We start from the raw sequence: 57,671 nt of genomic DNA, 5'->3' as shown, positions 1-57,671 counted from the left end.
ACTCTGCTGATTAATACTCGTTCTGATACTTCTCAAGGAACTGGTGAGTCACTCAATCTAAGAGCTTTAAAGAAATTTGCTCAAAGTCAACCAACCCAATTCCGCAAGCTGTGGCTTAAAACAGTAACAGACTCAGCCAAAAGAATCACTGAGATAGAACGAACAGAGAATGAAATTAAATACAAACATCCAAAAAACGAAGATCCACTCGACATTATTACGGATGCAGTACGAGTTGCTCAACAAATACCTGAAGGTAAATCGCTGCTGAGTGAAAGAGAATCAAAAGCAAAAGGTGTGCAGCGATTAATTGCGCTGGTCAATGTTCTAATTGCAGCTCGAAAGCAATTGCAAACTTACCTTGAAAAAAGTTCAGAGAAAACTGATGCAGAGATTCTACAAACCTTATCTGTATTTGTTGAGAAAGAGTTTCCTCGATTAGAAGGAATAATAGCGGTAATTGCAGAGAAGAAAGATGCACAAAAGTTGTTTTATGAATTAGAAAAAGATTTAATTGAGAATATTCGCTGGATTAACTATATCCAAGAAAAAGTCAAAGAAATTGATGTGAATATTGGGTTATATCGATTGCTTTATGCAGACGTTGCAGACAAATTGGATGAAGTTGAAATTCTTAGCCAAGCTCGGAGATTATATTTACAGCAGAGTGCTGAAAACTTTTTGCCAACTGTAAAGCTAATTGCTAGTTTGCAACAGAAAGCAAATGACTTTTATCAAGATTGGCATGGGAAGGTTATTGATCAAAAACGTGAAAAGCTAGAAGAAAGCATCAAGAAGCTAAATGAAATTATACAAAATACATCAACTTCAGATTACTACGGATACTTTCGTTCAGTTGATCAGCCCTACAATAAAAGACTTGCTGAACTCAAAGAAGCATTGTCACAGCTAGAGAAGGAAATTGCGGATATTGCTAAGGGCGATCGGGATGCAAAAACACTGATAGCTATCGGTGCAATTGAACAAAAAATGTTTTTAATAGCCCTTCGTGCCCAATTGCTTCAATTTTGGTACATGAGCCTGCAAATCTTAACACCCGTTAGTCATAACAATATCGGCATAGATGCTGAACGTAAAGGCTGGTGGATGCCAATACCCAGAAAAATAACTACTGTTAGTGCTCCTCCAGCAGTATGGCAACCGGGCTGGTACGAACGAGTTGATAAACTTCGCTCTGAAATTGAGCAACAGTATAACAAGCCTAACTTCCAAGTTCTAAACAGCAAGTTTGAAGAGTGGAACTTGATCATCAAAACTATTCAAGGAGAAATTAATCAAGCCGCAAAGCGAGAATTTTGGATTGCTCTTGGCATTACTATATTTGCAACTATTGTGACGTTCGGTGTTGCTGCTGAGGTGACTGCTGCAGGAGGTGGTTTTGTTTTAGTGACTTTAGCCGAAGCATTCACATTTACGGTCACAACTCATGTTACTCAGTCACTGATTCTAGATAAACCGTTCGATCCATCCAGTTTTGTAAATCAGCTTTCTGAAAGTGCCGTGATGTTTGGTGCTTTTCGAGTGCTGAACCTGGCATTGTTTGCAGGGGCAAGAGCATTTTTCCCAGGTAGAACATTAACCCAAATGGCAATTATTTTCGGTACACCAGCAGTTTTATCAACTGGTGTGCCATTGCTGATCACTCACCTAGAGCAGAATGATAAAGACAGGAAGTGGACAGAGGAAATGAGCACCTTTTTAATTGTTAACTTGGTGCTGAATGCAGCTATGGTGCTGTTCACTGGAAAGCAAATGCGTGATTCGCTCCTCAAGCTGAATCTAGCAGAGCAACGAGCAGTTATTACCCAATTGCAAGCACTTGCACCTGAAGCAGAAGGTTTAGGTCCAGAACTGCGAAAGTTTATTACATCGGGTGATTTGACTCAGGAGGAGTTTGCAGCATATCAAGCACGGGTTAAAAAAGTGTTACCTGAGTTCGAGAAGCTGGTGAATCGGCTGGCCAGCAATCTGTTTAGTGATGCAGATTTGGCTGCATTAGGGCTAACTCGTAGTCATTTGAAAGATTTGGCTGAGATGGCAGCGAAGACTTCTAAATTGATCGGTAACGCCAAATATACACCACTACCAAAAGTCAAAGGTGCGCTTCCACCTCCAAGTAAAGTGATTGATTTGGTTGCTACTAGCGAAGGAACCTATGAATATAACCCTTCAGCCCCAGGACAGCAGCCGAGTAAATTGACAACCAAATTCAAAGGAGCAGGTTATGACGTGACAGACATGGGCGGTGGGGTACTACGTCTGACTGCTCCTAAAGGGGAGGGATCTAGCTATCTTCTTTTACCTGCCGCTAAACCAGGTGAACCAACATTTGGTCGAACTCTATTAGAGCGGGCAACAGGATGGCGGCCATCGGCTGAGATGGCAGAAATCAAGACTGCTCTGGAGCAGATTAATCCTATTTTGATCAAAACTCTTGAAGGTGAGTTTCTAGATGAAACAGCTTTAGCTGCGCTAGAACTACTCATTAATCAAAGAGCAAAAATACAGAACAAGTGGGGAGTAGATGCAGTTCGGGGACTGGCAGAAATGCTGCGTCTGGAACGGGGAATTACTCGCGTCTCAGTGCAACGCTTATTTGAAAGGCTACCCTCAGAGAAACTGAGTGGGCTATTTGAGAAGTACTTTAACCTTGCCAGCAATCCGAACACAAAGTCTATTGTTAATCTCTTAGTTGAATCTGGGCTGCCAACGTCAACTTCAGAATTTTTAATCGATGCTTGTGATGCTATTCGGCAGCAAACACATGGGAAGTTTAAATTTCCAGACAATATGAGCCGTCGAGCAGTTCGGGGATTAATTAAATTTGTTCAGGATAACCCAGGAGATTATGTCCAAAAACTGGTGGATATTCCTCCAGAACAACGACTATCGCGTTTAGAAGCATTACTGATACCAAGAGCGGGGCAATCTCTGGGAGCATTAGAAGCGATGTTGCAGTTTCATAATCAAAACGTTCGCCCTAGTCTCAATTTGCTCCACGGCACGCCAAGTAACGTTTTGCAAGCAATTGAACGACTCGTACAGCCAAAGGGAGGGCGGTTCTCAGAATCGTCAGTGCGTGATGAGTTCTTGAAAATGCTGGAGCGGTATCGACAGCGAATAGCCGATCTTCAAGCTGGGAAGAATGTGGAGCGAAATGCGTTAGGCGATCGCAACGAAATTCTCGCCATTCTAGCAGAACTTGAGCAAGGGAGTGAAGTGTTCTCAGTAGGTGCAAAATCAAAGGTTCAAATCGATCCTGCTCTATTTGAATTACCAAACGGCGGTAAATTAATCAATGCAACCAAGGCGAGTCCGATACAGCTCGATGTTGGTGCCCGAAAAGTTGATGGACGAATTGTAGTTGGTGAGACAACAACAGGTGAACTCTCTTTACCAGAGGCTTTCAAGAGCCTCGATCCCAAGAGTGGCGAACCATCAGGTAGCTCAATTGACCATAGCAAACTCAATCTTGAAGATGCCAGCACTCGCAAGTTTGTGCAAATGATCAAGATTCGGGCTGCTGCCAAGTTTGCCAAAGAACTAGTAACTGCGTTTCAGGGACTCAGTGGACAAAGTACTGCGGTGGAATTACCAGAAATGGTGATTCAAGTATCAAAAGCTAGTGAACCAGCTAAACGAGCTGCTGAAGCTCTTGGGTTCAAGATAATTGAGACTGGTAAATAAACTTTGAATGACCCCTGAAGCATAAAAAAATAATTATGTCAATCACCAAAAGCTTTCAAAAATATCTTGCAGTGCCCTCCGCTATCATCTCCGATGGCATTCTCACCATTCCGCTTTGGGCAGTTACCTCCATGTCCCTGAGTGAAACCTACCACTTGCCCCCCATCGGTTCTTCTACTATGAAAGCCATTGTTGCTACCCACGACGACACTATCTCCCTCAGTGGTGTGCTGGTTGGCACAGAGCGATTTGCCTGGAAGTTGGCACTGGAAACCCTGGCAGAGTCTAGCAAACGCGGGACGGCTTTGGGAGCGCTGACTGGTGGCAAAGTCTCTGGATTAATTTTGGTCACTTCTATGACAATTCGTACTGATATGCAAATTCAAAGTCTTTCCTTTAGTGCCTCGGCAAGTAAACGTGATGTGCTGGATGTTTCGATCTCAATGGCACATATGCCACTTCCCGGTGGACTGAGTAAATTACTTGATGTTGCCAGTGTCGGTGTTGCAGCCCTAGCTGATTTTGGAGGTAATTAATATGCCCACATTACCCATCCCAGTGCAACGATACCTAGTAAGCGATCGCCAGCCCACCATACCAGAAGGCTTCACTCAAGTTGACAGCAAAATTTTGGCGGGAATTCCCCACATCATTCAGCTCGATCAAATCACTCGGCTGATTGTCGTTGTTCCCACTGGTCTAGCAACCACCTGGCGCGATATCGATCCCACCACCGTAGTTAGTCAAAGTGACGATCAACTCGCTCCCTGCCAACAGTTGCCAAGGGCAATCCGACACCTGCAAATGGCTGGCTTAACAGAAGACAAGATCGCTCAGGCATTGAATCTCAGCATTCCAGACCTGCAAGCGATCGCACTTCAGCCAGGTGAATCAATTGCAGAGGTCAAGCGTGCGCCAGCAAGAATCATCGTACAACGCAGCGGCTTGCCTATGATTGCCATTCCCCTGGTAGCGGGACTACAACGGATTACTCCAGATAGTGGTGCATTTCTAGAACTGATCCTCCTGTCGTGGGATATCCGAGCAGGCAGTTTGCGAGGGATTGGTGACTTTGGTTCTCGCATTTCCCTCGCCTGGAAACAGGCAGACCAGGCAGCTAGCGAATATTCTCCACCCGCCATCAATCCATTTCTCATGCTGCGGTTAGAACCTCAATTCCGCCTGGAGTCAAATTCAGGAAAGTCAGCTGCTTTACTCTAACCACCTCAAACTCAAACAAGGTATTAAGCAATGGTCAGTCTCACTCTCACATCCGACAAAGTAGCTATTGGCAACGATGCTGCCTGGATTCTCACCTTTCATACTGAAGATCAGAATAATTGCCTACCCCGAAGTATTGAGGAGATACATCTTGACGGCGATCCAGTACTGGAGATTGGGCGGGATGATTACTATGCCGAAATTCGGGCATCGCTTCCTGGAGGCTTGGAAGGGGGAAGTTACTCCTTTGTGATTGAGGGCTTAATCGATCAGCATTACGAGAAAATTGCTCAAGGTAAAAAGAAATCTCCCACAATCGTCAAACTTTATCTTTACTGGCGCGATACCAACTCCAGTGTAGCGGGTTACTTAACCAACCTGGCTGGGCTAACCGATGTCCTGGATCAAAGTCAAGCCAAAAATCTGCCCGAAGCTTTGGTGGCAGTCCTCAAAATCGTTTCTGTCACCCGAAAAGTAGGCACACGCCGCTATGAAACAACAATTACTGCCAGAGAACGCATCTTTGAAATATTGAATACAAAGCGATTATGTAATCCAGGTATTGCCAAGGACACTACACCGGAGGCAATCAAAGAACTGCTCGAAACCAGGGCGGGATTGAAGTCTCAAGATTACAAGCTTTATCCCACCAAGCAAGATAGAAAACGTGAGTTCAAAAGCGGGAGTACGATTCGGGAATTACTGGATAACCTGGGCAGAAGTCTGGAAGCCGAAACTCAAAAATATGGCAGAGGCATGTTCCTGATTCGGGCAGATAAAGAACATGTTAATAGTTTTCTGCATATTGGAGAGCGTCCCATTCCACTGGGAAAACCCCAAGATTTAAGGCTAGGCAATGGCTTGATTGAAGTAGAATCTCTGGCTACGGTGGCAATTGATCCTAACTTTGATACCTGCGCTCATCCTAACCAGAAACCTCCCCAGCGCCGTCAGTTCAAGCTGACCTTGAAAGGTCGCCCAGATATCAAACCGGGGGACACGGTGAGATTCGATCTCCCGCCTGAAGAGGTAGAGAAGACAACATCCGGTCTACTGGGAGCGCTTGGTGATTTAGCTGCGGCTGTAACAGGCCCTTTGTTACCATCATTAGGAGACTCGGACTTTAAGCACCCAGCAACGCTGTATATTGCCTCGGTTGAACATGCTTTAGGGCGTACCAGCGGTTTTGTAACCACTGTAACGGGGGTGGAAGTTAAGGATGATGCTTGGGATAAATACACTGATTCCAGCCAGAATGCACCTAGTCAAACTCAAGAAACTCACGCTAGCCCTGAAGTTGAAGCGGCTCGAGCAGTTAAACAATTGAGCCAGGGGGCTGTCGCTGCCAAAAGTTTTGCCGAAATTGGCGAAATCCGCCAGATGAATCCAGAGAATAAAGGTGCAAACCAGCCCCCCAGCCAAACCTTGACTGTCTGGCAGGGTTTAGAACCGGGCAAGGGCGAACCGAATCAAGCATGTTCTTTGCCAATCCAGCGCCCTAGCCCTGCCCCAACTAGCCACGTGCCCTATACGACGTTGTTTGCCTGGGGGAAATGTGGCTTGGTCTTACCTCGTTATCCTGGCACTCGCGTTCTAGTTACCCATCGGGATGGCAAAAGTGACGATCCGATCGAGATTGGTGCGCTATGGGAATCTGGACATGGACCCGATTCCCAACCGGGTGATTGGTGGTTATCTTTGCCAGTGGGAGTTCTTGAGGCAAAACGATTGGCGATCGCCCAAACTGAAAAGCCCCAAGAACATACTGGCAAAGTCACTCAAGATTTAATCGATGCCGAGGGCGATCGCATTATCGAAGTCGGGGAACTAACTATTCGTGTGGGAAAAGACAGCCTCAAGGATGCAGGTAAGCGCCCTGAACGTCCAGACGACAAAGACAGCGTCACTATCGAACACACTAAAGGAGGCTCAAAAATTGTGATGAAACCAGACGGTAGCGTAGAGATTACTGCCAAAAAAATTAGATTTGACACCAGCCAAAGTACAGATGGAATTGAGCTAGATGCTGGAAACGGTTCAATTAATTTGAAGGCGAAGACTATTTCTGTGGATACAGGAAGTAGTGGCACTGTTGAGATGACAGCAAATACCGTGGATGTGAATGTTCAAACTTCTATGAATGTAAATTGAGGTCATTTTTATGGCAAGCGTTTTAACAACAAGTAGTAACGTTATTTGTGGGCATAGCGGCAATGTAGCAGTAACCAGTACTCAAAAGTTAAAAGTGGGCAATAATCCCGTTTTAGTTAAAACCAGCATTGAAGGCAAATCGGTACCAAACTGTGCTACTGTTCCTGCTGCTGATGCTACTGGATCAACAGCTATAAAATGTACAACCGTCTCTTCTGTTAGTAGTGGAGAAGCAACCAAGCTTAAAGTAAATAAACAACCCGTGATGCTGGATACCCTGTCTGGCGAAACGAATGGCATGGTGGCTAAAATAACACCACAAAAGTTGCTGGCGGCAACTGCTGGTCAAAGCAAATTAACTGCTATTTAGGAGGGGCGATCGCTATGGATTTAGAACGAGAAAAGCAACTCCTGCGTCGTCGCTTATTAGGCTGGGGTCTAGCTTGTGAAAAAATTCAAAAAGATTTAGATATTGGTCGAGATTTAAGAATAGAAATGGGTGCAAATGGTCTTGATTTTGCTCAAGTTGATACTACCCACTTCAACAAGGATCAAGAAGATAATCTGGGACAATCTTTGAGTATTGCTTTGACCACTGCATTAGGTAGCGATATTTTTAATACTCAGTTTGGATTTGATGGCATTAATGCTTTAGCAGAAGAAACTAATCCAATTATGATCCGCGAACGCATCCGAATTGCTATTATTCAACTACTACAGAAAGATCCTAGAGTGCGCCGCATTGTGGATATCAAACTGGAAGACGGTCGGTTAGATATTCCCATCCCTGGCAGCCGTGAGTTAAATGTGCGAGTTGTATTTGAAGTGATCTCTGGCGAACAGGCATCGATAAATCTGGGGAAGGTGATAGCCAATGTCTGACAATACTCAAACTTCTATTAATACCGCAGATGTGTTGGCGATCGCTGCAACGGTGGCTCGCTCCTCTGGTTCAGACCAGTTTGGCATTACCCAAGATGGATTCATCCCGAAACCTTTTGCTCGTTTATTGGCAGAAAAACTGGCGCTGGCCCGGGAATTGTTTGGCAACGACCTCGATCTGAGTTCCGGTTCTGCCATTCGCAAGTTGTTGGAGGTCTCCGCCCTAGAGGACACCCGCACCTGGGCTGCCCTGACAACAATGTACGACAACAACTTTGTCTCGACTGCAACGGGTGAAGCACTGAGTCGTTTAGGAGAGGAGTTAGGAATTTCCCGACCTTTTCTTGAGGCCAAAGGGAAAGTGAAACTGAATGCAAATTTCTCTATACTGGCCAATCTGAATACGGAATTAAAAAAGGAAAAACTACCTGAGATTACTAAGTTAAATATTCCCCGTGGCACAAGGTTATTAACCGATGGTGGACACCATGTTGCTACAGATGAAAGTGTCGTGTTTTCCTCTGCAAATCTTCAGCGTGAGGTTTCAGTAATCGCTTTCTATCCAGGACCAGAACACAATTTAGATCCAGGTATCGCCAGTCAAAAAATTAATCATTGGCATCGACTTGATTCCACATGGGAAGATTTGTTGAAAAACTGGCATAAATATTTTCCCAATGAAACTTTAAATCTAGATGAAGTTATCAAGATTACTCACGAATCACGTCTTACAGGTGGCGAACTTCAATGGGCTGATAACCGCTACCGTCAACTTTTGTTACAGGCTCCGCGATCGCTCTGGACTGTTGAGGCGATTCAAACGGCCGTTTCCTTAGTGCCTGGTGTGCGCCAGGTGCAGGTACGAGATGGATTAGGTGGCTTAGATTTGTCTCAATCTATCTTTGGCAATTTCAATTTCATGGATCGTCTGTTTAGTACCGAACGCGATCTGGGTAATCCCTACTATTTCACAGTCTTAGTTGCACCCACGCCTGCTGCCATTTGGAGTGGACCCGATGGGTTAGAAGTGGCGATCGCTTCTGTAATTGAAGATTTACGCCCCATCAGCATTTTCCCCAAAATCATCCCAGCGACGGAAGTCGGGGTGGGTGTGAAGGTGCAACTGGTGGTTCGGGGCTTACCTTTGCCCACAGGTTCTAGGGATTTTATGAATAACTCGACGGCGGCGATCGCTCTCAAACAACGTCTGATGGCACGTCTACAACAGTATATTAATACGCTTTCCTTTGGCGAACCTGTCCGGGTCTCGGAAGTCATCTGGGCGTTAATGAGTGAACCGGGAATTGTCGATGCTGTCGATCTCAAACTGCTGCGATACCCACCTGGGTTTGAGGCTGTGCAAACAACAGGCGATCAACCGCAGGAATTCGCTCAAGGCAAAAACGTCTATTTACAGTCCGGTGAAATTCCAGTATTTATCGATGATCCATCACAGCTAGTGATTCTCTAGGAGCCACTTTTCATGTCTGTCACACTCGATCCAGATTTATGGCGGTCAGCGTCCCATCGCCACCAGATTCAACACCTGACAGCACCATTTGCCGCAGGTGCTACCAACACTCGCGTTGCTATTAGTAATGCTGGTGTAATCGATGTGACACAGTTTCCTGGTGAGTTGCTGCGGGAACCATTGCTGTTGATTACTCTGACAAAAGCAATTAATACCCACAGATTAAAGGTAGAAGCAGTATTAAATTCCACCAATCCACCGACACCTTTACAACCTTTAGAATTTGCTGCCTATTCGGAGGTGGGAGCTGCGTTACCATTGTATCGTCCACCTGTAAATTCCAATACTCAAATTGCGAGTGGATTTACGATAACGCTGACTGTTACTGAATTTGTTAGCGAACAGGATACAACGGGTACAACCATTTCACCAGAGATCATTAATCAGCGACTAGAAGCACATTTACTACAAGGATTGATGGGACGGATGCTCTACTTGCTAACTGCCGAGAAACAACGCATCCGGCGGCAAGCACGGGAGATTGTGGCCATGCGATCGCTCATCTTAGCACGAGATAATGCCCTTGATCGCCTGGGGGCAGATTTGGGGGTTCCTCGGTTTGTAGACTTTCTGAGATTTCGTCAACCGGAACCGGGGCAGGCACCTGCTATTTTTAACCGCTTTAAATTCGGTGAATTACGATTTGGATCTGGATTCAGTGGTGAGATTATCACTGAACCTCGCCCTGAACCTGATGAGGAATATCGCCGTCGCCTGGCTATTTATCAGCCATTTTTAGTTCCCCATCGCCGACAGGTTGTAAAGTTACTGAATGGTTATGGAACAGATACAGATCCCAATCGTGGTTTGTTGAGTCAGCTGGGTTTTCAACGACGATTTGACATCATTGAAGAGGGTAATGACTTTGGTGTGGCAATTCATCTGATTGCTGTAGGCGACATTGAATTACGAACTAAGTTTTTAGATTACATTCGGAATGTTTATTTAATTCTCCCCAATCGGAATGTTGCCACGGATCAGCTACATCAAAATCGTCCACTGCCTCAAGCTAGAAAACAAAAAATTGAGCAACTCAGAACCAGTTTAAATCAAGCTTTCACGTTTGAGACTAACGCAGCGATCGCTCCCATGTTAGCCACTACTCTCGATCTCGTGGGCAGGTGTCGTCAGGCGTTGGGAATCACAACACCCTGGCAGGTTGTTCGCACTCAAGATTCTCGCGTTCAAGCAAATGGTGGCAGCAGTCGCTATGAATTGGGCTTGGGGGTGGAAGTGACGTTACCCACAGCAGCTGAACTCAATCAGATGGCAGCCCAACGCACTAACCCAAATCGTCCTCGTGCCGATGCTGAAATTGAAGGACTGATTCAAACAATGACACCGCGATCGCCCAATGACGATCCAGAAGGACGTTGGCTCCTCGAACCTTGTGGCATCAAGACGGCTCATCGCACACCTGGCGATCGCCTTTATCTCTCCCATTTACCAACGTTTGGCATGGAAATTACTGGAAGTGCCAATGTAGCTACAGGCAATTCCACAGCTTTCACCGCCCGTTACAATGCTCCCGGCGATCCTGGAAGTAACTTTGTCTTAGCCACAGGCTTGGCTGCTGCCTTAACTGCCTGGACAACCGCAGGCAATGCCCCGTGGACTGTGCTATCTGATACAGATGCTCGTACTGTCCGGGGTCGTGCTCAAGTCCCAGGATTTGCAGTTAGGCAAATTTTAGAGGCATCTGGACTACCTACTAGCGACACGCCTGAAAAGCTGACAGCAGTTATTCAACAATTGAATTTAGCCCCAGAAGATGGTGGTATTCCCGAAGACTTGTTTGAGACAATTCGTTTACCGACTGCCTTGGCTACCAGCATTCTCGCGGGTCAGGACAGTGCAAAAGCCTCTCTGAGAACTCTGGTGCGGCTACTGCGTCAAAATGGCTTAAGTTCTGCTCTACCGCTGATGACTGGTAGCAATGAGATGGTACTTGTGGTGGGAGTAACCAATCTTCCAGGAGTGGGTGTGAATTTATCAGAACGGCGTTCCTCAGGATTCCGTTGGTATGTTATACCAATTTACCCAAGTGTGAGCAAGCACGTGATTGGTACTACAGGTAGCCGTACCCAACTCACTGCAAATAGTCCAGGTTTGCTGGCTGTGATTGCGGTTGGTTATGCTCGCCGGGGTTTAGTCGATCCTTATCAGTTTCGTGTCCAACTGCCCGAAGATGCTGTTTTAAGCTTACAGCAATATGAGTTTTTGATGAATCTGCTCCAACATCTTCATCCTCTGGGAATTGAAGTCGATACTTTTGCAATTCGCCAAAACAATGTTGACCTTGATGGTGATGGCAACGCCGAACCATTGCAGACCAATGTTTCTCAAACCTATCGCCAATTTAGGCGATCGCGCTATCGCGGAGAAGACTTGACTAATTTGAGCTAAACCCATCAATAATTTGTAACTCCTACCGCTTACCCTCAACCAAGGAAAATGACTATGCCAGACAACTATATCCCCCAATTTCAACATCAAGACTGGAAAGACAACGTGGATTTGGTCTCGGCAGAAGATCCTGTCAAAGGCTTCAATAAACGGTTTAAAGATTTGCGACAAGAATTAGATGCGATCGCTCGGATTATTGGTCAAATTAATGGTAGTCTAGCACCTCTATCCACCACACTTACCTTTGCACCAAGCCTGTTTCCTAGTTCTCCTGCATCACCTTGGTTACAAACAAGTGGAGTTGCCACTAAAGACCCTACTAAATCAGATGCAAATGGTTGGTTATCTCTCCAGTTGCCGAATGGTTTAGTAATTCAGAGTGTTGTTGTAGTAGGTACCAAGAGTGGCAACTTTAACTTCCGCATAACACTACAACAACAGCCCCTAAGCAGTACTGTAAGTTCTGTAGTTCTTTTCTCAGGTCAACTAGCAGATGATCCTGACGGGGCGTTTAATAAATCCTTACAGTTACAACCAGGAGTCAATGCAACCATTAATAACGCAGCCAACAAGTATTTGATTACAGCCACAATCCCAAGTGCAGCAGTACCTGCAACTGCTTCCATCTCTGCTATTCAAGTTTTTCTAGCTCGTTCTTAAAACATTCGCTGAGTAGTTTTTGCAAAGCTCTTATTTAGCAACAATACTTAGGAGATTATTATGCCAAATTGCAATGCTTCAGATGCATCTCTATCTGCCGATTTGAGCATCAGAATTAATGATAGTTTAGTTCCAAATGATCCAGTCTGGTGGCTCAGTCCTGACATAAAACTGTTTCGATTGGGGGCTGGTGGCTCGGAAATTAGCGATGGTAATGCAATTCTTGATGGAGACAACTATGTTGATGTTCGAGTATCTAGAATAGATAAACCATTGCTAGCAGATACTTTTGACATCTTAGTTGAACTCTGGGTGTGTAATCCTAGTTTATCGATGAGTCCTCTTGTCGAGACTGATACCCGTCGATTATTCACAGGTACTATCAGAGCGACTTCTCTTCCAGTCAGCAGCAGTATATGGCTATCGTCAATACTACCTCCTCAAGGGCAAGTCACTGCGGCTCCTTATCCCACTGCGCCTGGAATACCACTTGGAAATGTCGGGATATCTAGAGATGCAAGCGGCAGGATCAAGTGGATACCCAATCCTCAGGACTCAGTTCAGCAGAAAGGTCATAAGTGTTTGATTGCCAGGGTTTATCAAGATGCACTCTCAGATCCAAAGCCTGATAATGACTGTTTCCATGCTCAAGCGGATGACCATGTTGCACAGCGCAATCTTGAAATCGTGGAGGTAGCTCCTAAGATAAAGTCTTTTAGTTTCCCAATTCAAACTACTGGGCTAAGTCTCGATGCTGCTGAAGGTGCGACTATTCGAGCCATTGCCGATCGCGTTCCTAGCGCCGCAGTCCTCAACACTATATTACCAAGCCTCAAACAATTTAAAGGGTTCAGACAAATTGCTCAAATCGCGCCGGAGCGATTTGCTTTGCAAGTACCAGAGAAATTCTCTCCAGTCATTCGAGACAACTCACGTCTAGAAAAAATCACCCCCATCAATCCTGGAAACATTCCATTTCGAGATAACTGGAGGTACGTGTTCAGAGATGAGGATAATAGATTCGGACGTTTCAGAGATGTGGTGTTTAATCCTAACGTAGTTCTCCAAGAAGCCGTTGCCGATCGCAAGTTCAATGCTCCTCTTAATGTTCGTAATTTGCAAGTCACACCGAATTTACAAGTTGCTCCTAAGTTGAACATCACTCCAAAGTTGGCAAAGCTGGTTGAGCAAGCTGCACCCACCTTTGAAGCTGATATCAAACTTCCACCCAAGGAGGTTGCCAACTTCACCTTTACTGCCAATCTACCCGAAAATTCCCAACCAGGAGATGCTCACATCTTCCATGTCATGCACATCAATGACCAAAAACAAGTCATTGGTGGACTGACGATAGTTGCAGTTGTCGTTGAATCTCTGAATATCTAGGCAGTCAATGCATTGACAAGTCAACGCAATCAATTAGTCAGAAATGGCTACCTGGCAATTTTTGGTAATAACCCACCGCATGAAAACGATCAACGCCAGGTTGCAGCTTGTTTGCGAGACTTAAACTACTACATTGCACCTATCATTGAAAGCTGTCGCCAAGGTAGTGTAGAGCCTCTAGATCAAATTATTCCAGGTATAAAGGAGATGAATAACTCATTGGGTTATCCCAATAGCTGGTTTGTCACTTTCTATGAATCTATCAAACAGAATCACGGTCTCACAGGTGAATCTGCTAATGTAGTGAATTCCTATCTTGATTATGCCATCAATTCATTTTCTTAGAGAAATTTAATTCTATAGCTGTTGGTCATGTGTTTAAGACCAACAGCTATTTTTGTAACCAGATCCGAATTCACGCCAATAAATTAAACAAACCAATGCTTGGTCTTCCAGACACAGCTTTTTAGAACAACCCCGTGTTTGTCTGTCACTTACAGCCTCTGCTAGTAGCTTGACCATTTCATCAAATGTGCGTCGTTGTACTCCGAATAAACGCTTGAATTCTCGATTCGATAGTCGCTTTGTTTGTTGGTATTGCATCAGCCGAGTCAGTTTCAGTCAAAATTTTCTATCATACCAGAAAATAATTTTGCAAGAGACTCCATGAGCGGCGCTCACAAGGAACAATGAAAATACCTCTTTCCCAATCCCCAGTCCCCATTACCCCTTATCCCCTTCAGGGGCCCCACCATCCCCTTATCCCCTTCAGGGGCCCCACCATCCCCTTATCCCCTTCAGGGGCCCCACCTTCCCCAGTCCCTATTTTCAAGGCAGGTCTTTTGTATTTTGCGTCAATGCGTAAGTCATAAAATTATAAAAAGAACGGCGAACGATACGAAAGCCACTCGGCTTGACTACAGTGCAAGAAGTCTCAATAGCGAATTTATTCACAAGGTGCTTGATTCTTCTGGCTGTCTGTGATAGCTTTCTTTTTACAAACCATAAAATACTGTAAGCTTATCAAGATGCCGTTGTTTATAAATTTTGTTAACCTAGTTGCAAGGATTTGAAGTTAAGAATAAATAGCTAATCTATCGAGATTACTTATTGCAGGTATAACATTGCAAACCAACGAACTAGAAATTAATCTCTAAGCCAGGGCAACCTTATGAGCAAAATACGTGCTGTGATTGTTGATCCCAATGTGTCGGGGCGTTTGGTACTGAGTGAAGTGACTGCACCAAAGCCTGCCCCAGATGAAGCTCTAGTGCGGGTAGCGGCAATTTCTCTCAATCGGGGAGAGATAAAACGTTCAACCACTGCTGAGGCTGGTTGGCAGCCCGGTTGGGACTTAGCAGGTGTAGTAGAAATCCCCGCCGCCGATGGTTCGGGGCCTCCCCAAGGGGCGCGTGTAGTTGGCTTGCGTCGTGCCGGTGCTTGGGCAGAACTCGTGTCTGTTCCTACTAACGCCTTAGCAGTAGTGCCGTCATCGGTATCTTTTGCTCAAGCCGCCACACTGCCTGTAGCGGGTTTAACTGCATACCATGCAGTCTTAAAAGGTGGTTCACTTTTGGGTCGGACAGTTCTGGTTACAGGTGCATCAGGAGGCGTAGGTTACTTCGCTATCCAATTGGCGCAACTGTCAGGGGCGCATGTTGTGGCATACATTCGTCAAGCTGGCTATGAAACTCTAGTTAGAGAAGCAGGAGCGCAGTCGGTGGTGATTGGCGAAGACCTTTCACCCGCCAGCGAGTATGGGCCCTACGATCTAATTGTAGAGTCAGTAGGTGGCAAGACTTTGGGGATAGCCCTTGGCTTACTGGCACAGGATGGAAAAACTGTGCTGTATGGAGTATCTGGGGGAGCTGAAGTGACATTCAATGCGGCTCAGTTTTTTGGAACTGGTAGCGTCAGCCTGTATGGTTTACGTCTGTTCGATGAATTGAGATTTGAATCAGCAGCAGTCGGTTTAAAACGGCTTTTGAGTCTAGTAGAAGCAGGTGAGTTACATCCTCACATTGATTTAGAAGCTTCTTGGACACAAATAGCTGACGTGGCCCAACAACTACTCGATAGGCGTTTTCCTGGCAAAGCTGTGTTGCACATTTCAAATTGAGCAATAGCAGATGGTATAGCAGGAGGCAGAAGGCAGCTTTGCTGGAGGTAAAACATTACTATTCCTAACATCCACGCTTGTCATTATGTCCTAACCTTTAATTCGCTTGCTATATGAGGGATAGTGCTGACTTCTGGTTCCAACTAGATCGGCTTGTAGCCATTAGTAATCTCAAGATAGATCGCCCAAAAGGGACATCACATCCACGTTATCCATCCTTTGTTTATCCGCTGGACTATGGATACTTGGAAAACACTCGCTCTGGAGATGGAGCTGATATTGATGTCTGGATAGGTAGTTTATTTAGCAAAAAAGTCACCGCCGTTATTTGTAGTGTTGACTTGGAAAAACGGGATACAGAAATCAAAATACTTCTGGGCTGTACTTCTGGGGAAAATCAAGCCATCTTGGATATCCAAAATACAGGCTCTCAATCAGCAATATTATTGGTTCGCAACTAAAATTACTTACATTTTTGAGGGTAAGTTTGTATGAGCTTAGAACTAAAACTATCAGGTAAAACAGCGATCGTTACAGGAGGAAGTGCGGGAATTGGATTAGCTACTGCCAAAGCACTTTATAGTGAAGGTGTGAATGTGGCGATCGCAGCCCGCAATCAAGAACGCTTAGATCAGGCTGTAGCTGACATCCAGTCTTTACCCACCCCAGGCGCGAAAGTTATTGCCATCAGCGCTGATTTAACGAAAGCAGAGGATGTTGAGAAAGTTGTCTCCACAACATTAGCTCAATTTAATCAGATTGATATCTTGATTAATAATGCCGGATCAGCCCGTGCTGGGTCTTTCCTAGAATCCACTGATGATTTATTTTTGGATGCTTGGAACTTAAAATTATTGGGCTATATTCGCTTAGTTAGAGCCGTTGTTCCTCATCAAAAAAGTCGCGGTGATGGGCGGATTGTCAATATAGTCGGTGGTGCAGGACGGACACCTCGTCCGAACTTTTTAGCTGGTGGTACAAGCAATGCTGCTTTGCTCAACTTCACAAAGGGTATTTCTAAAGAGCTAGCCGAGTACAAGATTCGCATTAACGCTATCTCCCCTGGTGCTACAGCTACTGAGCGTGCCGAAACTTTAGCTCGGCAAAATGCCCAAGCGCAAGGGATTACTGTTGAGCAAGTGAAGGCACAAAATATCCAAAGCATTCCTTTAAAAAGAATTGCCCAGCCAGAAGAAATTGCGGCGCTGGCGTTATTTTTGGTGTCCGATCTTGCTGCATCGATTACAGGAACAGAGATTATCGTTGATGGCGGATCTACCCCTGGTGTTTAGTAGAGACGCGATTTATCAGACGCGATGAATCGCGTCTCTACAATTTGTCAAAATATAAACTTTTTGGAGATAAAAACATGGGTTCTCAATACTTTGATATCAAACCAGTTGCAGGACGTATCGGTGCTGAAATCATCGGCGTTAATCTGAGTTCTAAACTCAGCGATGACATCATCAGTGATATTCGCAAGACTCTAGTTAAATACAAAGTCATCTTTTTCCGTGGTCAGCAACAACTCGATGCTGATGGACAGGTCGCCTTTGCTCGTCGTTTTGGTGAAGTCACTACAGCCCATCCAACTGTACCATCGCTGCCAGAAAATCCAGAAATCTTAGACCTGAATTATGGGCGTACCACTTCCCGCGCCAATAGCTGGCATACTGATGTAACATTTGTAGACCGTCCTCCTCTTGGTTCTATCTTACGAGCGCTTGATATTCCGCCAACTGGTGGCGACACAATCTGGGCAAACTCAGTAACTGCATACCAAGATTTACCTATTCATCTACGTAATTTCGCAGACCAACTTTGGGCGGTACACAGCAACAAATTCGACTATGCAACTGCATTCGACCTACCTGAAGATGCCAAGGCTTATCGGGCTGTCTTCACCTCGACTGTATACGAGACTCTGCACCCAGTTGTACGCATCCATCCCGAATCTGGAGAGCGTGGACTATTCATCGGCGGATTTGTGCGCCAGTTCCGTGGCTTATCAACAACTGAATCAGATGACATTCTGCGGCTGTTGCAAGCATATATCACTCGTCCTGAAAACACAGTCCGGTGGCGTTGGCAAGTTGGTGACGTAGCCTTTTGGGATAACCGAGCTACTCAACATTATGCGATCGCAGATTACGGCGACCAGCCCCGCCACGTTCAACGAGTCACAATTGTCGGCGACCTCCCAGTTGGCATCGATGGTAAACAAAGTGAGGCGATCAAGGGAGATGCTTCTGAGTACAACCGACGTGAAGCAGTGACTGCGTAATACTTGGGGATGGGGCATTGGGCATTGGGCATTGGGCATGGGGAATAGCGGATGAGTCTTTGATACTCGTGAACGAGTCTTTAATACTCGTGAATGAGTCTTTGATACTCGTGAACGAGTCTTTGATACTCGCGGACGAGTCTTTGATACTCGTTCACGAGTCTTTAATACTCGTGAACGAGTCTTTGATACTCGCGGACGAGTCTTTGATACTCGCGGACGAGTCTTTGATACTCGCGGACGAGTCTTTGATACTCGCGGACGAGTCTTTAATACTCGCGGACGAGTCTTTAATACTCGCTGACGAGTCTTTGAACTCCACTCCCCTGATTTCTCTGCTCCCCCTCATCTCCCCACTCCCCTTTGCTGGCTTAACCTTCCACTGATTAATGACTCCTGAATTCTGAACTCAGTATCTAATGATGATCGCACTTTTTTATGAAACTCTTCTATACACCTAACTCACCCTATGCACGCATTGCACGGGTAGCAATAATAGAATTGAATCTGTGCGATCGCATCGAAACGCAAAAAGTCATTGCACGAGATCCAAACAGCGACCTATTGAATTACAACCCTACAGGTAAAGTTCCAACGCTAGCGACTGATGACGGATTTATTTTGAGTGAAACACGTATAATTTGTGCCTATCTGAATCACTTAAATCCTGAAATTAAACTAGTTGCTGACATTTCTAATGGCTTTTTACAGCAACTTGAAGGTATGACTGGTGGGTTCATAGATGGTATTGCTGTCTGGGTAAGGGAGTTAAGGCGTCCCCACAGCGAGCAGTCTCCTGGGGCGATCAAGTTTGAGCGTGAGCGGGCGTTGAGAATTTTGGACTACTTCGAGAAGATATCAGATAAACTCGACCAAACTCCAAAACTTGCTCATATAACCCTCGCCTCTGCACTGGGACTAGACATCCGTCTTCCCAATTTGCAATGGCGGCAGAAATATCCAAAACTTGCTCATTGGTACGATGAATTCTCTAAACTACCCTCCATCCAAGCAACAAGACCAGAGTCTTAATAACTAACATTTTCTTGTTCCAAACAAGAGAACGAAAAAAGCATAAGTACGCCCTCACAAATAGAATCATGAGTACAAAAAAACAACTTAAACTCGGAGCATTTTTACCCGGTAGTGGTCATCACGTCGCAGCGTGGCGACATCCTAACACCCCGGCTGATGGAGGTCTAAACTTCCAACATTATAAGCAGCTGGCACAAACGGCTGAACGGGGCAAATTTGATATGCTTTTCCTCGCAGATGGTTTAGCCATCTGGGATCGAGGGCAAGGGACTGAGGCTTTTAGTCGTTCGGGACAATTCAGCGTCCACTTTGAACCTTTAACCTTATTGTCGGCTCTGTCTGCGGTGACAGAAAATATTGGGTTGGTAGCAACATCATCAACAACTTATGATGAGCCTTTTCATCTCGCCCGCAAATTTGCGTCACTAGATTATTTAAGCGGTGGTCGTGCCGGATGGAATCTTGTAACCTCAGCTGCTGAAGCCGCAGCGCAGAATTTCAGCCAAGAAAACCACCTAGAACACTCGCTGCGCTATGAACGGGCGAGGGAATTTGTGGATGTTGTCACCAAACTCTGGGACAGTTGGGAAGACGATGCTTTCCTCCACAATAAGGAGTCGGGTATTTACTTCGATGCAGAAAAGTTGCATGTTCCCCACCACAAGGGCAAATATTTCTCGGTGCGCGGTCCGCTCAATGTGGCGCGTCCACCGCAGGGATATCCAGTAATCGTACAAGCTGGATCTTCCGAGGCTGGACAAGATTTAGCTGCCCAAACAGCAGAGGCGATTTTCACTGCACAACAGACATTGGCAGAAGCTCAAGCCTTCTACGCCAACGTCAAGGGGAGATTGGCTAAATACGGACGTTCCCCTGACCATCTGAAAATTATGCCAGGGGTATTCCCGGTAATTGGTAAGACTGAGCAGGAAGCTAAGGATAAATATGAGCAACTTCAGGAGTTGATTCATCCCTTGGTTGGATTAGGGCTGCTTTCTGGGTTAGTGGGTGGATATGATTTGTCTAAGTATCCCCTAGATGGGCCACTGCCGGATCTGCCAGATACCAACGGTGGCAAAAGCCGCTTGCAACTGATCACCGATCTTGCCCGCAGAGAGAATTTAACAATTAGGCAACTGTATTTGTGGATTGCAGGAGCGCGGGGACATCGAACGATTCTCGGAACACCAGAACACATTGCCGATCAACTCGAAGATTGGTTTGTCAATGGTGGGGCTGATGGATTTAACATCATGCCGCCCTGGCTACCTGGGGGTTTAGAGGAATTCGTAGACTTGGTAATTCCCGAACTGCAACGCCGAGGAATATTTCGTACTGAGTATGAAGGTCGAACGCTGCGTGAAAATCTCGGTTTGCCTCGTCCAGTGAACCAGTTCACCACAAATACTGCTCCTGAACCTGTGGGCGTCGGTTCCTTGGCATCGTTTTGATTGAACAACTGGCAGTGTTTTTGAAGCGACGGCTTTGATTTCCTTAAACTTTATCTGGTTTGTTATTCCAGTGGTTTTAACAATACAATCAAGTCGTCTCTAAGGAAACTTTTTATCGTGTTGGGCATCTTAACGGTTCTTCTATCCTCCTTTGTTTTGACGTTTCACAACGTTACTGTCCGAGTTTTGTTTTCAGAACATCTCGTACTAGGTTTATTTTTAGTCGGTGGATACGTTAAACCGGATTTGCAGAATTCCTTCTTGCTGATGTTCATGCGAATGCTGCTGGTGGTTCCACTCATGGCATCTCTATCATTCAAGCTATATCCATCTGCTTGGACAGAATTTCAAGACTTGTTCACCCGCAAGCGTAGAGATGTTCTGATTCAAGCTCTTGGCTGTGGGGTGCTGATGTTTGTGTATATTGCATCACTCTACATTGGTATTGGTTTGATTCCCACAGGTATTGCCTTGACCCTCTTCTTCACTTATCCCGTATTTACAGCGCTGCTGTCATGGAGGTTTTTTGGCGATCGCCCGACATTGTTCCGTTGGCTGGTAATGGCTATTATTCTGGTGGGAAGCGCTTTAACCATTCCCCAATCTTCTGCCACTTACAGCAGTCATACCATTGCAATCGGTATTTTCGCTAGTTTTGGCGCTGGGATCGTTTATGCCTTTTATTGCATCATTGCTCAAAAATGTTTAGAAAAATTCCATCCAGTTCCCTTTACCTGGATCAGTTTTGCCTCCACTTTACTGCTTTCCGGTGTTAGTTTACTTTTTTGGCCAGCTAATAACGCCCAACTTGATTGGACACCCCTATGGATTGGTAGCATATTTTCGGGTCTTGTCAGCTTTATCGGACACACTTTAAACAATGTGGGGATTAGGATGGTTGGCGCTTCTACCGCTTCCATAATCGGCTCTAGCAGTCCAGCATTGACGGCGCTTGTTGCATGGTTAACGATTAGCGAAACTTTAAACGTAATTCAGAGCGTCGGAATTGGTGTTGTCACATTGGGGATCGGGTTACTTAGTGGAGAAGGCTTTATTAAATCGCTCAAAATAAGGAGTTAGATTCTAGTTGAACTATTTGGTCTATCGCATTAATCATACGGGTTTGCACAAATACTAAAGAGAAGTTTTCACAAATGATTTAGGACTGCTATATCTGTAAATCAGTCCTGGATTTTGTACCTTACTTACTTGCAATACGCTGTATATCAATCACTTATGTCTAATTTGATATTAATATATGCTTTTTGACGCTGTTCTTTTTGATTTAGATGGGACTTTGACAGATCCTAAACCTGGCATCACTGGTTGCATTCAGTATGCGGTCACTGAACTCGGTTACAAACCACCGAATGCTGATCAATTAAATTGGTGTATTGGCCCACCACTGAAAGATAGCTTTTCGCAACTACTCAATACCTTAGATAGCACAGTGATTGAACAGGCTATTTTACTTTACCGTCGTCGCTTTGCCACAATTGGATTATTTGAAAACTCCCTTTATCCCCAAATTTCAGAAGTCCTAAAAGCCATTCGTTTTGCTGGTTATAAAACTTTTGTTGCGACTTCTAAACCATATATTTATGCTACGCAGATTATTGAATATTTTGGCTTATCATTGCTTTTTGATGGTGTTTATGGTAGCGAACTTGACGGCACACGGAGCATAAAAGGTGACTTAATTCACCATATTTTATTAACAGAAAAACTTTTACCCTCTACTGTGGTGATGGTAGGCGATCGCTCACATGACATCATTGGAGCCAAGCGCCATCAAATCGCCTCAATTGGTGTTACCTATGGTTATGGAACTGAGGAAGAATTAAAAGCTCATGGTGCTGACTTGATTGCCCATTCTCCAAGTGATATTTCCAAATTAATAATTCGTAAATAATGCCACCATCTTTAACACTTTTCCATAGCTTACTTCTGTTTAGTACCGCTTTCATTGCAGGTGGGCTAAACGCTGTAGCGGGTGGTGGAAGCTTTATCACGTTTCCAACTCTCATCTTTACGGGTGTACCGCCGATAGCAGCTAACGCCACCAATAATACTGCGATTTGGGTGGCTTCCCTCGCAAGTGCTGGAGCATATCGTCAAGATTTGGGCATCGAACGGCGAGATTTTTTACTTCTATGTGGTGTCAGTTTAGTTGGTGGAATAATTGGCTCGATAGCTTTGTTATATACATCGCCAGATATCTTTAAAAAGCTGATTCCCTATTTATTGCTGCTAGCAACAGTTGTGTTTACCTTTGGCGAACCGTTCAAAAAGTGGTTGCAGCGTCAAAACCAGAATACATCACTAGAATCTGTACCATTGTTAAATTTGATACTGGCTCAACTAGCGATCGCAATCTATGGCGGTTTCTTTGGCGCAGGTATAGGGATTTTAATGCTGGCAAGTCTAACATTTTTAGGTATCAAAAGTATTCACAAAATAAATGCTTTTAAGACATTTTTAGGGAGTTGTATCAATGGTATTGCGATCGTTCCATTTATTTTTGGAGGTGTGATTGCTTGGCATCAAGCTATTTTGATGGCAGTAGGTGGTTCTCTGGGTGGTTATTTAAGTGCTCATTATGCTCGTCAACTTGAACCGCACTTAATTCGGAAATTTGTGATGATTGTTGCCTTTACCATGACTGCCTACTTTTTTATTCACGGTTAAAGACTGGGAACTACTGAGGGGTAATGTATGGAAGCATCAAGAAAATCGCAGGTCATGCTGCGTGCTTTTAGTTCCAGAAATTTTCGCCTGTACTACACAGGTCAGGCAATTTCTCTGATTGGTACGTCAATGACTCAGGTGGCTACAAGTTGGCTGGTATATCGCCTCACCGATTCCGCCTGGTTGCTGGGTCTAGTGGGCTTTACCAGCCAAATTCCCACGCTTGTTTTGATTCCTCTAGGTGGAATCGTCGCCGATCGCACGAACCGCCATCGCATTCTGCTTCTCGCCCAGATTATGGGGATGCTTCAATCTTTGGCTCTGACATGGCTGGCTCTGAGCGGTACTATTAACGTCTGGCAGATTGCATTTCTTGGTGTGCTGCAAGGGATAATCAACGCTTTCGATATTCCTACCCGACAGGCATTTCTACCGGAAACAGTCAGTAAGGAAAATCTTGGTAATGCCTTTGCCTTATACTCTTCCCTTGTTAGCGTTTCAGTGATGCTTGGCCCTGCGATCGCAGGCTTGTTAATTGCGACGGTGGGATCGGGGGTTTGTTTTCTACTCGATAGTATCAGTTACATTGCCGTAATTATTGCCCTGCTTGCAATGAACCTTGCCCCTAAAAAAGCTGTTATTTCCACACGCAAACCTTTAGAAGAATTGAAAGCTAGCTTTAATTATGCCTTTGGGTTTTTGCCAATTCGATCAGTCTTAATTGGTTCAGCTTTAGTCTGCTGCGTCTGGGGATTTTACTTAGCTTTGGGGCCGATTTTTGCCAAAGAGATTTTGCAGGGCGGCCCTAACACCTTTGGCTTTTTGATGACAGCTTCCAGTTTGGGAACTTTAGCAGGTGGTATCTATTTAACCAAGCATAGCAATGTACTGGAGTCGGGTAAAGTTCTAGCATTGGGCATAGGTTTTATGGGGGTAAGCTTGATTGCCTTTTCCCTATCCCGCGTGTTCTGGCTTTCACTGATCTCATTGTTGGCGGCTGGTTTCGGCTTTATTTTGCAGATAATTGCCGGACGCACTTTACTTCAGTTGTTGGTGAGCGATCGCGATCGTGGGCAAATTACAGGTCTTTACGTTATGGCATCTACAGGCGCAGTACCTATAGGCAACTTAATAGCTGGCGTACTAGCAAGTAAAATTGGTAGTAGCAATACTGTCATCCTTGGTGCAAGTATTTGTATTGCAGGCTCACTTTTCTTTATCCAGCAAATCTCCACCTTTCGCGATCTAGTTCGTCTGAATCTACCTGCTGAAGGAGCTTAAAAGAAAATAGCTCTGACTATTTGAAAGAGTGCATAATCAACCACAATAACAAAAATTGGTAACAATAATGACTACTATAAATGACCCTACTGTTATCGCTGAAGTAACTGATTTGTACCTCAAGTATGAAGAAGCCCTTTCTAATAACAATTTAGAGGTGATGGATAGCTTGTTTTGGGATGCGCCCGAAGTAGTGCGGTTTGGCATTACAGAAAACCTCTATGGCAGCGATGAAATTCGTAACTTTCGCGCCTCTCGACCAAACCCAAAAATAGAGCGAGAAATCTCGAATTTCAAGGTTGTAACCTTTGGGAAAGATGCAGCAACAGTGACTTTAGAATTTCGCCGGATTATCAATGATATAGAGCGTTTCGGGCGACAAAGCCAGACTTGGTACAGGTTTACCGAAGGATGGAAGGTGGTTTCAGCCCATGTTTCATTATTGCCAGTGTGAGTTTTAAAACTATGACTAGCATTACCGAAATTGCCCCAGATATCTATCGCATCTCAACCTATGACCCAAAAATAGATATGCAATTCATCCAGTTTTTAGTGAAGGATGAAGAACCATTATTATTTCATACGGGTCTAAAGGGGATGTTTCCACTAGTGCATGATGCAGTGTCAAAGATTATTGACCCATCACAAATTCGCTGGATTAGCTTTAGCCATTTTGAAGCTGATGAATGTGGATCGCTAAATGAATGGCTGTCCATTGCGCCAAATGCTCAGACAGTTTGTAGCCCCATAGCAGCCTTTGTGAGTGTAGATGATTTTGCAATTCGTCCATCCAAAATTATGCAACACACTGAAGTTTTAAACACTGGTAAATATAGTTTTCAGTTTCACCATACACCACAAGTTCCTCACGGTTGGGATGCAGGATTATTCTTGGAAACTAGTCATAAAACCTTATTTTGCTCAGACCTTTTCCACCAGTTTGGAAATGTGGAAGCAATAACTGAGTCTGATGTAATTGAACGCTTCCGTCAAACAATCGTCAATTATGAAGCAAGTCCTTTTCCCAATTACATACCATATACAACACATAGCGATCGCATTCTCCAAGAATTAGCAGCTCTCAAGCCGCGTACACTGGCGACAATGCATGGTTCAACGTTTGTGGGAGATGGTGAACGTGCATTGCAGGATTTAGCAGTGGTTCTGCGAGAAGTTTTGGTCAAGAAATAGATATGACAACCTATCCTATCGCCTCTAGTCCATCATTAGTGCAACAGGCCGAATCTCTAGCTGCACAACTTGAGTTTAGCCAATCCTCACTCCCAGAAGTTGGTCGCCTGTTGCATGTCCTCACGAGCCACATCACACAGGGTCAAATTGGCGAGATTGGTAGCGGGTGTGGGGTTGGTGCTGCGTGGATTGTGAGCGCATTACACCCAAATAGTACATTGATTACTATTGAAAGCGATCGCCAGCTTGCCAAACTTGTGCAACAGCTATTTGCAAATAAGTCTAATGTCTGCACATTTCAAGGTGACTGGCGCGATTTACTCACCTACGCCCCCTTTGATTTGTTATTTGCCGATGGCGGAAAAGCAAAACTCACAGAACCTCAGACATTGATAAATGCTCTCAAGCTTGGAGGCTTTATCTTACTAGACGATCTCACACCCGAAGAATACTGGCCACCAGAATGGCATGGACGCACAGATCCAATCAGGGAATTTTGGCTCAAAGATCCTCGGATTGCTGCCACAGAAATCCGCGTGACAGCAAAAAATTCAGTAATTTTAGCAACACGCATTCAATGAAATAATTACAAGCAAAGTAAATAATTGGTCTTTCAAGACGCGATAAATCGCGTCTCTACATCAGGGTTTTGTTGCTCATTCTGAACTGTATTGCCTGATAATTGGGTTCTCTCCTTCCTAGTCTTTAACTAAGAATGCCTGTCGTTGAGGCTTTTGCTTCAAGACTTGCGGCAGCAGCCCAATGAGCAGCATTTTCAGCCTCTTGCTGGAAACGAGATTTGAAAAGGATTAAGGTTGGGTTGTAGAGCGAACGTTTGGTTGGCTATGCTTCAAAATATCAAGTGCATTTAATTTTTTGGGTATAAAATCTAGCTGCTAAAAGAGCCGCACCTGCTACTAAAGTTGCTAGTACACTATCAGCTTCAGGGACGGCAGCAACTTGAGCATCAATTCGTGCAGTTCCAGCAAACAAACCGGACAATTTAGGGTCATCTAATATATCAGCAAACTCTGGAGAAATCAATAATTGAACATCAGGGATGGTTAAATTTTGGCCATCAAATGCCACAAGTCCCGGAGTGCTCAAATCAAACAAAATTGTATTTAAAGAAAATGTGTCTCTTAAAACAAGTCCGCTAGCACCTGTGACAGTACGTCCTGGAGCAAAACCGATTGAAAAATCACCAACAGTAATTTGATCGTTGAATGTAACAGTACCAGTATCCTCGATTGTACCTGAAAGCGGAGTAAAACCGCCCTCGTCACTGAATGTGAAGTTAGTAAGTGAGTCGATGTTAAAGCCAACTAAGTAATTGCTAGGAATTGGTGGGACTGTCTGATTAGTGCCTGTCAAGGTTAGCCCAATACTACTAAGAATCTCCTCATGATCGCGATCGATGCTGGTGACTCCAGATATCACTTTAAAAGTTGCAGCTTCTACCTGTATAGGTGCTATGGAGATAAAAGCTGCTGTCGTACAACCAAGAATCCCTGCAAACTGAAAAAAACGCATATATATTTCTGATGATCTTTGTAGTTTATTTTATCTAAAAAAATGTCCTTAATTCATATATAAACTCAAAAATTACCACTAAAAGACTATTCTCAAAATTTAAGATTATGTAAACGTCCAGTTAATAACAAAATTGAAACCATACAGTTACAAATACAAAGTTAAGTAAGCGGGTATAAATAAAAATCACTGGTTATAATGAGGCGGAAAATATAAGGTATAAAGCATTAAGAATAGAAAATGAAAAAAATATAGTTACGTTTAATTATGTCCAGTGCCAATTATTTAGGAGCCAATTTCAAATTCCCTCTTCCAAGCTTGGCAAAGGGATTTAGAGTGAAAGCTCATTAATTCATCCAAGAAGTCTAATTAGGTATTCGCAGACTCTAGCTGAGAACCAGAGAAAGCTGATTTATTCTCGCCGATTTAAGTAAGTCGGTGCAATAAAACCAAACTGTGTGAAGAAAAGTAAATAATGCTCAAACTCTTTCTCCCCCTGCTCTCTCTTGCCCCTATCCCCAGAGGGGACACCGAGTCCCCCTGCCTTATCTCAACAATAATTATTTACACCGACCTACTTACTTCTTAGTTCACAGACTTGTTTTAATCCACCAACTTATTTTCTCCAAATTAGGATCTATTTCCTGCCAAAAACTTGCTGAAGAGTCTGCCTCTCTTGTTTTTGCAAGTATTTTATCTATACTGTCGAAGTTTTTTTGAATTAACTGCTTATCTAATTTAGGAATATCTAATTTCAGATATTTCAGACGGTTGGGTAACTCTACTTTTTCTTTTGCTGGCAAGTGGGCAATCTGAGCAACTTGTTCTAAAATTGTGTCTATTGATACAATAATTTCTGGCAGGCTGGGCTTTTTAGTTTTTAATTGTAAATCTTTTTCTTCAAAGGCTTCTTCTTGATTACCTAACTTTACTAAGACTATTTTGACGAAGAAAATATTGTAATCTACCTCACTAACTTCACCCACTTGCTGATGATATTTTCCACTTTTATTTATAACTACTATGTCACCTTTCTCAATTCTATTGCTCATAATTTATACAACCTTGTAATTAAATTACTAAATAATCTCCTCTACAGAAAATACTACTCTAAAGCCACAAACCCTCAGTCCACCGTCTGACTCATTCCAGCTACGACTGGCGCTGCGACAAAGTTCTGCACTAAAACTCCAAGAACCACCGCGTAGCACTCGACGATTTATATCACCGCCAACTTCCCAAACTGTTCCATCTAAGGGTGCGTCATTGTAATTGTTATGCCACGAATCAGCACACCATTCCCAAACTAACCCGTGCATATCGTACAATCCAAAGGCGTTGGCGACTTCAAAACTACCGACGTTTGTTGTTTCTTTACGGAATTTGCTTTTTGGTTCCATAGTGCAGCTGACTAACTCAGGAGTAATGGTTTCGCCAAAATGGAATGAGGTTGTAGTTCCAGCCCGACAAGCATATTCCCATTCAGCTTCACTCGGTAAACGGTAGTCGCGTCCAGTTTTTTCTGATAGCCTGAGACAGAATTCTACAGCCTCATACCAAGATACATTTTCTACTGGTCTATCTAAACCTTTGAATTTCGATGGATGGGGATTTAAAGCTTGTTTGACTTTGGGTAAAGCTGCTACTACTCTCCACTGTGCTTGAGTTACAGGAAATTTCCCCATAAAAAATGGTTCAACGGTAACTTGATGTCGAGGACGTTCGTCAGCATCTCCTTCAAATTCCAGTGAACCCATCATGTAAGTACCACCAGGAATTGATACCATTTCTAATGTGACAGACTTACTCAATTCTTCAGCAAAGAAGTTTGCATTACAGTTCATGCGGTTTACTTCTCTACCACCTGTGTCTACTGTCACTACTTCAAATTCAAAGGTTTCTAATGGGGGTAATGGTACGATTCCTTTTGGTGGTAGCGGCGGTAATATTGGCTGAGACATCGAAACAATTTTTAAGGCAACAGGTTCAATGTTTGATGTGGCAAACTTTACATCGTTGATGACTTCTACTGCTGTTTGATATCTTTCACTCGGTAGATGTTTGAGTAATTTATCTAAAATTTTCCCTAAGTCGTCGCTGATAGTAATACCTTTTTTCTGTAAACGTTCACGCCACAACCATTTAGCATTCATGGCATCATAAATAGGGTCATTAATCTGTCCAGAAGCATCCTGCAACGGCAAACATTGAGTTAAAAGACGCACACAAGTTACGCCCAAAGCATACAAATCACTGCCATGACAAGCAAACCCAGCCATTTGTTCTGTTGGAGCATAACCAAGGGTATAAATTACTGTAGCTTGTCTTCCGATACTGGTTTGTGTTACCTGTTTAGCACCGCCAAAGTCAATTAAGACGGGTTTTTCATCACTTGCACGGCGGATGATATTTTCTGGTTTGATATCCCGATGAATAACGTTATGGGTATGAATGAATTCCAGAACTGGCAATAAATCAGCTAAAAGTTCCCAAATTTGTTGTTCGCCATAAATTTGTTGCTGAACTTCTTGTAAGAGAGTTTTTCCTTGAATAAATTCTTGTACGAGATACAAGCTAGTACCTTGTTCAAAATAAGCTAGTAATCTGGGAATTTGGGTATGATTTTCTCCCAGTTCATACAACCGAAAAGCTTCTTCTTTGAAAAATTCTGCGGCTTTAGTACGTTGTCCTGTTCCCTGAAATTGTGGGAAAAATTGCTTGATGACGCAAGGGGCGTTTAGTCTGTCTACATCTTCTGTAGCATAAGTTCTACTAAATCCACCTTCACCTAAAAGTCTTAATACACGGTAACGGTTTCTGAGAAGTTTACCAAAGTTGCTTTGTCCGCAACTCACGCAAAATCTATTGCTATCAGAGTTGAATGGATTTGAGCAATTGGGATTTTGGCAGATTTGCATAATGAGGAGGAAATAGCATCTTCTCCAAAGTTAGCCCCAATATTATCTAATTGAAAACAGTTATGTAGAGAAGCGAACACGGAAGTTTATTCATGTGTTTAAAACTATCTTTCACACGAGGGCAGACGGATGAATAAATTATATTTATTTACTTATTTATACTAGGACATTGTGTTAGGAGAAACTACGCTAATGTTGCCATGATATTGGTGCGTTACGGCAAGCCTAACACACCCTACATTTTAATATAGCTGTTTTTCCTCATCCAAAAAGTTCGCAAATAACCAAATTACCAATAATTTTGATTGCCAATTGCAACTATTCTTTGAAAGTTTTATTTTCTCCAGAAGCGCGAATTAATTCAGCTACAAGGGCAACGATCGCAGATACTGAAATTAACATGACACTCAGAGCATTAATATCAGGTTTAACTCCGGTTCTAATGCGGCTAAAAATTTCCATTGGCAGGGTGTTAGAACCGCTACCAGCAGTAAAACTGGCGATGAGAAAGTCATCTAAGCTGAGGACAAAAGCCAATAGACAACCAGCGACAATCCCAGGCATTAATTGAGGTAACAATACTTTGATGAAAGCTTGGGTTGGTGTCGCGCCTAAATCTAGTGCTGCTTCTTCTAAGTGTGGATCTAAATTGGTCAGTCGGGAAGCAACCACAAGTCCAACGTATGCCAGACAAAACACCACATGGGCTGCAACTATCGTCCACAAACTCAAAGGTATCGCAAAGGCTGCTAGACATACTAGGGTAGCCACCGCGATCGCAATATCGGGAATAATTAATGGTAGGTAAGCAATACCACGATACAATTTCTTGCCAGGAAACTCGTAACGCGCCAACCCAACCGCCATCAAGGTTCCCACCACTGCTGAAATTGCCACAGCACAACCAGCAACTATCATACTGTTTTGCAAAGCCGATAAAATGCGATCGTCACTGAACAACTTGCGATACCAATCGAGAGTGAATCCTTGCCAAGTTGCACTGTAGGGCGACTGATTGAAGCTATAAAAGCCAAGTACCAGTATGGGCAGGTACATGAACACAAATATCAACAGTGAGAAAACCGCCTGCCATGAGACACGCGGTTTTTTGAGAGATGGAGAGATATTCACGTTTATATACGATTTTTCTTGATAGCAATACAAAATATCATATTTCATGTACAAAGTCAATAATTTAACTATCTTCTCTTTTTTTTGACTAGTAAAGAATCGAATAGCATCTCAATTAATCATCGGCGATCGCAGATATTTTTCGCAAAATATCAGTATTTAGCTTAAAAATTGACGATTTTAGGAAATTTCTGGTGTGAGCAAAATCTATATTTAACATTGCGCCAAATCACCAAAAATTAATAACCCAGAGTGTATTTACCTCTTTAGGAGTGGGTAATTTCCGTACTAGGATAGACATAAATTATAGAAGTAAGAGCTTAAAATTTAAAGGGAATTGTTAATAAGTTTAGTATCTGAAGTTACTTTCTGATCCAAAGCGAATCAATTACAAGCACTAAAACGACAGAAATAAAAAACTTCTAATTCAATTTTTATTTTTTAGGAGGTTTATGATGCGAATTGCTCAAGTAGCTCCACTATGGGAAAGAGTTCCACCTCCAGCTTATGGTGGTATAGAGTTAGTAGTAGGGTTACTAACCGATGAATTAGTCCGACGCGGACATGAAGTAACTTTATTTGCATCGGGAGATTCTATTAGTTTGGGAAAACTAACTTCAGTTCATCCCCGCGCTCTCAGACTCGATCCTACTATTAAAGATTACAGCATTTACGAGATGCTGAATCTAGCTTCTGTTTATGAACGCGCAGAAGAGTTTGATATTATTCACTCTCATATTGGACATGGAGCGCTGGCTTATGCAAATCTTGTCACAACTCCTACGGTTCACACGTTGCACGGTACTTTTAACCCTGATAATGAAAAAATGTTTAGTTTTGGTAAGAAACAACCCTACGTGAATATTTCCAATGCACAACGAGAACCAAGGTTAGGGTTGAACTGTATAGCGACGGTTTACAACGGAATTGATGTTAGCAGCTATGAGTTTTACTCCCAACCAGAAGATCCCCCTTACTTAGCATTTTTAGGTCGGATATCTCCAGAGAAGGGAGCGCACTTAGCCATAGAAATCGCCAAAGAAACTGGTTGGCATTTAAAAATGGCAGGTAAGATAGATGTCGTTGATGTGAAATACTTTGAGAAGGAAATTAAACCGCACATTGACGGGGAGCAAATTGAGTATCTGGGTGAAGCTAACCATGCTCAAAAAAATGCTCTGATGGGTGGTGCAGTAGCAACTCTATTTCCGATTACTTGGCGGGAACCATTTGGATTGGTGATGGTAGAGTCAATGGCTTCGGGTACGCCAGTAATTGCGATGAAATTGGGGTCTACTGAGGAAGTAATTTCTCAAGGGAAGACCGGTTTTCTCTGCAATAATATTCAAGAGTGCATTAGTGCTATTGATCGCGTCATCGAGTTAGACCGCTCTGCCTGTCGTCGGTATGTCGAAAACCTTTTCAGCGTTAAACACATGACTGATGGCTATGAGGCAGTTTATCAACAAATAATAACAGAACGATTTTCTCAGAATGGGCATTTCCGCAGTTTGGTTAATTTAGCTAGCGATCGCATTTAGATTTCGCTTTTGTGTAATACTAGAAAAAAATTCGCGGCTACACAAACAAAGCCCACCTCCGTGGGCTAAGAAAAAATGCTGGGCGCTTTACCAAGTGATGCGAGCGTTCCATTTATCCAACATCTTAGCACTCACTCCTGGAACTCTTTCTAAGTCTTGTAAAGATGTAAATTTTTGCTGTTGACGACTAATAATTATTCGCTGTGCTAACTTCTTACCCACGCCAGGGAGAGTTGCTAATTCTTCTAAACTTGCGGTGTTGATATTGACTTTTTGAATTGCTTGTAACTCAGTTGATGCAGAAGTTTTTATCTGAGGACACCGTGTTTGTTCTAATTTAATTTTTTCTTGAATTGCTGGTGGTAAGCCCGGTTTAACTTTGGTATAAAGACGAGCAAATTCTCGCACATAATGGGCAGCAACTATTGAATTTTCAATCACTACAAGTGTCTCGTCGTTACCATTATTGGCCGCATCTGACCAATTATGAGAACCTGTAATTACTGTTTGACTATCAATAACACTAAATTTGTGATGCAATAAATCGCCTTTGGGTAATACAGGTACACCTACGGTAGTAATTGGATTTGACCAAGGATGATTGTCAATTTCATATTTACATTTATTACTCAGAGCAACCCCCATCATATCTAAGGCTTCGCTGTAAGAACGGTAAGCGAATTGTGGTTCAATTAAAGCGCGAATTTCCACACTTTGTTGATGACGTTTTTCTAAAATATTGCCAAGACGCTGTTCAGAAAAGACAAATAATGCCATATCAATAGACTTGGTTGCTGAATCTAAAGTTTTACCAATTAAACCATTACTACTGTTATTCCAAGGTTGAGTTGGAGAAGTAGGTGAAAATTGTACAGTAATTTTGGTATTACCTAAAGTGATTTGTTTAGGTAAACGCAGCGGTTTTTTTAAACCAAATCGACTATCTGGTTGACCTCCCGGCCCATCTCCCCACATAATATTAAACTCTTCTGTAAATGAAGATGCTAATTCTGGGCTGTCAATCTGCAATAAATTATTGGCATTGCCTAAACTGCTAGAATTTGTAAAATCACCAGAAGTATCACTTAATGTAAAATTAGCTGAAGTGATAATTACAAGACGATTGTCCACAATCACAAATTTATGATGCATCAAGCTGCTACCCGCTGAACCATCTGCTCGATCGTCTAGCCAGGGAATTTTGGCATTCTGCAAAATCATCAAAGCATCTCTTTGATTAATTTCGGCTGAACTGAGTTGATTATCTTGGTTAATATCGATAAATTGGCGAAATTCGTTGTAACGTTCCTGTTCTCTTTTATCTAACTTACCTACTTCAGCAGATGTTAAGCTACTCCCAGGTCGGCTATAGGTATTTTCTAAAATGATTCTGACTTTGACCCCAGCTATTTGTCTATCAACCAATGCTTGGGCAACTCTGGGTAAACGTAGTTCTTGCACCGCCACATCTACTGTAGATTTAGCTTGCGTAATAGCATCGACAATCTGTTTTTCTAAATCATCCCCAAGGCGAGTTTGCTGACGGTAAGCTTCTTGGTATTCTGAAGACTCAGAATGATTAAAGTAAACTTGAATTAACGGGTCTTGTGATAAAGGTGCTGAACGCTGATTGTAGGATTGGACTCGTTGACAACCAGCGAGAGAAAATATCAGTAAAAAGATAGATAAAAAATATCTTTGTCTAGAGATAAGTTGCACTGTAATCTGTTAAAAGTGGATTGAGAGTGGATATATTTATCATTCCCAAAATTTTGCGTTCTCAATTAAGTAGAGAAATAAGTTTCCAAATAAAGGGAAAAATCCACTATTAGATGTAAAATTACAGATATTTTTTTCAGGATTTGTCCACTAAAACTGTATATACTGACAAATCCGTAGTCTATCACTAACGTGTGTTCTCACTATTATCGGTTATATGCAAATTTATCTAGATTACAGCGCCACTACTCCGACTCGAAAAGAAGCGATCGCAATTATGCAAACAATCCTCACTCAACAGTGGGGCAATCCCTCCAGCTTACATGAGTGGGGACAACGGGCGGCAACGGTTTTAGAAGAAGCCAGAGTCCAAGTTGCTGGTTTAATTAACGCTGCCACTCCTGAATCGATCGTTTTTACTTCTGGCGGCACTGAGGCAGATAATCTAGCAATTATGGGTGTGGTTCGGTTGTATGCTGTTCCTCAACATCTAATTATTTCCAGCGTTGAGCATTCTGCAATTTATGAGACAGTACGGTTGTTAGAAATATGGGGTTGGGAAGTTACGCGCTTATCTGTAGATATTAAAGGCAGAGTCAACCCCTTGGATTTAAAAGCGGCGTTACGACATAACACAGCCTTAGTTTCGATAATTTACGGTCAAAGTGAAGTTGGGACTGTGCAACCAATTGAGGAACTGAGTAAGATAGTGCGATCGCATGGTGCTTTATTCCATACAGATGCAGTGCAAGTTGCAGGACGCTTACCCATAGATGTGCAACAACTCCCAGTAGACTTACTTAGCCTTTCCAGTCATAAAATATATGGGCCGCAAGGTGCAGGGGCGTTGTACGTGCATCCTGGTGTGGAATTGATGCCTTTACTCGGTGGTGGTGGACAAGAAATGGGACTGCGTTCTGGTACGCAAGCAGTACCGGTAATTGCCGGATTTGGTGTAGCAGCAGAATTAGCAGCGCAAGAATTAGCTACAGAAACACCACGGTTAATTCAGTTACGCGATCGCGCCTTTGCCCAATTAGCTGAAATTCCTGGTTTAATTCCTACAGGGGATACTTGCGATCGTTTACCTCACCATGTCAGTATGTGCCTAGAAAACGCCGATGGCGAAAAACTTAGCGGTAAAACCTTGGTACGACAGTTAAACCTTGCTGGCATCGGCATCAGTGCTGGTGCTGCTTGTCACAGTGGTAAACTTAGCCCTAGCCCGATATTGTTAGCAATGGGCTATTCAAAAAAAGCTGCTTTAGGCGGAATTCGGATCACATTGGGGCGTGATACTACCGAAGCTGATATAGATTGGACGGTGATGGTGTTGAAGCAAGTTTTGCAAAGGCTAACACCAGATTTATCTTTAGTTAAACGTTGATTGCTCATAGTTACAGTTCCTTTTAGTGCAATTAAGTTACTATTTCACCTTTAGCCTTCCCTGAATGTGCGTAGGCGTAGCCCGTCGTAGACATCGCAATTCGGGAATTATTGCGAAAAATCTGAGAGGCGATCGCATTAAGCATCTGCGGGATAAAATGTTAGGACGTTAACGTGAATCTTATGCTCACCAATATTCGCCTAATTAGTGTTCAAGAATATCACCAAATGGCGGAAACGGGGATTTTTCATCCTGAAGAACGCTTAGAATTAATCGCGGGACAAATCATCAGAATGTCAGCAAAAGGAACTGCTCACGAATCAGCAATTACCCGCACAGAAAGGTTATTACGTCAATGTTTGGGTGACAAAGTTTTATTAAGAATCCAGTCACCAGTGCAACTTGATGATTATTCAGAACCAGAACCAGATATTTCAGTGGTGAAGCTGAATCCATTAGATTATGAGGATCACCATCCCAATGCTTCTGAAGTGTTTTTACTGATTGAAATAGCTGATTCCAGTCTCAAATACGATCGAGAAGTAAAAGCGATCGCTTATGCTAAGTCAGGCATTATTGAGTACTGGATTTTAGATGTCAATGGACGCAAGTTGTATATGTATCGTCTCCCCAGTCCAGATGGGTATCACAGCGAGAGCATACTTGCAGAGAATGTGACAATTTCACCTTTAGCCTTCCCTGATTGTGCGATCGCAATTCGGGAATTATTGCGAAAAATCTAGGAGGCGATCGCATTAAACATCTGCGGGATAAAATGCTAGGACGTTAACGTGAATCTACTGAGTCCTTAATTGGAGTGTAATTGAGGGGAAACTGATGATTGATTGTTAATTGTAAATATCACGGCGATGCCCAACTTGATGAATTGTGATGAGTTGTACTTCAGTATCAAAGGAATAAATAACTCGGTAGTCACCAATTCTGAGTTTGAACAAACCGCTTAAATCAGCACTCAAAGGTTGAGGGGTTAAGTCCTCAAAGTTCTCAGACAACCAGCGAATTTTACGCAGGATGCGCTCTTGAATAGTTGAGGTGAGAGTTTCAAACCCGATAGTCGCCTCTGATTTAAATTCGATCTCGTAGCTCATTACCAGGTGAATCCCAGGTTTTTTGCTACTTCCTCAGCAGGGATTCCACGTTCTCCAGATTGAGTACGTTGTAGGGAGTCAAGTAGTTGCTGTTTCACTTCTGGTCTTATTTGTTTGCCTTCATCAGGATCAACCATTAGAGATTGAATTGTTTCGGCAACAGTTTCCTGAATCAAAAGCTTGAGTTCTTCGATGGTCATGTCTTTGACTTGCATAGGGGATGATGGTTAGTGAAAACAAAATTACTCTTACTGTTTTACCTGCTATTGTGGCATATTGCGGCGATTAAGGCGGTATAACAAACCGCTTGCACATCGCCAGAGAACATCTGCGGGATAAAATGCTAGGACGTTAACGTGAATCTTATACTCACGAATCAGCAATTATATCGTGTCCGGTTGAAGACTTATCGACCGCAGGGAGTAGGGAGTAGGGAGCAGGGAGCAGGGGGAAAGAGGGTTTTCCGGTTTCTGCATAGATGACAGGAATTATAACTAATTAACCGGACATGATATTACCTACACACAAAGGTTATTACGTCAACGTTTGGGTGACAAAGCGCTCAACTTGCCGCCAAGAAGCGATAATGGATAAGATGCCATTTACGTTTTAAGAGTGTGGTAGCCATGACTGAGTTAGCTTGAGCGTGCGTAGGCGTAGCCCGTCGTAGACATCGCCAGAAAGCATCTGTGGGATAAAATCTTGGGATGTTAACGTGAATCTTATACTTACGAATCAGCAACTACCCTTACAGAAAGGTTATCTCTTAGCTGACAAAGCGCTCAACTTGCCGCCAGGAAGCGATAATAGATAAGATGCCATTTACGAACCAGAACAGATGGTCTTGCTATAATGCTTTCAGAATTCTAACTTTTAGTAGATCCCTATGACCTCCCAGCAAGTTGAAGAACGCTCTCAACAACTCGAAGCGCGAGTTGCAATTTTGGAGACAGAACTGGCACAAATGAAACAGATGCTCTATGGGTTTGTCCAGAAAAAATCTTTTTGGTGGTTGGAAGTCGCAGGTAGCTTTGAAAACGATCCTACTTTTGAGGAAGCAGTTCGCTTTGGACAAGAATGGCGGAAATCTGCTGAGTAAGGTTGCTAATACTGCAAGATGTATATTCTTGACACCGACCATCTCAGTTTCATCCAACGCAATGGACAAGAGGGAAAGCGAATCCTGACAAGGCTGGCAGCCGTTGAAGAGGTTGAAATTGCAGTGACTGTAATTACCTACGAAGAACAAGTTAGAGGTCGGCTCAGTGTTCTATCTAGGGCGAAAACTCCAGATGAGCAAATTTTAGCGTATCGAGGGCTATAGCAACTCGCAACAGATTATCGTTCGATTGTGATTGTTCCGTTTACCATAGAAGGCGTACATCACAGTATGTTGGGGCAATCAGACGAAGTTTGCCTCAACATGTTCAATCTCTCGGTTGTGGTTGACTTAACACACGGTTTCTAGAAAATGGTGATGGTATAATTGGAAACGAAGAAATAACCGGAAACTGTCGCAATCTGAGTGTCTTCAACGAACAGTGCGCCTGTACTGAAGTTGGTCGTAACCGCATCGAGAGAGTCTATATCTATTCCGAAACCTTCGGCGGAAATCCAAATCTGATCAGTGAAATTGAAGTCAGTGATGGTATCAATTCCTTCATCTGGGGAATTAAAGTAAAATCTATCGGCACCGTCTCCGCCTGTAAGTATGTCCTTGCCCAAGCCTCCAACTAGGGTGTCATCACCGTCTCCGCCTGTAAGTATGTCGCTGCCCAAGCCTCCAACTAGGGCGTCATCACTGGCATTACCTTGTAACACGTCATTGCCATCATTGCCAATCAGGCTATCATTGCCAGCGCCACCGAAAAGGTTGTCAGCACCCGCCCCACCTTCTAAGGTATCATTACGGGTGCCGCCAGTCAGCACGTCGTTGCCATTATTGCCAATCAGGCTATCATTGCCAGCGCCACCGAAAAGGCTGTCATTACCACTACCACCAATTAAGATATCGTCACCAAAGCTGCCATTCAGGGTGTCATTACCAGACGGGCTATTAGCATTGCCACCCCTAGCCCATCCATATAATGTGTCATTTCCCGAAGTTCCATTTCTTGTGTCAGAACCTGTGGTGCCGTAGATAATTGCCATTTTTGTTTTTTCCTAACTTTCCTAATTGATGTTCAGGGTAAAAGTCAGCTTATCACATTTGCAGAAATTCCTTTAATTGTCGCCGCAAATGTTGAATGTACTTTTAATCCTGATGATTTTCTGTGGTCGAGATAACCAACACCACTTGTTGCTGGGTGGTTTGTTAAGTCTATATTTGTTGTGTCTTGAATTGCTCATATTACTTGATGTTCTTTGATTCTTTTAATTGTGCTTTTGATGTGGGCATTTCTGATATCTGATCGCTGAAAATATGGTGAATTCCAAAAATCATACACTGCACTTGTCGCTGCTATATCTCCACAAGCTTGTGGTACGCTACTGGCTGGTTGGGATGCTAAATCTTCCACAATACGTACTAGCCGTTTGTTTCTCCTAGCATCCCCTAAGTCTGCTGCCTGTAATTCTGACTCTGCCCATTTTTGCATGATGCATCATCACCCGAAACTATACTTTCTCTCAAAACTATACCCATCAACCGTTTCAGTCTAATTTTAAGTATTTTGTCTATTTGTTAAGAAAGATCCGGGTAATGGATAGCCGCTTGCGGGGAGGGGTTGGGGGTGGGGTGTTTTTATTATGGTCAATTCGACGGACATGATATGACAGGGTTGTTTGGCGATTAGCTTAGGAAAATCAGATGATTTTGCTTACAGCTAATCGCAGCATGAAAGGGAAAGATTCGCTCGAACAAGTCATACGTGAAGAAAATACCTTAGCATCGTTACCCGTAATTACGATTGGCAATGCCGATCGACTGCTAAACGACTCTGAATATCGAGGTCAGTGTGTTGAAAGTCTGATTGAAATTGTGCTTGATATTGATAGTTATCGAGGTGCAAGGCGAATCTTCATCCCCTAATGTGGTTAACTATTCGTTCATTGCGATCGCATTAAACATCTGCGGGATAAAATGCTAGGACGTTAAGAGGATGTGACAATTTCAGCTTTAGCTGCAATTTGGGAATTATTGCGAAAAATCTGAGAGGCGATCGCCAATATAAAATCAATGCTAGGTTGTAGTCGATGTGAGAAAGCCACTGTCACGCATGATCATTTGGTTGAATGGAGCCTTTGGGGTTGGCAAAACTCAAACTGCCTTCGAGATACACAGTCGAGTCCCTAGTAGTTTTGTGTTCGATCCTGAACAAATTGGTTTTGCGCTTCGTAAAGTTGTACCGCCATCAATGCATAGAGACTTCCAGGATCATCCGATGTGGCGTGAGTTTACTTACCAAGCTTTACGGTATGTTGCAGAAAGCTTTGCAGGAGAAATTATTGTTCCAATGACCGTAGTTAATCCGCTCTACTACGAGCAAACTGTAGGAATGTTACGTAAAGAGGGATTTCAGGTGCATCATTTTACCCTACTTGCTTCTCGCAACACGGTTTTGCGTCGGTTGCGTCGGCGTGGTGATGGAAGCAGTTCTTGGGGCGCGGCTCAACTTGATCGTTGCATAAAGTCCTTATCTGATGAGAGGTTTTCAGTTCATCTCAACACGGAGGGTAAAGCAATAGAGGCTGTTGCAGAGGAAATTGCTAATTATGCAGGTCTTGATCTCAAACCTTTAACTTGGCATCCAATCTTACGTCCTCTGAAACGGATGATTGTGCAGATACGCCATATTCGCTTCTAGTCAGTCAATTGTGGCGATCGCTTAATTTGCTAAACATCTGAAAAGCACATATCACTTCTAACAAGCATCATCGCCTACAATAGCAATTCTGACACAGTGTGCGTAGGCGTAGCCCGTCCTAGACATCGCCCATTTGTACCGACAAGTGCAGTTTGAAACCGAAGACACCGAAAAATAAAATCCCTTCCAAAAATTCCCCTAAAATTATAAGCAGGAGAACCTCTCAGGATAAATCATGGCTATTGATGCAGAAATTTTACAAACACTAAAGCAAATGCCAGAGTCACTTAAACAAGAACTCTTGCATTATGCAAAATATTTAGTTGAGAATTATTCAAAGGCTGTTTCCCAGGAAAGTTTACAACAACAAAAGCATCGATCTGGCATCTTAAAAGGAACTTTTGTTTTACCTTTGCCTGATGACTTTGATGAACCTATCGAAGTTTTTAAGGAATATATGGAATGAGTGGTTTCCTTTTAGATACTCATGCTTTTATCTGGCTAACTGAAAATGACTCCAGCCTTCCAGATAATCTGAGGATGATCATCAATAGTGCAGATATCGTTTATCTCAGTATCGCTAGTCTTTGGGAAATTGCCATCAAGTTGAACCTTGGGAAATTATCACTTCAACAGAGCTATGAAACAATAGGTTCTGCAATCGACGCTTCAGATATCCTCATAATTCCGATATCTTTTGCCGATACAGTTCAAATTCGGAATCTCCCGCTACATCATGGCGATCCATTTGACCGAATGTTGATTGCACAGGCTATCAATCACTCCTTAATTATTATTAGCAGGGATAAAAAATTCGATGCTTATTCTGTTCAGAGGATGTGGGAATAGTCATACTAAAAGAGAACGCCCTTTTTTCGTTATCCTAAATAAAGTGAATCATTAAGAGATCGCACCGATGGTTGCTTTACCCGACAACATTTTGATGAGTGCAGAAGAATATCTGATTTGGGAACCCACCCAAGAGGAACGCTACGAGTATTGGGATGGCGAAGTTGTGATGATGAGCGGTGGTACACGCAACCATAATCGGGTTTGTCTAAATTTCTTTAAACTTCTAGACGATGCCCTAGCCGATCGCACCTGTGAAGTTTACATTGTAGATGTGAAAGTGCAGGTAGAACCAGGGCAAAAATATTTTTATCCAGATGTGGTAGTGACTTCCGATGAACGCGATCGCGATCCACAATTGGTACAATTTCCCTGTTTAATTATCGAAGTGCTATCACCTTCAACGGAAGCAGTTGATAGGGGAAAAAAGTTTGCCAAATATCGCCAATCTTCAACCTTGCAAGAATATGTATTAGTACAAGTAGCTCAACCGGGTGTGGAAGTGTTTCGGCGCAATGAACAAGGGAAATGGGTACTGTCGGAGTATAATTCGGATGAAATATTGCGACTGGAATCGGTGGATGTAGAAATAGCGATCGCTGATTTGTACAGACAAGTACAGTTTGAAACTTTATGAAAATATTTGACACTGTAAAAATATACATTACGGGTTTTTGCGATCGCATTTAGATAATTTTACCCTTGACTGCGAATCCAGCTAATAATTACTTAAGTAGTAACAAATATATTATACTTATAATCATTGCCATAAAAATGGCTTCTGCAAGCCATAAAACTTCTTCAGAAGCCATTTTACCCTGATGTAGAAATCTAAAAAAGTTGTATAATTTGAGCGCCTACAAGTATTATTCTATCGTTAGCTATTCAGCACTGTTGAAAAAATAAAGTTGTACAATTTCATCATTCTACCATCTAAAAACAAAGAAAAAAGTTGTATAATTTTGCAAAGGTTTTCCCTGTAAGGATTTGGGAATATTTGCTTCAAAATTCAGTGGCGATCGCATTATCTGGCAAACTCAAGATGTTGATTCAGGCTAATCCATAACCCATTTCAATACTTTAGGGTCTTTGTTGTAGCGATAAATAAAGCCGTCATTAGTAATGATAGACTCTCCTTTGCTTGCCTTACTTCTAATAGTGCTAAGGGAATAGGATGTTAGTGCATTCATTTCCTTATGGGAAAGCTCTTCGCCTGTACTGTTCTCTAATTTGGTTTGGAATTTATCTTTAAAAAAACTATCTATTTTGAGTGGAGTATTTCCGGTAGTTTTAGTAATGCTTGTGTTTTGATTTCGATAATCTTGCACGGTCATAAGTTGCCAACTAGAATCTTGTGAAAGTTCTAAAACCCATTGATGATAATCAAATAAACTTTCCCTATGCCCAACACTAATAAACGTTGTTTTCGTCTCTTGCAACTGTTGATATAGACTTCCTTCATTCTTCAAATCCAAAGCACTAGTTGCTTCATCTAATATAGTAAAGCTGGGATGAGTAACTAGCAGTCTTGCAAAGGCAAGGCGTTGTTGTTCCCCCACTGATAATATGTTTTCCCAAGGAACTTCTGTATCGAAGCCATCAACTCGACTTAGTAAGTTTTGCAGATTAACTTGTTGCAAAAATTTTTTGAGTTCTGCATCGCTTATTTGACGATTTGTATTAGGATAAAGCAACTGTTCACGCAAAGTCCCCAAGATTATATAAGGGCGTTGAGGTAAAAATAAAACTTCTTCTAATGGAGGTCGCACCAGACGACCAGTCCCCGCATTCCACAAACCGGCGATCGCTCTTAACAGAGAACTTTTACCTCGACCACTGGGCCCAATAATCAGTAAACCTTCTCCTGGTTGAACAGATAGTGATAAATCTTCAACAATTATCTGCTCATAGTTGGGCGTTTGTAAAGTAACATTCTCAAAAGCGAGATGATTTTCTTCTATAGTTTTAATAGTATTAACATTTTCCGGTTGTTTAGTTACTGATTCTAAAGCATCTGAAAACTCAGATAAACGCTCAACATAACTAGAAAATCGCCCGGAAGTTCCAAATTCATTAATTAATTCTGCCAAAGCCATAGCAAAAAGATTACAGGATAAAGCAGCTTGGCTAAGTTCTCCAAAATCTATTTCACCTTTAATGTTTAAAGGACCAAATACTATAAATGGTAGTATTTGAATTACAGCTTGATATCCTCTATTAAAAATCTCTTTATTTTTTTCCCAATCAATCTTGCGTTTAGCATTTTTTATTAAATTACTAAATCGGCGGTTAATAATATTTAATTCTTGGTTTTCTCCTTGAAAAAAAGCTACTGATTCAGCATGATTGCGGACATGAGTTAGGCAATAGGTGTAATCAGCTTTCGATTCAAGTTCTTCTTGACTAATCTTATTTAATTCTTGAGTCAAGTAAACGGCAATCAAATTGCCTACGATTGTATAAACAACTAAAATCATTGCAACTTGAGGAGAGATTGACCAAAGAATTATTAAAAATACCGTCATCTCCAGTACTTTCTCTAATAAAGTAGCTGAAAAGCTGAGAGCATTACTAGCAATGGGTTCGATTTCTTGAGATAAACGTTGATCTGGATTATCAATATCAGATTTAAAGTTTATTTTGTAATAGGCTCGATTACTTAAATATTTTGATAATATATGGTTATTTAGCCATTGGTACCAATCGAGAGCAATTTTTTTTCTAACAGATTTAGTAAAACCTACAAAGAGCGTTGCTAATACGAGAACTACACCATAAAGTAATAAGGCATCAAAAAACTTAGGAAGATCCTTCTCTTTAATCATGAGATCTAGTAAATAGCGCTGAATGAAGCTATTAAATACATTTACTCCTACAAGTGTAATTATTAATGAGATTAGGAGAATGAGCATTCCCCATACGCGAATCACATCTGAAAATGCTCTTTCTCCTGCTTTTGTTGGGTACCAGTAAGGCCCTGTGACCGCTTTGACATTTTTCCAAAATTGAGTAAAAGCTGAATAAGTATTGTTTAAAGATTGGTTTTGAACTACTTGAGTTGCCATATTATGGAAATAAACTGAAGATTTTACCTAATAAGTAAGATGAAAGTAGTGTTAGACTCGCCTCAACTATTATCAATAAGTATTTCATAAATTGGTAAAGAAAGCTTGGAGTAATTTATTGTCTACTTCCGGCCAGCGAATATCGGTATTTACAAGTCCATTGAGGGTATTTTGGCAATCGAATTTTAAGCTAGATGCCGCATTTGGCGTTGACTCTGAAGATGTATTGTCTCCAGCCAGCGATACAACTGAATACAAAGCGTTATCAGTATAAATTTGGGTACTGCGAAGTAGTTCAGCTTGCCAATCTTCATAGGAAAGCTGTTGCAGTGGGTAGCCCAAAGAGCGGATGCAGTTAATAAATTGACTCCAAGGAGCAGAATCGGAATTAATTAGATGAAAGGCTTTGCCCAAAGATTCTGGCTGCTGCGACAGGTGGATTAAAGCTTTGGTGAGATAGTCTACAGGTGTAATTTCTACCATGCTGTTCATCTCTGGCGCACTTTTTAGTTGAATGCAGCTTTTGATGAATCTGTAAAACATATCATTTAAATTCCAAACGCCGGTTTGACTGTGCCATGTTATTCTACCAAGCCTGTAGATACTGCAAGGCAAACCGCGATCGCGTGCCATCATTACCATCTTTTCTGCAACCCATTTACTTTGGGCATAGCCTCCCGGAAGTCCTTGACAGGATTCCAGAGGATCATTTTCTTGAACAACCTCTAATTTGAAATACTCATCTGAGGCGAAAACGCTAACAGTAGAAATGAAATGCACAGGCTTGATTTTGATTTGACTAGCTAATCTCAAGACTTCCTCAGTTCCCCGAATATTTGCTGCTTTTAACAAAGCGTATGGATAAACATGATTCACTAAAGCGCCATTATGGTAGATTGAATCAATTTTCCCAGCCATGAGGTGAAACTGCTCATCTGAAAGACCAAGAAGCGGTTGAGATAAATCTCCTAATACTGGAATGATCCGCGAGTTAAAAGATGCCTCCCAAAGTAAATAAGATTTCAGGGTTTCTTGGAGCCGTTGTTTACCTGCGGTAACATTGGCAGCACGCACCAGACAATAGATATCTGCTTGAGTTTGTTGTAATAATTCAGCCAGCAAAAAAGCACCTACAAAGCCTGTTGCACCTGTTAGGAAAATAGCCGAAGGTTCACTTACAGGTTGATAAACTAGGTTACTAGGGTTAATTGTCTGGTCTAGGACAACTTCAGCTTGTAAGTCTACGGTAGTAATTTTATTTGCAGTGACAGTAGAGTCTGCCCCAGAGGTAAACTCAATAGTCTGAGCAAGTTCAGCGACAGTTGGGGCAGTAAATAGGTGGCGCAACGGTAAGTTAATCTGGAAAGTCTCATTTACCTGGGACATCACCCGAATTGTGGAGAGTGAATGACCTCCTAACTCAAAGAAATTATCCAGAACACCCACCTGCTTTAGATGCAGTACATTAGCCCAAATATCTGCCAATACCTTCTCTACAGAGGTACCTGGTGCCACAAAACTCACTGCCTGGGTATTATCGGAATCAGGAAAGGGTAAAGCTTTTCGGTCTACCTTGCCATTGGGAGTTAAAGGTAAAAACTCTAACCTGACAAAAGCAGAGGGCACCATGTATTGTGGTAATTTTTCTTTCAAGAAAATACGTAACTCATTGATGGTTGGTGTTTGCTCCAACTGCGGCACAAAATAAGCTACTAAGCGTTTCTCTCCTGGAATCTCTTCCCTCGCCACTACCACATTTTCTCTAACTCCTGGATGCTGACTCAGTATTGCCTCAATTTCCCCTAACTCAATTCGGAAACCTCGGATTTTTATCTGATTGTCGATGCGCCCCAGGTATTCTATGTTTCCATCTGGTAGATAGCGGGCTAAGTCACCAGTTTTGTATAATTTACTGCCTCCTGCCCTTTGGGTTCGCAGTCGCTCATGGGGGAAACCCCCAAGACCGCGCTGTCTCACCTTCTCAAAAGGGTTGGGGATGAATTTCTCTTGTGTTAATTCTGGTCGGTTGAGATAACCGCGTGCTAATCCTGCACCACCGATGTGTAACTCTCCTGGCACACCAATGGGTACTGGTTGTAAATACTTATCTAAAATGTAGATATGGGTATTGTCAATTGGGCGACCAATGCTTGGTGATATCTGCTCCTGCTCCTTAGCAACTACCGACCCAGAAGTTGTGACAACAGTATTCTCTGTTGGACCATAATTATTCACTACTTGGAAAGGGATTGACGCTGGTGGATACTGATTAAGCTTATCCCCTCCAGTCAGGATGTAACGCAAAGCTAAACTTTCCGTAGTCCATTCTAAAGACAATAACTCCTGTGTTACTGGTGTTGGCACAAAACTGATAGTAATCTTCTGTGATATCAACCAATCTCGTAAATTTACTGGCGAGGCAAGAATGTCAGATTTGACTAAGTAGATACTTGCTCCTGCTGTTAGGTAAGGCCATAATTCCCATGCAGCCGCGTCAAATCCTGTTCCTGCCATTTGGGTGGCTTTGTCTAAGGTCGTGATTTTAAAAGTACGCTGATGCCACAACACTAAATTTAACAATCCTTGATGGGCAATCAGTACTCCCTTTGGTGTTCCTGTAGAACCAGAGGTATAAATCACATAAGCCAAGTTAGTTGCTTGTACTTCAGTGATTAAATTATCTCGATTTAATTGAGAAATAAAGTGCCAATCAGTATCTAAACAAACAACCTGTGCCTGATGCTTTTGGAATTTCTCAACTAATTGCTGTTGGGTTAGCAGCACGGAAGCTTGAGCATTTTCAAGCATAAAGCTCAGACGGTCTTGGGGATACGCTGGGTCAAGCGGCACGTAAGCACCACCTGCCTTGAGAATACCAAGTAATCCCACCACCATTTCTAAGGAGCGTTCCACACATATAGCTACAAGCGTGTCGGGTCTCACACCTAAAGACTGCAAGTAATGGGCCAACTGGTTAGCACGACAATTCAACTCGTGATACGTCAATTGTTGATTCTCAAACACCACTGCCACTGCATCGGGTGTACGCTCCACCTGCTCCTCAAATAACTCATGGATACATTTATCTTGGGGATAATCTACTTGAGTATCATTCCACTCAACTAATAATTGTTGCTGCTCAGAAGCTGTTAACATTGGCAATTGCGAAATCCGCTCGCTGGGATTCGCCACAATTGCTTCGAGCAAAGTTACAAAATGACCCGTCATCCGCTCAATGGTGCAGCTATCAAATAAATTAGTGTTGTATTCCCACACTCCCACTAGTCCAGTGGGAGTGTTTTCCATTGATAAGGTAAGATCAAACTTTGCCGTGGAACTTTCTATTGGTAAGGAACTAACAGTTAACCCAGTCAACTCTATTTCAGACATGGGAGTATTCTGAAGAACAAACATTACCTGAAACAGTGGTGTATAACTCATGTCTCGTTCTGGTTGCAAAGTTTCTACCAGCATTTCAAAGGGCAAATCTTGATGAGCATAAGCTGACAGTGCCATTTCTCTTAGACGCGGGAGTAATTCGTTAAAGCTGGGATTTTCAGACAAATCAGTCCGCATCACCAAAGTATTGACAAAAAAGCCAATTAACCCTTCTATTTCGGTGCGATCGCGGTTAGCAATTGGTGTCCCCACCAAAATATCTGTTTGTCCCGTGTAGCGGTAAAGTAATGTATTGTATGCCGCTAACAAGGTCATAAACAAAGTCACCCCTTGCTCCTGACTTAGTTTTGTCAGTTGTTGAGTTAACTCAACAGACAAGGCAAACTCCATATTTGCGCCATTGAAAGTCTGCACAGCAGGTCTGGGTCTGTCTGTGGGTAATGGTAAGAATGTGGGTGCATTTGCCAATTGTTCTTGCCAGTAACTCAATTGGCTGTTCAGTACCGAGCCTTGCAACCATTGCTTTTGCCAAATAGCGAAATCTGCATACTGGATTGGTAGTGGTAACAAGGGTGACGGTTGACCTTGAGAATAAGCATTGTACAGCGCTTGTAACTCCTGGACAAACACACCTATTGACCAGCCATCACTGACAACGTGGTGCATACACACTAATAACCATTGTTCTGTCTCTGACAGCACCAGTAATGTCGCTCTGAATAGGGCTTCCTCAGCCAAGTCAAAAGGTTGAATTGCTTGTTGTTGAACTAGTTGCTGTGCAGCTAGTTCAATTTCGGTTGTCGATAAATGCTGCAAGTCAACTACTGAAAATGTCCAATTTGGTGGTGTTTGAATGATTTGAGCAGCTTGTCCATCAACAGTAACAAAGTTAGTGCGTAATGCTTCGTGGCGATGAATAATTTCAATTAAGCTTTGTTCTAAGGCTGTAACTTCAAGAGTTCCCACTAAACGCAACCCGATGGGGATATTGTATGAGGCAGTGTTCGGCTCCAACTGGTCTAAAAACCACAAACGCTGTTGAGCATAAGACAGTGGTATCTCTGCATTTTCTGCTCTTGACAATATGGGTGGTGCTGAAAGTTCTAAGTTTTGTTGCTGTAACCTTTGGATGTTTAACGCTAATTGGGCAATTGTTGGTGCAGCAAATAAGCTTCGCAAGGGGATTTCTACTTGGAAGTTAGTGCGGATGCGGGAAATGAGTTGCGTTGCTAGTAGTGAGTGTCCTCCTAGTTCAAAAAAGTTATCATGTCTGCCTACAAGCTCTACTTTCAGGACTTGTGTCCAAATCAGTGACAAAATTTCTTCGATGGGGCTGCGTGGGGCGACATATTTTTCTGATAATTCACTACTTGTCTCTGGTGCTGGTAGGGCGCGACGGTCTATTTTGCCGTTGGGGGTAAGGGGTAGGGACTCCAGTATGACGAAGGCGCTTGGTATCATGTATTCTGATAGCTTTTCTTTTAGCAAGCTACGCAGAACGCTGATTTTGGGTGTCATCTGTGACTGCGGTACGATATAGGCTACTAGGCGCTTATCACTCTTGATATCTTCGCGGGCAATGACGCAACATACTTGCACATCTTCATGTTGGCTCAGTACTGCTTCAATTTCTCCTAATTCGATGCGGAATCCCCGGATTTTTACTTGGTTATCGATGCGTACTAAGTATTCGATATTACCATCTGGCAGATAACGGGCTAAGTCCCCAGTTTTATATAAGCGTTCTCCTCCTCTCCTTCCACCGAAGGGGTTGGGGATGAATTTTTCTTGTGTTAACTCTTTTGCGTTGAAGTAGCCTTGTGCTAATCCGACACCGCCGATATATAACTCTCCTGGTACACCCACAGGTACTGGTTGTAAGTTTTGGTCGAATATGTAGATTTGTGTATTGGAAATTGGGCGACCGATAGGGATAGTTGTGGCTGTGGTTGGTAAGTTTTCTACTAAATACCAAGAAGAAAAGGTGGTATTTTCTGTTGGCCCATAGACATGAAGCAATTGCTGTGGAGCGCCTTTTTCGAGTACTTCTTGCACCCATCTTGGGTCAACCGCTTCACCACCAAATAGTAGATATCTTAAAGAACTAAACGCTTGCGGTACAAAATTGGCTAACTGATTGAATAAAGCTGTGGTTAAGAATAAGACACTAACCTCGTGGTAGCGCATATTTGCAGCAAATTCTTTCGGGGTGAGCAATACAGATTTATTGATGATGACTAGCTTGGCTCCGTGAAGCAATGCTCCCCAAATTTCAAAGGTCGCAGCATCAAAGGCAATATTTGCCGCTTGAGCAACGCGATCGCTAGGAGATAATTGTACATAATTAGTGTTGAAGACTAGTCGATTTACAGCCTGATGGGTTACTGCTACTCCCTTGGGTGTTCCTGTAGAACCAGAGGTGTAAATCACATAACATAGGTTTTCAGGACTGACTGTACTGTTGAGATTATTTTGATTTGCGAGGGATATGCTCTGCCAGTTGCTGTCTAAGGAGACGAGACGCACTTGATGTTGCACAAGATATTCTACTAATTTTTCTTGAGTCAACAGCAATGAAACTTGAGCATCTTCTAGCATAAAATTTAGACGCTCTTCAGGATACTCTGGGTCGAGAGGTACATAAACTCCACCCGCCTTGAGAATCCCAAGTATTCCTACAAGCATTTCTAAAGAACGCTCCACACATATCCCCACCAGCACATCTGCTCCTACACCCAAAGACTGCAAGTAATAGGCTAACTGGTTAGCACGACAATTTAATTCGTGGTATGTCAGTTGTTGATTCTCAAACACCACCGCCACTGCATCCGGTGTACGCTCAACCTGCTCTTCAAACAATTGATGGATACATTTATCCTGGGGATAATCCACCCATGTATCATTCCACTCAACCAATAACTGCCGTTGCTCAGATTCTGTTAATATTGGCAATTTGGAAATCCGCTCTTGAGGATTCGCCACAATTGCCTCAAGCATTGTCACAAAATGACCTGTCATTCGCTCAATAGTGCTGCTATTAAACAAGTCAGTGTTGTATTCCCACCATCCCACTAGTCCAGTAGCGGTATTCTCCATTATTAAGGTCAAATCAAACTTTGCCGTAGAACTTTCTATTGGCAATGAACTGACAGTTAACCCAGTTAACTCTATTTCAGACATGGGAGTATTCTGGAGGACAAACATCACCTGGAACAGTGGTGTATGGCTCATGTCTCGTTCTGGCTGCAATGCTTCCACCAGCATTTCAAAGGGCAAATCTTGATGAGCGTAGGCGGACAGTGCCATTTCCCGAACATGAGTGAGTAGTTCGTTAAAGGTGCGATCGCCCAAAACTTCAGTCCGCATCACCAAAGTATTGACAAAAAAGCCAATTAACCCTTCTGTTTCGGTGCGATCGCGGTTAGCAATTGGTGTCCCCACCAAAATATCTGTTTGTCCCGTATAGCGGTAAAGTAATGTATTGTATGCCGCTAACAGCGTCATAAACAAAGTCACCCCTTGCTCCTGACTCAGTTTTGTCAGTTGTTGAGTGAGTTCAACAGACAGGGCAAACTTCAGATTTGCGCCATTGAAAGTCTGCACAGCAGGTCTGGGTCTGTCTGTGGGTAATGGCAAAAATGTAGGTGCATTTGCCAATTGTTCTTGCCAGTAACTCAATTGACTGTTGAGTACTTCCCCTTGTAACCATTGCCTTTGCCATAAGGCGAAATCTGCATACTGAATTGGCAGTGGCAACAGGGGTGTTCGCGTAGCGTCTCGTAGAGATGATTCACCTTGAGAATAGGCATTGTATAGTGCTTGTAGCTCCTGGACAAACACATTTATTGACCAGCCATCACTGACAACATGGTGCATACACACTAATAGCCACTGTTCTGTCTCGGACAGTATCACTAATGTCGTTCTGAATAGGGCTTCATTTAACAAGTCAAAAGGTTGAATTGCTTGTTGTTGCACTAATTTCTGTGCAGCTATTTCTTGTTCAATTGTTGGTAGATTTTGCAACTCAACAACAGTAACTGACCAATTCGTTTCTGTTTGGATGATTTGAGCAGCTTGTCCATCTACTGTGATGAAGTTGGTGCGTAATGCTTCGTGGCGATGAATAATTTCAATTAAGCTTTGTTCTAAGGCGGCAACGTTCAGAATTCCGACTAAGCGCAAACCAATGGGGATGTTATATGATGGACTATTCGGCTCCAACTGGTCTATAAACCACAAACGCTGTTGAGCATAAGACAGGCGTAGTTCTGCATTGTTTGCCCTTGGTAATATGGCTGGTGCAGAAAGTTCTAAGTCTTGTTGCTGTAACCGTTGAATGTTTGGCGCTAATTCCGCAATTGTTGGTGCAGCAAATAAGCTCCGCAATGGTAATTCTACTTGGAAATTAGTGCGGATGCGGGAGATAAGTTGCGTTGCTAGTAGTGAGTGTCCCCCTAGTTCAAAGAAGTTATCATGTCTGCCTACAAGCTCTACTTTCAGCACTTGCACCCAAATTTGTGCCAGGATTTCTTCTATGGGTGTACGTGGAGCTACGTATTTATCTGATAATTTACTACTTGTCTCTGGTACTGGTAGGGCACGGCGGTCTATTTTGCCGTTGGGTGTTAGGGGTAGAGAATCTAGGGTGACAAAGTTACTTGGTACCATGTATTCTGGTAACTTTTCCTTGAGGAAGCTACGCAGTTGGTTGATTGTCGGTGTTATCTGTGGTTCCGGTACGATGTAGGCTACTATGCGTTTGTCACTTCTGATGTCTTCGCAGACAATGACTACAGATGTTTGCACATCTTTATGTTGGCTTAGTGCTGCCTCGATTTCTCCTAATTCGATGCGGAAACCCCGGATTTTTACTTGGTTGTCGATGCGTCCCAGGTATTCGATATTGCCATCTGGTAGATAACGAGCCAAATCTCCGGTTTTATATAATTTACTCCCTCTTGCCCTACTTCGGCTCCTTTCGGCTCCGCTCAAGGCAAGTCGCTCAGTGAGATCCTGTCTCCGGTTACTGAGCGTTCGCCTCCTGTCTCGTAGAGAAGCCGAAGTACTGCCTCCTGCCTTCTCAAAAGGGTTGGGAATGAATTTCTCTTGTGTTAACTCTGGGCGGTTGAGGTAGCCTGTTGCTAATCCTGTACCAGCGATGTGTAACTCTCCTGGCACACCCACGGGTACTGGTTGTAAGTTTTGGTCGAGTATGTAGATTTGCGTATTGGAAATTGGGCGACCAATAGGCACAGTCTTCAAATTGCTCTCTGGTTGACATTCCCAGAAGGTGACATCAATTGCCGCTTCTGTTGGCCCGTAGAGATTATGTAATTGACATTTTAAAGAAGCAAAAAAGCGTTCCTGAAGTTCTAAAGGCAGTGCTTCGCCACTACAAATAACTCGCTTCAAGCTACTGCAATTTTTAATACTTTCTTCTTCTACGAAAATCTGAAGCATTGAAGGGACAAAATGCAGTGTAGTAACTTGTTGCTCTAATATTAGCTTGACCAAGTAATTACTATCTTTATGTCCACCTGGTTTAGCTACAACTAAACGCGCTCCAGTCAATAATGGCCAGAAAAACTCCCAAACGGAGACATCGAAGCTGAAAGGAGTTTTCTGTAAAACGCAATCTATTTCTGTTAATTCATAAGCTTGCTGCATCCACAGGAGGCGATTGCAAATCCCTAGATGCGTATTTAGCGCTCCTTTAGGCTTTCCGGTGGAACCCGAAGTGTAAATCACATAAGCCAAGTTACTAGTTTGTATACCAGTGATGGGATTGTGCTGATTCGACTGGGGAATGATTTGCCAGTCGCTATCTAAGCAAACAACACGCGCTTGATGTTCAGGTAAGTTCTCAACTAGATGCTGTTGACTCAGTAGCACGGAAACTTGAGCGTCTTCAAGCATAAAACTCAGACGGTCTTGGGGATACTCAGGGTCAAGTGGTACGTAAGCCCCACCCGCCTTGAGAATACCAAGTAATCCCACTACCATCTCCAAGGAGCGTTCTACACATATCCCAACCAGCACGTCGGCTCCCACTCCCAAAGACCGCAAATAATGCGCCAACTGGTTAGCCTGACAATTCAATTCGTGGTACGTCAATTGTTGATTCTCAAACACCACTGCCACTGCATCGGGTGTGCGCTCCACTTGTTCTTCAAACAACTGATGAATAAATTTATCTTGGGGATAGTCTACTTGAGTATCATTCCACTCAACTAGTAACTGCTGTTGCTCAGATGCTGTGAGCATTGGTAATTGGTCAATTCGCTGTTGTGGATTGGCGACAATACTTGACAGCAATGTCACCAAATGACCAGTCATCCGCTCAATGGTGCTGCTATCAAACAAGTCAGTATTGTATTCCCACCACCCCACTAGTCCAGTGGAAGTGTTTTCCATTCCCAAGGTCAAATCAAATTTTGCCGTGGAACTTTCTGATGGCAAGGAACTGACAGTTAACCCAGTCAACTCTATTTCAGACATAAGAGCATTATTGAGAACAAACATCACCTGGAACAGTGGTGTATGGCTCAAGTCTCGTTCTTGCTGCAATGCTTCCACCAACATTTCAAAGGGCAAATCTTGATGAGCATAGGCGGATAGAGCTATTTCTCTCAGGCGCAGGAGTAATTCGCTAAAGCTGGGATTTTCTGCCAAGTTAGTCCGCAAAACTAAAGTGTTGACAAAAAAGCCAATTAGACCTTCTGTTTCGGCGCGATCGCGGTTGGCAATTGGTGTCCCCACCAAAATATCTGTTTGTCCCGTATAGCGGTAAAGTAATGTATTGTATGCCGCTAACAGCGTCATAAACAAAGTCACCCCTTGCTCTTGACTTAGTTTTGTCAGTTGTTGAGTTAACTCAACAGACAAGGCAAACTCCATATTTGCGCCATTGAAAGTCTGCACAGCAGGTCTGGGTCTGTCTGTGGGTAATGGTAAGAATGTGGGTGCATTTGCCAATTGTTCTTGCCAGTAACTCAATTGGCTGTTCAGTACCGAGCCTTGCAACCATTGTCTTTGCCAAATAGCAAAATTTGCATACTGAATCGGCAGTGGTAATAAGGGTGAGCGTTGACCTTGAGAAAAGGCATTGTACAGCGCTTGTAACTCCTGGACAAACACATTTATTGACCAGCCATCACTAACAACATGGTGCATACACACTAATAACCACTGTTCCGTCTCCGACAATAGTACTAATGTCGCTCTAATTAATGCTTCCTCAGCCAAGTTAAAAGGTTGAATCCCCTGTTGTTGCACTAATTTCTGTGCAGTAGTTTTTTGTTCTGTTACTTCTGCTCCGCTCTGTACAAGTATCGATAAATGCTGCAAGTCAACTACTTTTACTGTCCAATTCGTTTCTGTTTGAATGATTTGAGAAGCTTGTCCATCAACAGTAACAAAGTTAGTGCGTAAGGCTTCGTGGCGATGAATGATTTCTTGTAAGCTTTGTTCTAATGCTGCAACATTAAGAGTTCCGGCTAAACGCAACCCGAAATGGATGTTGTATAAAGCACTGTTCGGCTCCAACTGGTCTAAAAACCACAACCGTTGTTGCGCGAATGACAGTGGTATTTCTGCATTCTCTGCCCTTGGAAATATGGGTGGTGCTGATAGTTCTATATTTTGCTGCTGTAATTGCTGAATTGATGATGCTAATTCAGCAACAGTTGGTGTGGCAAATAAGCTCCGCAATGGTAATTCTACTTTCAAGCTGGTACGCACACGGGAAATGAGTTGCGTTGCTAGTAGAGAATGTCCCCCTAGTTCAAAGAAATTATCATGTCTGCCTACAAGCTCTACTTTCAGGACTTGTTGCCAAATCAGCGCCAGTATTTCTTCAATTGGGGTGCGTGGAGCTACATATTTCTCTAATAATTTACTACTTGGCTCTGGTGCAGGTAGGGCACGACGGTCTACTTTGCCATTGGGGGTTAGGGGTAAAGACTCCAAGATGACTATTGCCGAAGGAACTATGTATTCTGGTAGCTTCGACTTGAGGAATTGCCGCAGAACGCTTACTGTGGGTGTCTGCTCTGGTTGGGGAACGATGTAAGCAACTAGGCGTTTATCGCCAGGAGTATCTTCGCGGGCGATCGCACAAGATGCTTGTATATGCTCATATTGGCTCAGTACTGCTTCTATTTCTCCCAATTCAATGCGAAATCCCCGTATTTTTACTTGGCTATCAATACGTCCTAAGTATTCGATATTGCCATCTGATAAATAACGTCCTAAATCCCCTGTTTTGTAAAGACGTTCTCCCCCCCTGCTCCTCTGCTCCTCTGCTCCCCTGCTTCTACCGAAGGGGTTGGGAATAAATTTTTCTTCTGTTAACTCTGGTCGATTCAAGTAGCCTCGCGCTAAGGAAACACCACCGATGTGCAGTTCCCCTGGTATACCCAAAGGTACAGGCTGTAAATACTTATCCAGGATGTAGATTTGCGTGTTGGCAATGGGACGGCCAATCGGAGGAAGTAGCGACCAAGTGTCCACCGAATTAGTCAGAGTAAAAGTGACGATCACATGGCTCTCCGATGGCCCATAATGATTGTGCAGAGTACAGTCACTTAGCTGACTTAGCCACTTGGAAATGGCGGGAGTAATCTGTAACTGTTCCCCAGCAGTAATGATTTCCCTCAGATTACTAGTCACTAATTCACTACTAACAGCTACCTCCGCTAGTTGCTGTAAAGCAACAAATGGAACAAACAGTCTTTCAATAGCTTGTTCTTGGAGTAAACCTAATAAAGCTAAGGGTTCCCGGCGTAATTCCTCCCCAATCAACAGCAATGTGCCACCAGAACACCAAGTAGAAAACATTTCTTGAAAGGAGACATCAAAGCTGACAGGAGCAAATTGTAGGGTTTTTACTCCACTAGGAGAAATTGACGAATTTTGCAGTTGCCATAATATAAGATTGCAAAGAGCAAGCTGATTCATGGCTACACCCTTTGGTTGACCCGTAGAACCAGAGGTGTAAATTACGTAACCCAAGTTATTCTCTTGCACGCCAGGGATCAGATTATCCTGATTTAACTGGGAAATAAGTTGCCAGTCGGTGTCTAAGTAGACGACACGCGCCTGATGCTCAGGTAATTTCTCAACCAATAGTTGTTGGGTAAGTAGCACTGACACAGCCGCATCTTCTAACATGAAGCGCAAACGGTCTTGGGGATACGCTGGGTCAAGTGGTACATAA

General features: G+C 43.0%; 45 protein-coding genes and 2 pseudogenes (2 of these 47 cut by a window edge). 34 read left to right on the top strand and 13 right to left on the bottom strand.

Going from position 1 to position 57,671, the window contains the following annotated elements:
* The 11 genes in view from RMY63_RS06325 to RMY63_RS06275 are tightly spaced (at most 60 nt apart) and all read left to right on the top strand, a layout consistent with a single transcriptional unit that may run on beyond the window.
* Positions 1 to 3,708 carry the 3' portion of a hypothetical protein gene (locus tag RMY63_RS06325; RefSeq protein WP_322727887.1) on the top strand. The gene continues 588 nt to the left of window position 1, outside the view, so the window shows 3,708 of its 4,296 coding nt (coding positions 589–4,296); its start codon lies beyond the left edge, outside the window; it ends in the stop codon at positions 3,706 to 3,708.
* A gap of 35 nt (positions 3,709 to 3,743) precedes the next feature.
* A complete protein-coding gene (locus tag RMY63_RS06320; RefSeq protein WP_322727886.1) occupies positions 3,744 to 4,244 on the top strand; it encodes a hypothetical protein in 501 nt (166 codons plus the stop codon).
* A gap of 1 nt (position 4,245) precedes the next feature.
* Positions 4,246 to 4,929, top strand: a complete 684-nt coding sequence (locus tag RMY63_RS06315) for a hypothetical protein (RefSeq protein WP_322727885.1) — start codon at positions 4,246 to 4,248, stop codon at positions 4,927 to 4,929.
* 30 nt (positions 4,930 to 4,959) lie between these two features.
* A complete protein-coding gene (locus tag RMY63_RS06310) occupies positions 4,960 to 7,080 on the top strand; it encodes a hypothetical protein (protein ID WP_322727884.1) in 2,121 nt (706 codons plus the stop codon).
* Between the two features lie 10 nt (positions 7,081 to 7,090).
* Positions 7,091 to 7,450 (top strand): hypothetical protein, encoded by a 360-nt coding sequence (locus RMY63_RS06305; RefSeq protein ID WP_322727883.1) that lies wholly within the window; start codon positions 7,091 to 7,093, stop codon positions 7,448 to 7,450.
* A gap of 14 nt (positions 7,451 to 7,464) precedes the next feature.
* A complete protein-coding gene (locus tag RMY63_RS06300) occupies positions 7,465 to 7,962 on the top strand; it encodes a hypothetical protein (RefSeq protein ID WP_322727882.1) in 498 nt (165 codons plus the stop codon).
* Complete coding sequence (locus RMY63_RS06295) at positions 7,955 to 9,433, top strand: hypothetical protein (protein ID WP_322727881.1); 1,479 nt, start codon at positions 7,955 to 7,957, stop codon at positions 9,431 to 9,433. Before RMY63_RS06300 ends, RMY63_RS06295 begins: the two co-directional genes overlap by 8 nt.
* Before the next feature lie 12 nt (positions 9,434 to 9,445).
* Entirely contained in the window at positions 9,446 to 11,899 is a 2,454-nt protein-coding gene (locus RMY63_RS06290) for a hypothetical protein (protein WP_322727880.1), read from the top strand.
* Between the two features lie 54 nt (positions 11,900 to 11,953).
* The gene (locus RMY63_RS06285) at positions 11,954 to 12,559 is read left to right on the top strand and encodes a hypothetical protein (RefSeq protein WP_322727879.1); all 606 of its coding nucleotides are present in this window, start codon (positions 11,954 to 11,956) and stop codon (positions 12,557 to 12,559) included.
* 60 nt (positions 12,560 to 12,619) lie between these two features.
* Positions 12,620 to 13,945 (top strand): hypothetical protein, encoded by a 1,326-nt coding sequence (locus RMY63_RS06280; protein WP_322727878.1) that lies wholly within the window; start codon positions 12,620 to 12,622, stop codon positions 13,943 to 13,945.
* Between the two features lie 12 nt (positions 13,946 to 13,957).
* Complete coding sequence (locus tag RMY63_RS06275) at positions 13,958 to 14,290, top strand: hypothetical protein (protein WP_322727877.1); 333 nt, start codon at positions 13,958 to 13,960, stop codon at positions 14,288 to 14,290.
* A gap of 33 nt (positions 14,291 to 14,323) precedes the next feature.
* Here RMY63_RS06275 and RMY63_RS06270 read toward each other — a convergent pair whose 3' ends face one another.
* Entirely contained in the window at positions 14,324 to 14,548 is a 225-nt protein-coding gene (locus RMY63_RS06270; protein WP_322727876.1) for a hypothetical protein, read from the bottom strand.
* A 568-nt stretch (positions 14,549 to 15,116) separates the two neighbouring features.
* On the opposite strand from RMY63_RS06270, the gene RMY63_RS06265 reads away from it, so the two are divergent.
* The 13 genes from RMY63_RS06265 to RMY63_RS06205 all read left to right on the top strand — a co-directional run bounded on the left by RMY63_RS06265 (position 15,117) and on the right by RMY63_RS06205 (position 26,575).
* On the top strand, positions 15,117 to 16,064 hold the full coding sequence (locus RMY63_RS06265; RefSeq protein WP_322727875.1) for a zinc-binding dehydrogenase: 948 nt from the start codon (positions 15,117 to 15,119) through the stop codon (positions 16,062 to 16,064).
* 113 nt (positions 16,065 to 16,177) lie between these two features.
* Positions 16,178 to 16,525, top strand: a complete 348-nt coding sequence (locus tag RMY63_RS06260) for a hypothetical protein (RefSeq protein ID WP_322727874.1) — start codon at positions 16,178 to 16,180, stop codon at positions 16,523 to 16,525.
* A 30-nt stretch (positions 16,526 to 16,555) separates the two neighbouring features.
* On the top strand, positions 16,556 to 17,356 hold the full coding sequence (locus RMY63_RS06255; RefSeq protein WP_322649148.1) for an SDR family oxidoreductase: 801 nt from the start codon (positions 16,556 to 16,558) through the stop codon (positions 17,354 to 17,356).
* A gap of 77 nt (positions 17,357 to 17,433) precedes the next feature.
* Positions 17,434 to 18,348 carry a TauD/TfdA family dioxygenase gene (locus RMY63_RS06250; RefSeq protein ID WP_322727873.1) on the top strand — a complete coding sequence of 305 codons (915 nt, stop codon included), beginning with the start codon at positions 17,434 to 17,436 and terminating at the stop codon, positions 18,346 to 18,348.
* 438 nt (positions 18,349 to 18,786) lie between these two features.
* Complete coding sequence (locus RMY63_RS06245; protein WP_322727872.1) at positions 18,787 to 19,380, top strand: glutathione S-transferase family protein; 594 nt, start codon at positions 18,787 to 18,789, stop codon at positions 19,378 to 19,380.
* Between the two features lie 68 nt (positions 19,381 to 19,448).
* Positions 19,449 to 20,834, top strand: coding sequence for an LLM class flavin-dependent oxidoreductase (locus RMY63_RS06240; RefSeq protein ID WP_322727871.1), 1,386 nt, complete (start codon positions 19,449 to 19,451; stop codon positions 20,832 to 20,834).
* A 117-nt stretch (positions 20,835 to 20,951) separates the two neighbouring features.
* Positions 20,952 to 21,914, top strand: a complete 963-nt coding sequence (locus RMY63_RS06235; protein ID WP_322727870.1) for a DMT family transporter — start codon at positions 20,952 to 20,954, stop codon at positions 21,912 to 21,914.
* A gap of 178 nt (positions 21,915 to 22,092) precedes the next feature.
* On the top strand, positions 22,093 to 22,746 hold the full coding sequence (locus tag RMY63_RS06230) for an HAD family hydrolase (protein ID WP_322727869.1): 654 nt from the start codon (positions 22,093 to 22,095) through the stop codon (positions 22,744 to 22,746).
* Entirely contained in the window at positions 22,746 to 23,522 is a 777-nt protein-coding gene (locus RMY63_RS06225; protein WP_322727868.1) for a sulfite exporter TauE/SafE family protein, read from the top strand. The genes RMY63_RS06230 and RMY63_RS06225 overlap by 1 nt, the downstream gene beginning before the upstream one ends.
* 27 nt (positions 23,523 to 23,549) lie before the next feature.
* Entirely contained in the window at positions 23,550 to 24,803 is a 1,254-nt protein-coding gene (locus tag RMY63_RS06220) for an MFS transporter (protein WP_322727867.1), read from the top strand.
* A 67-nt stretch (positions 24,804 to 24,870) separates the two neighbouring features.
* A complete protein-coding gene (gene hpxZ, locus RMY63_RS06215; protein ID WP_322727866.1) occupies positions 24,871 to 25,257 on the top strand; it encodes an oxalurate catabolism protein HpxZ in 387 nt (128 codons plus the stop codon).
* Between the two features lie 11 nt (positions 25,258 to 25,268).
* On the top strand, positions 25,269 to 25,994 hold the full coding sequence (locus RMY63_RS06210; RefSeq protein WP_322727865.1) for a hypothetical protein: 726 nt from the start codon (positions 25,269 to 25,271) through the stop codon (positions 25,992 to 25,994).
* A gap of 2 nt (positions 25,995 to 25,996) precedes the next feature.
* Positions 25,997 to 26,575 carry an O-methyltransferase gene (locus RMY63_RS06205; RefSeq protein ID WP_322727864.1) on the top strand — a complete coding sequence of 193 codons (579 nt, stop codon included), beginning with the start codon at positions 25,997 to 25,999 and terminating at the stop codon, positions 26,573 to 26,575.
* A 277-nt stretch (positions 26,576 to 26,852) separates the two neighbouring features.
* Here RMY63_RS06205 and RMY63_RS06200 read toward each other — a convergent pair whose 3' ends face one another.
* The 4 genes from RMY63_RS06200 to RMY63_RS06185 all read right to left on the bottom strand — a co-directional run bounded on the left by RMY63_RS06200 (position 26,853) and on the right by RMY63_RS06185 (position 31,576).
* The gene (locus tag RMY63_RS06200) at positions 26,853 to 27,527 is read right to left on the bottom strand and encodes a hypothetical protein (RefSeq protein ID WP_322727863.1); all 675 of its coding nucleotides are present in this window, start codon (positions 27,525 to 27,527) and stop codon (positions 26,853 to 26,855) included.
* 590 nt (positions 27,528 to 28,117) lie between these two features.
* Positions 28,118 to 28,579, bottom strand: a complete 462-nt coding sequence (locus RMY63_RS06195) for a hypothetical protein (RefSeq protein WP_322727862.1) — start codon at positions 28,577 to 28,579, stop codon at positions 28,118 to 28,120.
* A gap of 27 nt (positions 28,580 to 28,606) precedes the next feature.
* Positions 28,607 to 30,445, bottom strand: coding sequence for a bifunctional serine/threonine-protein kinase/formylglycine-generating enzyme family protein (locus RMY63_RS06190; RefSeq protein WP_322727861.1), 1,839 nt, complete (start codon positions 30,443 to 30,445; stop codon positions 28,607 to 28,609).
* Positions 30,446 to 30,763: 318 nt separating this feature from the next.
* Positions 30,764 to 31,576, bottom strand: coding sequence for an ABC transporter permease (locus RMY63_RS06185; protein ID WP_322727860.1), 813 nt, complete (start codon positions 31,574 to 31,576; stop codon positions 30,764 to 30,766).
* Positions 31,577 to 32,031: 455 nt separating this feature from the next.
* On the opposite strand from RMY63_RS06185, the gene RMY63_RS06180 reads away from it, so the two are divergent.
* A complete protein-coding gene (locus RMY63_RS06180; RefSeq protein ID WP_322727960.1) occupies positions 32,032 to 33,117 on the top strand; it encodes a glycosyltransferase family 4 protein in 1,086 nt (361 codons plus the stop codon).
* 87 nt (positions 33,118 to 33,204) lie between these two features.
* Here the strand turns inward: RMY63_RS06180 and RMY63_RS06175 are convergent, their stop codons facing one another.
* Positions 33,205 to 34,836 (bottom strand): DUF655 domain-containing protein, encoded by a 1,632-nt coding sequence (locus RMY63_RS06175; RefSeq protein WP_322727859.1) that lies wholly within the window; start codon positions 34,834 to 34,836, stop codon positions 33,205 to 33,207.
* 217 nt (positions 34,837 to 35,053) lie between these two features.
* Between RMY63_RS06175 and RMY63_RS06170 the strand changes: the two genes are divergently transcribed.
* Together RMY63_RS06170 and RMY63_RS06165 are read left to right on the top strand one after the other, a co-directional pair.
* Positions 35,054 to 36,223: a cysteine desulfurase family protein gene (locus RMY63_RS06170; protein ID WP_322727858.1), complete on the top strand. Its 1,170-nt coding sequence runs from the start codon at positions 35,054 to 35,056 to the stop codon at positions 36,221 to 36,223.
* Positions 36,224 to 36,405: 182 nt separating this feature from the next.
* A complete protein-coding gene (locus RMY63_RS06165) occupies positions 36,406 to 36,966 on the top strand; it encodes a Uma2 family endonuclease (RefSeq protein ID WP_322727857.1) in 561 nt (186 codons plus the stop codon).
* 105 nt (positions 36,967 to 37,071) lie between these two features.
* Here RMY63_RS06165 and RMY63_RS06160 read toward each other — a convergent pair whose 3' ends face one another.
* Together RMY63_RS06160 and RMY63_RS06155 are read right to left on the bottom strand one after the other, a co-directional pair.
* On the bottom strand, positions 37,072 to 37,332 hold the full coding sequence (locus tag RMY63_RS06160; protein WP_292816205.1) for a type II toxin-antitoxin system RelE family toxin: 261 nt from the start codon (positions 37,330 to 37,332) through the stop codon (positions 37,072 to 37,074).
* Positions 37,332 to 37,547 (bottom strand): hypothetical protein, encoded by a 216-nt coding sequence (locus RMY63_RS06155; protein WP_322727856.1) that lies wholly within the window; start codon positions 37,545 to 37,547, stop codon positions 37,332 to 37,334. The genes RMY63_RS06160 and RMY63_RS06155 overlap by 1 nt, the downstream gene beginning before the upstream one ends.
* Before the next feature lie 671 nt (positions 37,548 to 38,218).
* Between RMY63_RS06155 and RMY63_RS06150 the strand changes: the two genes are divergently transcribed.
* Together RMY63_RS06150 and RMY63_RS06145 are read left to right on the top strand one after the other, a co-directional pair.
* Entirely contained in the window at positions 38,219 to 38,431 is a 213-nt protein-coding gene (locus RMY63_RS06150) for a hypothetical protein (protein WP_322727855.1), read from the top strand.
* Between the two features lie 18 nt (positions 38,432 to 38,449).
* Complete coding sequence (locus RMY63_RS06145; protein ID WP_322727854.1) at positions 38,450 to 38,656, top strand: hypothetical protein; 207 nt, start codon at positions 38,450 to 38,452, stop codon at positions 38,654 to 38,656.
* Positions 38,657 to 38,796: 140 nt separating this feature from the next.
* Here the strand turns inward: RMY63_RS06145 and RMY63_RS06140 are convergent, their stop codons facing one another.
* Both RMY63_RS06140 and RMY63_RS41695 read right to left on the bottom strand, forming a co-directional pair.
* Complete coding sequence (locus RMY63_RS06140) at positions 38,797 to 39,483, bottom strand: calcium-binding protein (RefSeq protein ID WP_322727853.1); 687 nt, start codon at positions 39,481 to 39,483, stop codon at positions 38,797 to 38,799.
* A 47-nt stretch (positions 39,484 to 39,530) separates the two neighbouring features.
* Positions 39,531 to 39,929: pseudogene (locus RMY63_RS41695) on the bottom strand (transposase DNA-binding-containing protein); the annotation flags it as partial.
* A 176-nt stretch (positions 39,930 to 40,105) separates the two neighbouring features.
* On the opposite strand from RMY63_RS41695, the pseudogene RMY63_RS06130 reads away from it, so the two are divergent.
* A pseudogene (locus tag RMY63_RS06130) lies at positions 40,106 to 40,363 on the top strand (ACP S-malonyltransferase); the annotation flags it as partial.
* Positions 40,364 to 40,425: 62 nt separating this feature from the next.
* Here RMY63_RS06130 and RMY63_RS06125 read toward each other — a convergent pair.
* On the bottom strand, positions 40,426 to 40,548 hold the full coding sequence (locus tag RMY63_RS06125; protein ID WP_322727851.1) for a hypothetical protein: 123 nt from the start codon (positions 40,546 to 40,548) through the stop codon (positions 40,426 to 40,428).
* A gap of 2 nt (positions 40,549 to 40,550) precedes the next feature.
* Here RMY63_RS06125 and RMY63_RS06120 point away from each other — a divergent pair, with 2 nt between their 5' ends.
* From RMY63_RS06120 to RMY63_RS06105, 4 genes are all read left to right on the top strand, one after another.
* Positions 40,551 to 41,138, top strand: a complete 588-nt coding sequence (locus tag RMY63_RS06120; RefSeq protein ID WP_322727850.1) for an AAA family ATPase — start codon at positions 40,551 to 40,553, stop codon at positions 41,136 to 41,138.
* A 235-nt stretch (positions 41,139 to 41,373) separates the two neighbouring features.
* Complete coding sequence (locus RMY63_RS06115; RefSeq protein ID WP_322727849.1) at positions 41,374 to 41,604, top strand: DUF2281 domain-containing protein; 231 nt, start codon at positions 41,374 to 41,376, stop codon at positions 41,602 to 41,604.
* Complete coding sequence (locus tag RMY63_RS06110) at positions 41,601 to 41,987, top strand: type II toxin-antitoxin system VapC family toxin (RefSeq protein WP_322727848.1); 387 nt, start codon at positions 41,601 to 41,603, stop codon at positions 41,985 to 41,987. The genes RMY63_RS06115 and RMY63_RS06110 overlap by 4 nt, the downstream gene beginning before the upstream one ends.
* 67 nt (positions 41,988 to 42,054) lie before the next feature.
* Positions 42,055 to 42,624: a Uma2 family endonuclease gene (locus RMY63_RS06105; protein ID WP_322727847.1), complete on the top strand. Its 570-nt coding sequence runs from the start codon at positions 42,055 to 42,057 to the stop codon at positions 42,622 to 42,624.
* A 418-nt stretch (positions 42,625 to 43,042) separates the two neighbouring features.
* On the opposite strand, the gene RMY63_RS06100 is transcribed toward RMY63_RS06105, so the two are convergent.
* Positions 43,043 to 45,052 carry an ABC transporter ATP-binding protein/permease gene (locus tag RMY63_RS06100; protein WP_322727846.1) on the bottom strand — a complete coding sequence of 670 codons (2,010 nt, stop codon included), beginning with the start codon at positions 45,050 to 45,052 and terminating at the stop codon, positions 43,043 to 43,045.
* 84 nt (positions 45,053 to 45,136) lie between these two features.
* Positions 45,137 to 57,671: the 3' portion of a non-ribosomal peptide synthase/polyketide synthase gene (locus RMY63_RS06095; RefSeq protein WP_322727845.1), read on the bottom strand. The gene runs 1,643 nt beyond the window's last position; 12,535 of the gene's 14,178 nt are visible here — the last part of the coding sequence; its start codon lies beyond the right edge, outside the window; its stop codon occupies positions 45,137 to 45,139.

Source organism: Nostoc sp. ChiQUE01b (genome assembly GCF_034531255.1).
Lineage (GTDB): Bacteria > Cyanobacteriota > Cyanobacteriia > Cyanobacteriales > Nostocaceae > Nostoc.
This window is presented reverse-complemented; position numbering and strand designations above follow the sequence as displayed.

What these genes read in the sequence shown, in the direction of transcription:
- RMY63_RS06320 (WP_322727886.1), top strand. Translation starts at nt 3,744, where the DNA reads ATGTCAATCACCAAAAGCTTTCAAAAATATCTTGCAGTGCCCTCCGCT.
- RMY63_RS06315 (WP_322727885.1), top strand. Translation starts at nt 4,246, where the DNA reads ATGCCCACATTACCCATCCCAGTGCAACGATACCTAGTAAGCGATCGC.
- RMY63_RS06310 (WP_322727884.1), top strand. Translation starts at nt 4,960, where the DNA reads ATGGTCAGTCTCACTCTCACATCCGACAAAGTAGCTATTGGCAACGAT.
- RMY63_RS06305 (WP_322727883.1), top strand. Translation starts at nt 7,091, where the DNA reads ATGGCAAGCGTTTTAACAACAAGTAGTAACGTTATTTGTGGGCATAGC.
- RMY63_RS06300 (WP_322727882.1), top strand. Translation starts at nt 7,465, where the DNA reads ATGGATTTAGAACGAGAAAAGCAACTCCTGCGTCGTCGCTTATTAGGC.
- RMY63_RS06295 (WP_322727881.1), top strand. Translation starts at nt 7,955, where the DNA reads ATGTCTGACAATACTCAAACTTCTATTAATACCGCAGATGTGTTGGCG.
- RMY63_RS06290 (WP_322727880.1), top strand. Translation starts at nt 9,446, where the DNA reads ATGTCTGTCACACTCGATCCAGATTTATGGCGGTCAGCGTCCCATCGC.
- RMY63_RS06285 (WP_322727879.1), top strand. Translation starts at nt 11,954, where the DNA reads ATGCCAGACAACTATATCCCCCAATTTCAACATCAAGACTGGAAAGAC.
- RMY63_RS06280 (WP_322727878.1), top strand. Translation starts at nt 12,620, where the DNA reads ATGCCAAATTGCAATGCTTCAGATGCATCTCTATCTGCCGATTTGAGC.
- RMY63_RS06270 (WP_322727876.1), bottom strand. Translation starts at nt 14,548, where the DNA reads ATGCAATACCAACAAACAAAGCGACTATCGAATCGAGAATTCAAGCGT.
- RMY63_RS06265 (WP_322727875.1), top strand. Translation starts at nt 15,117, where the DNA reads ATGAGCAAAATACGTGCTGTGATTGTTGATCCCAATGTGTCGGGGCGT.
- RMY63_RS06260 (WP_322727874.1), top strand. Translation starts at nt 16,178, where the DNA reads ATGAGGGATAGTGCTGACTTCTGGTTCCAACTAGATCGGCTTGTAGCC.
- RMY63_RS06255 (WP_322649148.1), top strand. Translation starts at nt 16,556, where the DNA reads ATGAGCTTAGAACTAAAACTATCAGGTAAAACAGCGATCGTTACAGGA.
- RMY63_RS06250 (WP_322727873.1), top strand. Translation starts at nt 17,434, where the DNA reads ATGGGTTCTCAATACTTTGATATCAAACCAGTTGCAGGACGTATCGGT.
- RMY63_RS06245 (WP_322727872.1), top strand. Translation starts at nt 18,787, where the DNA reads ATGAAACTCTTCTATACACCTAACTCACCCTATGCACGCATTGCACGG.
- RMY63_RS06240 (WP_322727871.1), top strand. Translation starts at nt 19,449, where the DNA reads ATGAGTACAAAAAAACAACTTAAACTCGGAGCATTTTTACCCGGTAGT.
- RMY63_RS06230 (WP_322727869.1), top strand. Translation starts at nt 22,093, where the DNA reads ATGCTTTTTGACGCTGTTCTTTTTGATTTAGATGGGACTTTGACAGAT.
- RMY63_RS06225 (WP_322727868.1), top strand. Translation starts at nt 22,746, where the DNA reads ATGCCACCATCTTTAACACTTTTCCATAGCTTACTTCTGTTTAGTACC.
- RMY63_RS06220 (WP_322727867.1), top strand. Translation starts at nt 23,550, where the DNA reads ATGGAAGCATCAAGAAAATCGCAGGTCATGCTGCGTGCTTTTAGTTCC.
- hpxZ (WP_322727866.1), top strand. Translation starts at nt 24,871, where the DNA reads ATGACTACTATAAATGACCCTACTGTTATCGCTGAAGTAACTGATTTG.
- RMY63_RS06210 (WP_322727865.1), top strand. Translation starts at nt 25,269, where the DNA reads ATGACTAGCATTACCGAAATTGCCCCAGATATCTATCGCATCTCAACC.
- RMY63_RS06205 (WP_322727864.1), top strand. Translation starts at nt 25,997, where the DNA reads ATGACAACCTATCCTATCGCCTCTAGTCCATCATTAGTGCAACAGGCC.
- RMY63_RS06200 (WP_322727863.1), bottom strand. Translation starts at nt 27,527, where the DNA reads ATGCGTTTTTTTCAGTTTGCAGGGATTCTTGGTTGTACGACAGCAGCT.
- RMY63_RS06195 (WP_322727862.1), bottom strand. Translation starts at nt 28,579, where the DNA reads ATGAGCAATAGAATTGAGAAAGGTGACATAGTAGTTATAAATAAAAGT.
- RMY63_RS06190 (WP_322727861.1), bottom strand. Translation starts at nt 30,445, where the DNA reads ATGCAAATCTGCCAAAATCCCAATTGCTCAAATCCATTCAACTCTGAT.
- RMY63_RS06180 (WP_322727960.1), top strand. Translation starts at nt 32,032, where the DNA reads ATGCGAATTGCTCAAGTAGCTCCACTATGGGAAAGAGTTCCACCTCCA.
- RMY63_RS06170 (WP_322727858.1), top strand. Translation starts at nt 35,054, where the DNA reads ATGCAAATTTATCTAGATTACAGCGCCACTACTCCGACTCGAAAAGAA.
- RMY63_RS06165 (WP_322727857.1), top strand. Translation starts at nt 36,406, where the DNA reads ATGCTCACCAATATTCGCCTAATTAGTGTTCAAGAATATCACCAAATG.
- RMY63_RS06160 (WP_292816205.1), bottom strand. Translation starts at nt 37,332, where the DNA reads ATGAGCTACGAGATCGAATTTAAATCAGAGGCGACTATCGGGTTTGAA.
- RMY63_RS06155 (WP_322727856.1), bottom strand. Translation starts at nt 37,547, where the DNA reads ATGCAAGTCAAAGACATGACCATCGAAGAACTCAAGCTTTTGATTCAG.
- RMY63_RS06150 (WP_322727855.1), top strand. Translation starts at nt 38,219, where the DNA reads ATGACCTCCCAGCAAGTTGAAGAACGCTCTCAACAACTCGAAGCGCGA.
- RMY63_RS06145 (WP_322727854.1), top strand. Translation starts at nt 38,450, where the DNA reads ATGTATATTCTTGACACCGACCATCTCAGTTTCATCCAACGCAATGGA.
- RMY63_RS06140 (WP_322727853.1), bottom strand. Translation starts at nt 39,483, where the DNA reads ATGGCAATTATCTACGGCACCACAGGTTCTGACACAAGAAATGGAACT.
- RMY63_RS06120 (WP_322727850.1), top strand. Translation starts at nt 40,551, where the DNA reads ATGATCATTTGGTTGAATGGAGCCTTTGGGGTTGGCAAAACTCAAACT.
- RMY63_RS06115 (WP_322727849.1), top strand. Translation starts at nt 41,374, where the DNA reads ATGGCTATTGATGCAGAAATTTTACAAACACTAAAGCAAATGCCAGAG.
- RMY63_RS06110 (WP_322727848.1), top strand. Translation starts at nt 41,601, where the DNA reads ATGAGTGGTTTCCTTTTAGATACTCATGCTTTTATCTGGCTAACTGAA.
- RMY63_RS06105 (WP_322727847.1), top strand. Translation starts at nt 42,055, where the DNA reads ATGGTTGCTTTACCCGACAACATTTTGATGAGTGCAGAAGAATATCTG.
- RMY63_RS06100 (WP_322727846.1), bottom strand. Translation starts at nt 45,052, where the DNA reads ATGGCAACTCAAGTAGTTCAAAACCAATCTTTAAACAATACTTATTCA.